The sequence below is a fragment of the Paenibacillus sp. FSL K6-4396 genome, assembly GCF_038002525.1.
Lineage (GTDB): Bacteria > Bacillota > Bacilli > Paenibacillales > Paenibacillaceae > Paenibacillus > Paenibacillus amylolyticus_B.
In genome coordinates, this window is sequence record NZ_JBBOCR010000001.1 from 1326447 (window position 1) to 1384117 (window position 57671).

The window sequence follows — 57671 nt, forward strand, 5'->3', positions numbered from 1 at the left end:
GGGGAACAGAATATAGAACTGAAACACCATAATGACAAACCAGAGATGATATCCCGTCTGCGGGACAAACAGTTCACGAATCAGACTGCGAAAATCCGGTATGCCTGCAAGCCAGAACGCGGGGGTGAAGATACGGACAGACAGCCAGTAGATCAGTGTCCATACAACAAACGGCATATAGATATCGCCAAATCGCTTTCGAATGAAGCGAGGATATTCCGGTTTGGTGTTACGATGATGGTAAAACAACATTACACCCGATAGAAATACAAACGTTGGCGTACCAAATCGGGTCAGATGATAAATCATGGTCAGCATAATGGAATCCGGTTGTTCAATATCAGCGCGATAGATATACTCAGCGATACTATGCTGCATAACGATTGCCAGAAAGGCAATGCCCCGCAGTTCGGTCCATTCTGCTATTCGCGGTTTTTTCACACGTAATCCTCCCTCCAGGAACCGGAGTTCATCATATAAGGGTACCCGTTAAACATTAAGGCTGCATTAAATGGAGAAAATAGGTACCAAAAAAAGACGGCTTCAGCCGTCTTCTCTGTTGATATATCTCATGCTTGTTTTAGTTCTGTTCCCCTGATGATGGAGTCTCTGAGGACTCGGCATCTTCTTCAAAAAGTTGCTGAATGTAGGACTGGAGTTTGGTCACATCAACACCCAGCACCTGAGCTGAGCCGACCAGTTCATTGGTGAGTAGTTTGTTCGGTGGAATCTGCTGCTGATCGATATCGTTCGCATGGATATCGAAGCCAAGTGATGCGAGTTTTAACATCTGGGTTGGACTAAGGTCTGTCTCAATATAGGGAGCGATGGCTTCCAGGATATCCGGGATTTTGAAAAGCGAAGTGGTGCTCTGCATTTTCTTGGCCAGCTCGGTCATGAAGATCCGCTGCCGTTCGGTGCGGGTAAAATCCGAGGTGGCATCATGCCGGAACCGAACATATTGCAGGGCGGTTTTGCCGTCCATATGCTGCAACCCTTTTTTCAAGTCAATGTCGTACATATGTTTATCAGCTTTACTGGTGTAATACATGTCTTTCTCCACGTCAATCTCAATACCGCCTACCGCATCAACGAGTGCCATGAAACCTGTAAAGTCTGTGTAGACATAATGCTGAATGGGAATACCGAGCAGATCACTGACAGTTTGTTTGGTCAGCTCCGCACCCCCGTAGGAAAAGGCTGCATTAAGTCTGCTTTTGCCATGCCCTGGAATGGCTACATAGGTATCACGCAGTACGGAGAATAGATGGGCTTTCTTGGTGACCGGATCAATGGAAGCGACCATGACGGAATCTGAGCGTCCTGCATCGTCGCCTCTTGAGTCTCCACCAAGGAGCAGAATGTTCACCCGTTCCTGGCCCTCCCATCTGGGAATCGTTGTAGATGGTGTGTCTGAATCGCTGTCTGTGCCGGAAGAGGACGAGTTGGATGAAGTCCCGGAAGCCGTGGAGATGCTATTGGCAAAATGAACAATCGAATATCCGTAATATACAACGACACCTGTAATCGCAAGTGCCAGGGTCAGGGCTGTACCCCATAACCATTTTTTAAGCATAATCTTCACCTTTCTATGATTGAACTGATATGTAACCCAGATTAGTTTAACAAAAAGAAAGCAAAATGTCCCCTTTGATTTCGTAACTTCGGTCAATGTGAGGATTGTTTGACAAATAGTTAGTGTATATTTATTATGTAAAAAATAATCTTGTTTTGTGTAATGGGGGTATTGAAAGCCAGTTATGAATCAATCACTATTTAATTGGATTAATCAGTTTGCAGACCAAATACCGTTTCTGGACTGGTTTATGATCACATCATCCGAGTATGCGGTTTGGGTCATGATTGCACTGCTCGTTATCGTATGGTTTCTTGGCGATCCATCGAAACAACGCATTGTTTTTTATGCCTGTGTGGCTTCCATTGTAGCGCTAGTTCTGGCCAAATGGGGGATATCACCAGCGGTCGGTCATCCAAGACCTTTTGTAGAAGGGACTGTGCATCAGCTGGTTGCCCATGTACCTGATCCTTCTTTTCCAAGTAAACATGCTTCCTTTGTATTTGCTCTAGCGGCTGCTTCATTCTTTATTGGACGTCGCTTCGGGTTATGGATGTTGTTACTCGCTGTGTTGACAGGGGTGTCGCGTGTATATGTTGGTGTGCATTATCCAGGAGATATTCTGGGAGGATTCATTCTCGGAAGTCTGCTTAGTGTGGTTCTGATTACAACCCGAAATTATACCAAGTCGATTCCCGACTTCTTCATTAACATACACCGACGTGTTTTTCGTTAGCGATTGAAAGCGATGTGTGGGGAAGTTGCTGTAGTTTAGATTATTGAAAGAAGTCTCTTATCTCTGGTTCTGCCAAAGATGGGAGACTTTTTTTGCTTTATTTTCGAAGTTACATGAAATTTCTAGAAATTGAATTCTAACATCTACAATTCATGACTAGAGGTGACGATATATTATTCATATGCATTAGTTTATGCGCTAAGTTGAGGAGTGGGACACATGGAAGACACGCGGGGGAATAAGTTGGGGATATTCAAGTTAACGATTCGAGGCAAGTTACTGACTGGTTTTTTAATCGTGGTGGCTCTGCTGGTTGTTGTAAGCGTCTATGCGTTAGTCCAGATCCATCAAATGTCAAACAAAGCTAATGATGTGGATCAGACCTGGATGCCGAGTGTAAGCCTCTTGGGCTTGATGAATGGTGACGTATCAGACGTAGAACGATTGGCGCTGGCGATTATCGTTGAACAAAACGAAGAAGAAAACGTCAAGGTGAATGAAGCGTTAAAGTTGCTCCTCACGAAGATTGAAGATGAGCGTAAACAGTTGCTAACGTTCATTGAGAGCAATGATGAAGCGATGAAGCTCTACAATGATTTCAGTACGAATTATGATGCTTATGTGGAGAAAATGCCAGCATTCATAGAATTCGGTATTGCAAATAACTATGAAGAAGCAAGTAGACTGCACACTGAAGCCTATCCAATGTGGTACACAGCAAACGACTCTATCACCAAGTTAATCACTTTAGGTAATGAAGGATCGCAAGCCGCAACGGGTGAGTCTGTCGTGATGGCGGAGAATACATTTAATGTGATTTTGGCAGTGACGATTTTTGCCTTCCTGGTTGCGATATTCATTGCATTCTTCATTGCAAGCATCATCTCACGTCCAATCAAAAAGATGAATGAAGCGGCCATGGCTATTGCCAATGGTGATCTCACGGGTGAGACGATTGTGCTCAAGAACAAAGACGAATTGGGAATGCTGGCGGCTTCCTTCAATACCATGAGTGGTAATTTGCGCTCCATGATTGAATCAGTATCAATGACTTCGGAACAGGTAGCGGCTTCATCGGAGGAGCTTCTTGCAAGTGCAGAGCAAAATACTCAAGCCTCGGAACAGATTTCCCAAACGGTTGAGGAACTGGCTGTAGGCACGTCGGATCAGGTGGATATTGTGAAGCGCTCTTCACAGGCGATGAATGAGATGGCTCTTGGATCAGAGCAGATTGCCGAGCTTGCTCAGAGTGTATCCGTATCTGCTGTAGATGCGGCGAATCAATCTTCCGAAGGAAATATGATTATTCAGCAAGCGGTTGAACAGATGGGTTCTGTTCGAAATTCCATTGCTTCGCTTACAGAATTGGTTACAGGGCTGGGGGAACGTTCAGCAGAGATTGGTACCATCACCGAGGTAATCAACAACATTGCCCGGCAGACCAATCTGCTTGCACTGAATGCAGCCATTGAAGCCGCACGAGCAGGAGAGCATGGACGTGGTTTCGCCGTAGTTGCGGGAGAAGTGCGGAAGCTCGCTGAGGAATCTTCTACATCTGCGCAACGAATTACGGATCTGGTTCAATTGATTCAGAAAGATACGGATCATGCTGTTCAGGCAGTCAAAGTGAACAGCAGTGAGACAGAAGCAGGAATCGAGATGGTTACTGCGGCAGGACAAGCGTTTGAGCAGATCTCGGATGCGGTCAACAAAGTTGCGGGTGAAATCCAGGAAGTGTCTGCAGGTTCAGAGGAAATGTCGGCGAGTACAACTGAGGTTGTAGGATATGTAAGTCAAATTTCCAACATTGCTGGAGAGGCAGCGGGCGGGGTTCATAATGTATCTGCCGCAACTCAGCAGCAGTTGGCTTCGATGGAAGAGATTGCTTCATCCGCAGGTTCATTATCCAAAATGGCCGAAGAACTGCAGGAGCAGATTAACAAGTTCAAAGTGTAACCAATAAGATGTTCTGACACCTAAGGTGTACAGAAACATACTGATGAGATGGTCAGAGTACCACTCGATCTGTGGTTTCGATTACAGCAAGGGCGAGAAGCTGTTTCTCTAACGCGCATATGCGTTAGAGAAACAGCTTTTTTTGTCGCTTGACGCAGAGCAGGTCACAACAATGTTATTTCAGAAGTCACCAACGCTTATATAGCTGGTGAAACAAACGGCTATAATGGTAATTAATGGTGGAACTTACACTCAAATACACCATGGGGAGGAGAGATATAAACTTGCAGTCCAGAGTAATGCATACGGAATATTGATGAAGAGGAGATGAATAGTTGAACATGAAGGGGAGCTGGTGGAGACGAGTCGCTATGATCGCGTTATCGGCAGGACTACTGGCAGGAAGTTTATCGATGGGCACAGGAATTCGTAAGGCGGATGCGGCCGCCGGAAATCAGAACTATGCTGAAGCACTGCAAAAGGCCATTTATTTCTATGAGGCACAGCGTTCGGGTCCGTTGCCAGCCAGTAATCGGGTCGAATGGCGCGGTAATTCGGGCATGCAGGATGGAGCTGATGTAGGCGTTGATCTGACCGGAGGATGGTATGATGCCGGAGATCATGTGAAGTTTGGTTTTCCGATGGCTGCTTCCGCAACGATGCTCGCCTGGTCTGTCGTGGAATACAGTGACGGATATGATCAGGCCGGACAACTGGAGGAGATCAAGGATAATATCCGATGGGCGACCGACTATTTTATGAAAGCGCATACTAAACCAAATGAATTATGGGGACAAGTGGGGGCAGGCAATACCGACCATGCCTGGTGGGGACCCGCAGAAGTCATGCAGATGAACCGTCCTTCGTTCAAGATTGATGCTTCATGCCCGGGCAGTGATCTGGCGGCAGAAACAGCTGCAGCGCTGGCAGCGTCATCGATTGTATTTGCAGATGATGATCCGGCATATTCGGCCAGACTGCTTCAACATGCCAAAGAGCTGTACAACTTTGCAGATACGTATCGTGGGGAATACACCGATTGTATCACGGATGCCGCAGCGTTCTATAACTCGTGGACAGGATACGAAGACGAGCTGGCATGGGGTGGCGCATGGCTTTATTTAGCTACTAATGATAGCGCTTACTTGTCCAAAGCCATTGCAGCTACGGACCGTTGGTCTTCTAGCGGAGGCTCAGCCAATTGGCCGTATACCTGGACACAAGGTTGGGACAGTAAACATTATGGTGCCCAGATCCTGCTTGCCCGAATTACATCCAGTTTGAACATGCCGGAGGCGACGAGATTTATTCAGTCGACTGAGCGTAATCTGGATTATTGGACGGTTGGAGTCAATGGGACACGAGTCAAGTATACGCCAGGAGGTCTGGCGTGGCTGGATCAGTGGGGCTCGCTCCGATATGCAGCGAATGCATCCTTTATTTCTTTTGTATACTCCGACTGGGTCAGTGATCCTGTGAAAAAGTCAAGATATCAGGATTTTGCTGTCTCACAGATGAATTATATTCTGGGCGATAATCCGCGTCAGAGCAGTTATGTGGTCGGATATGGGCAAAATGCACCTCAACATCCGCATCATCGGACCGCTCACGGTTCATGGCTGAATAACGAAGATATCCCGGCTAACCATCGCCACATTCTGTATGGTGCCATGGTCGGTGGCCCGGATGCATCGGATGGATATACCGATGATATCGGGGATTACGTGAGTAATGAGGTCGCAACCGATTACAATGCTGGTTTTACCGGCGCACTGGCAAAGATGAATTTGCTATTTGGTCAGAATCATCAGCCCCTTGCGAACTTCCCTGCACCTGAGGTGAAGGGAGATGAGTTCTTTGTGGAGGCTGCGATCAAATCATCAGGTGCCAATTATACGGAAATCAGAGCACAGCTTAATAATCGTTCCGCTTGGCCTGCCCGAATGGGAGATCAACTGTCTTTTAAGTATTTCCTGGATTTGAGTGAAGTGTATGCTGCCGGACGTACGGTATCGGACGTGCAAGTGACAACCTCCTATACGGAGGGAGCGACGGTATCCCAACCCGTTGTGGTGAATGCAGCCCAGCATATCTATGCGATTACGGCGAACTTCGGTAATACGAAGATCTATCCAGGTGGGGAAGGGAATTATCGTAAAGAAGTACAGTTCCGCATTACAGGCCCACAGGGTGCATGGAATGCCAGCAATGATCATTCGTTCCAGACGCTGACCACAGGCACTCCTGTGAAGAGCACATACCTTCCAGTCTATGATGCAGGGGTGAAGGTGTATGGACAAGAACCTGGTGTTACACCAGTCACGGTTCCAGGCGCACCTGCTGGCGTGCAGGCTGTAGGGGGAAGCAGTCAGGTTAACCTGACTTGGGCCGCTGTATCCGGGGCCGAATCGTATACGGTGAAACGTTCCGAGGTGAGTGGAGGACCATATACAACTGTTGCGACAGGGGTTAATGGATTGACCTACACAAACACGGGACTGACCAACGGGACGACTTATTATTATGTAGTGACTGCTGTGAATTCAGCAGGGGAATCATCGGGTTCTGTGCAGGTGTCGGCTACCCCGCAAGCAGCTTCGACGGTGCCGGGAGCACTGACTTTAAGTGGGACAGCTGGTAATGCGCAGTCGGTCCTGACTTGGACAGCAGCCTCGGGCGCTACTAGCTATAAGGTACAACGTTCGGTGGCAGGTGGGACGTATGCAGATGTGGCAACCGGATTGTCCGTGTTGACTTACACCGATACAACAGCGCTGAATGGCACCACGTACAATTACCGGATTGCAGCCATGAATGCGAACGGACAGACACTGTCCAATGTCCTGGCACTGACGCCTTCTGCACCTCCGGTGACGACCGGTACACTCGAAGTGCAGTACCGCAGCGGTGGGTCCGGGAATTCAAGTAATGCGGTGACTCCGCAGTTCAACGTTAAGAATACCGGAACACAGGCGATTGATCTCAGTACCGTGAAGATCCGATATTATTTCACCAAGGATGGTGCGGATCAAATGACCTTCTGGTGTGATTATGCCGAGATGGGCACGGCCAATGTTGAAGGTACATTTGTCGCAGTGAATCCGGCGAAGGGTACCGCAGATACGTATCTGGAGATTAGCTTCAAGTCGGGAGCAGGCAGTTTGGCCGCTGGAGCAGAGACCGGCGTGATTCAGGCACGCTTTTCCAAAAATAACTGGAGCAATTTCGATCTAAGTAATGATTATTCCTATGATGCTTCCAAGACGGCTTTTGCCGCATGGAACAAGGTAACCGGGTATCAGGGAAACACCAAAGTATGGGGCTTGGAGCCGTAACTGGCTGAATCATCAGCCAAAGAGCAGCATGGGCAGACCAACAGCACTTATATTCAATTTCCATTATTCCAGGGAGGTATATATTCATGTTGAAATCAGCTGCGAAAAAAAGTTTAACAGCCATGCTGGCGGGAACCGTCATGTTGACCGGATACACCGGACTCTGGGCAGGGCCGCAAACAGCACATGCCGCAGATCAGGCCATTGAGATTCAGGCAGACAGCATTAATGAAGTTCGGTTTTTGCAATTATATGATCAGTTGAAAGATCCGGCGAACGGATATTTTTCGCCAGAGGGTCTACCGTATCATTCCATTGAGACACTGTTGAGTGAGGCCCCAGATTATGGTCATATGACGACGTCCGAGGCATACAGTTACTGGCTGTGGTTGGAAACCATGTATGGCCACTACACGGGAGATTGGTCCCAATTGGAAGCAGCTTGGGACAGTATGGAGAAATACATTATCCCGGTCAACGAAGGTGACGGCAAGGAAGAGCAGCCTACGATGAGCTCATATAACCCGAACAGTCCTGCTACGTATGCAGCGGAAAAACCTTTCCCTGATCAATATCCATCGCAACTTAATGGTCAGTATGCAGCGGGTAAAGACCCAATTGATGCTGAACTGAAGGCGACCTATGGTAACAATCAGACCTATCTCATGCACTGGCTGGTCGATGTGGATGACTGGTATGGGTATGGCAACCTGTTGAATCCATCACATACGGCTACCTATGTGAACACGTTCCAGCGTGGGGAGCAGGAGTCTGTGTGGGAAGCCATTCCGCATCCATCCCAGGATGATAAATCTTTTGGTAAGGCAAACGAAGGTTTCATGAGCTTGTTCACCAAGGAAACGCAGGTACCGTCAGCACAATGGCGTTACACTAACGCAACGGATGCCGATGCCCGTGCTGTACAGGTACTATATTGGGCGAAGGAGATGGGATACAACAATCCGGAATATCTGGATAAAGCGAAGAAGATGGGGGACTATCTGCGCTATGGCATGTATGATAAATACTTTCAGAAAATTGGAAGTGCAAAGAGCGGTACACCAACTCCGGGTACAGGCAAGGATTCCAACATGTATCTCATGGCTTGGTATACGTCTTGGGGCGGTGGCTTGGGTCAAGGTGGGGATTGGGCTTGGCGCATTGGAGCGAGCCATACCCATCAGGCTTATCAAAACCCGGTTGCAGCGTATGCTTTGTCTGATCCGGCAGGCGGCCTGATTCCGAAATCAGCAACAGCGAAGGCAGATTGGAATGCTACGCTGAAACGTCAGTTGGAATTCTACACTTGGCTACAATCCCATGAAGGAGCCATCGGCGGAGGAGCAACGAACAGCCTGGATGGTTCATACAAAGCCTATCCGGCAGGCGTAAGTACATTCTACGACATGGCTTATCAGGAGGCACCTGTATATCGTGATCCGGATTCCAACACCTGGTTTGGATTCCAGGCATGGCCGCTGGAGCGTGTAGCCGAGATGTACTATATTCTTGCGGAGAGCGGTGATTTGACCTCTGAGAACTTCCAGATGGCCAAGAAGGTAATCACGAAGTGGATCGACTGGAGTAAGGATTATGTATTTGTAGGTGAGCGTCCGGTGACGGATGCGCAAGGTTATTATCTGAATGCGGCTGGACAGCGCATTGTAGGTGGAACTAATGTTCAGGTAGCGACAACACCGGCTCCGGGAGAGTTCTGGATTCCGGGTGGTCAGGAATGGCAGGGTCAACCGGACAAGTGGAATGGATTCAGTTCGTTTACGGAAAATCCGAACTTCCGTGTAACGACCAAAGATCCAGTGCAGGACACAGGAGTTCTGGGAAGTTACGTTAAAGCTCTGACCTTCTTCGCAGCGGGAACACAGGCAGAGAACGGCACACTTAGCGCGGAAGGCCAAGAAGCCAAGGATTTGGCCGAGGCTCTGCTGGATACAGCTTGGGATTACAATGATGGTGTGGGGATTGTTACGGAAGAAGAGCGTAAAGACTACTTCCGCTTCTTTGCCAAAGAGATCTATATCCCGGCGAACTGGTCTGGAACCTTTGGTCAAGGCAATACGATTCCAGGTACAGCAGGTGTACCTTCCGATCCGGCGAAAGGTGGCAATGGCGTATACATTGGATACTCCGATCTGCGTCCGGCCATCAAGCAAGATCCGGCATGGGCTTACCTGGATAATCTGTACAAAACGTCATATAACCCAACCACGAAACAGTGGGAAAACGGTGCACCTACCTTTACTTATCACCGGTTCTGGTCACAGGTGGATATGGCTACAGCGTACGGCGAGTATGATCGTCTCCTCGGAGATTCGGATAGTCCGGAAGTGGAAGTACCCGCTGCTCCTGCTGGCGTAACAGCAACTGGAGGAAGTGAGCAAGTGGTCCTGAATTGGAACGCAGCCGCTGGTGCAGCCTCGTATACCGTGAAACGTGCAGAGGTTAATGGTGGTCCTTATACGTCTGTGGCGACAGGGGTCACAGGATCAACATTCACGGATACAGGCTTGACCAACGGCACAACGTATTATTATGTCATCACTGCGGTGAATGCCGTAGGTGAGTCTGCACCGTCGACACAGGCATCTGCAACACCACTCGCAGGTATCGTTGTGCCAGGCGTATTCAACCTTACTGGAACGGCTGGCGATGCCCAGGCGGTACTGACATGGACTGCATCAACTGGAGCATCAAGTTATAAGGTACAACGTTCGGTAGGTACCGGGGCATATGCTGATCTGGCGACAGGTTTGACCGCACTAACGTATACCGATGCTACAGCGGTGAATGGTACGGCTTATAATTATAGAGTCGTAGCCGTTAATACGAGTGGTCAGACGAATTCAAATGTATTGGTGTTGACACCATTAGCACCTCCAGTCACAACGGGAACGCTTGAAGTACAGTACCGTAATGGTAGTTCAGGAACTTCAGTCAATGCAATCACTCCACAATTTAATGTGAAGAATACAGGTACAACTGCTGTGGACTTGAGCAAAGTGAAGGTCCGGTATTATTTCACCAAGGATAGTGCCGCTGATCTGAGTTTCTGGTGTGATTATGCACAGATTGGCAGTGGTAATGTAGAAGGGCATTTTGTTTCGATAGATCCGGCCAAGGGCACGGCAGATACGTATCTGGAGATTGAATTCAAAGCAGGTGCCGGCAGTTTGGCCGCAGGTGCCGAAACCGGAATCATCCAGGGACGTTTCTCGAAAAACAACTGGACGAATTTTGATCAAACGAATGATTATTCCTTTGATTCCACCCAAACGGCCTTCAGTGCCTGGACAAAAGTGACAGCTTATCAGGATGGCGCAAAGGTATGGGGAATTGAACCTTAAATGAGTTGATCGACCAGCTGTAGAGTGATGTTACTCATCATACAGGTTAAGCCGGGGAGAAATCCTTGGCTTTTCTTTTTTTTATGGAAAAGTAAAAATGAAATACGAAATAATCAAACGGACACTGCTGATAAATCGATCCGTATCGAGGCTGGAGGCCAAAATGTGAATTTGGGGAACGGTAATCGGCAAATGAATCATAGTAATGTTTACCATATTTGATATTTTAAACATTAAAATCTAGGTCATATGGCATATACCCTGAATGAGAAACGACCTAACTCTTTTATCACGGTAAAATGAAGCATATCAAATAGTTACAATAATTTAACCTTTCAAAAAGAAGGGATCAGCAGTGAATTTTTCCAGCAGGTTATGGACACACCCTAATACTTAGTGCTCAAGTTCGCCTATATCAATACAGGACTTTCGACTGATGAACGTTATGGATAGCCCGTTTACAATGGGGCAAGCCCGGGAGAACCAAGCCAGGTTAAAATTCTGTAACATCAGGGGGAACTCGACATCATGAACTGGAAAAAAACGATTATTACGGCAAGTGTCACAGCATCGATGCTGATGGGAAGTCTGACAACAGGAGCACTAACTGCACAGGTATCGGCAGCTGCTGTTAACAATTCACAAGTAAAAGTAATTTGGGGCGTAAACCTACGCACAACACCTTCTTCTTCTGCAAAGATTGTTCGCATGGTCGCTAAAGGGGAAACGGTAACGGTGCTTCAGCAATCCGGTTCGGATTGGTATAAGATTAAGGATTCTGCTAACCGGACAGGCTACATATCTTCTTCATCCAAATACACACAAGCGATTAGTGGCGGCACAAGCGGATCGGGTTCGAATAGTGGTACATCGGTGACCGGCAATGCATCTGTAGAAAAAGTGATTGCAGCGGGAATGAAATATTTGGGAACACCTTATGAGTTCGGAGCCAGTCGTAACAGCACAGCTACTTTTGACTGTTCCAGCTTTGTACGTCAAGCCTTCATTGATGCACTTGGCATCAAGCTTCCAGCGGATTCCCGCAAACAGGGAGACTATGTAAAAGCCAAGGGTACAGTTCAGACGAACTGGAAAAACCTGAAACGCGGCGATCTGATGTATTTCATGTCATATAAAGGCAGCTCTGCATCATCGTATTCGGGTGTGAATAAATCTACTGCAACGATTACTCATACAGGGATTTACCTGGGCGACGGCAAGGTATTACATACGTATTCCAACGCTGGCGGTGGTGTAACAACTAGTGATATCTCCGGCAAACACTGGGAGTATCGCTTCCTGTTTGGTGGCAGTGCGCTGTAGGTTAGAACAAGAATCTTCTTAAATAATCCACGCATGTTCATATGCATACAAAACACCTCCCATTCTGCCTTTGACAGGCGAGTAGGAGGTGTTTTGGTGTTATTTATTATTTTGAAGAACTCAATCGTGATAGTACAGTCGGAACAGGATATCCTGATTGTAGTTGCCGAATCCCTCGCCATATAAGGTAAGCCCGCCTACATGTTGAGCATCTTCCTCCACCGAAAGACGAAGAGTCCATTGGTTGCGTTCGACCGGGATATCTGCGAGTGTAATGTCGGATAGATGTTGTCCATCAATAAACGTACCCTCATGGGTAATTCGCAGTACCTTGAGCATGCCGTACTGATTGACACTGTCACTCCACCATTCCGGGGTGAACATGCCACGTCCGTTGCCTGAATCTCCAGGGCTTGTCCATTCCCCTAATCGGATGCCATTCAGCATGAATGTAATATCCGAGGGCCAATTTGGATTCACTGAAGGTGCTTCTGATCCGATCTCAAGGGACAATTCAATGGCATTGATCTGCTGTCCGGATAAGATATAGTTTGGAATTTTGTACTCCACAAACCCACGACCAAACCATAAAATATGGGCATGCATCCGCTCAGGGTCGAGGAAATAACGAGGGTCATCATACTGACCGATAACATGATTGGACGTAGCCAGACCACATGTCGGATAGACGTCAAAGTGAGTATAGTGTCCCACAGGGACGGAAACCTCGTGCAGCTTGCGGGCTGTTCCGCTTTCCTGCGGCATGGAGATGCCAATCCAGTCTACAGCAAGGCTGTTCATTTTATGTGTACCGCCGTCTTTACGTATCATTTTGGACTGAATAATGCCCACATCCTGAAGTTTGCGGACATGCATGGTCACGATGGCACTACTCAGACCCAGTGAAGCAGCAAGGTCCTTCACATTCATCGGAGTCTCTGCAACAAGGCGGATGATCTGTAGACGGACTTCACTGGCAAGTGCTTCATATAGGGGTAGCCATTCGGCATCGGTATTTGCTCTGATCACAGTTGTTCCTCCATTTTATCTGTATAGAATTAAGTTAAACATAAATTCAGTAAAAAGAATAACATTTTGCAAAATTCAGGTTGAAATTAAGGCTATAATCGATTTTAATATAAATATGAACGTTGATCCATAGAATATCAATTAATTTTTATATTAATCTTAGGGAGTTGAAATTCATTATGGAAAAAGCAAAAATGACGGTAGATAAAGATTTTACAATTGGTGTAGTGGATAAGCGCTTGTACGGATCATTTATTGAGCATCTGGGACGTGCCGTCTACGGCGGGATTTACGAGCCGGGGCATCCATCAGCGAACGAACAGGGTTTCCGCACGGATGTGCTGGAGATGGTCAAAGAGTTGAATGTACCGATTGTACGTTATCCTGGAGGTAATTTTGTATCCGGTTACAATTGGGAAGATTCGGTTGGACCTGTGTCAGAACGCAAACGCAGACTGGAACTGGCCTGGAGAACGATTGAGACCAATGAATTTGGCTTCAACGAATTCGTGGACTGGGCGAAACAGGCTAATTCTGAAGTCATGATGGCCGTTAATCTGGGGACACGGGGTACGGATGCAGCTCGCAACATTGTGGAATACAGCAACCATCCAGAAGGTTCGTATTATAGTGATCTTCGCATCAAACATGGATACAAGCAGCCACATGCGATCAAAACATGGTGTCTGGGCAACGAGATGGATGGTCCTTGGCAAATTGGTCACAAAACGGCAGATGAGTATGGACGGTTAGCTGTTGAAGCAGCAAAAGTCATGAAGTGGACGGACCCGACGATTGAGCTGGTAGCCTGCGGAAGTTCGAATCTGAATATGCCATCATTCCCGGAATGGGAAGCAACGGTGCTGGATCATACGTATGATCACGTGGAGTATCTTTCCTTGCATCAATACTACGGCAATCAAGAGCAAGATACGCCAACGTTCCTGGCACGCTCGCTTGAAATGGATCGTTTTATCGATACCGTGAAGGCAACTTGTGATTATATCAAAGCGAAGAAACGCAGCAAAAAAACGATGTATCTGTCCTTTGATGAGTGGAATGTATGGTATCACTCCAATGAAAATGATTCGAAGATGGACCCTTGGCAGATTGCTCCGCCACAGCTGGAGGATATCTACAATCATGAGGATGCACTGCTTGTTGGATGTATGTTGATCAGTATGCTCAAACATGCGGATCGGGTTAAAATGGCATGTCTGGCACAACTCGTTAACGTAATTGCACCAATCATGACAGATACGGGCGGTGGCTCATGGAGACAGACAATTTTCTATCCATTTATGCATACGTCCCTCTTCGGGCGTGGAACAGCATTGGTGCCATTGATCCAGTCTCCAAAATACGATACAAAACAAATCACAGATGTTCCTTATCTGGAAGCTATTGCGGTCCATAACGAAGAGCAGGGTGAAGTGACTGTATTCGCAGTCAACCGTCATCTGGAAGAATCCCTTCCGCTCGAAGTGGATCTGCGCAGCTTCGGGAAGTGTACCGTGATCGAGCATATCGTGCTGGAGAGTGATGATCTCAAAGCATCTAATACGGCAGCACAACCAAACCGCGTTGCCCCTCATAATCGCGGAGGTGCAGTTGTATCTGATACTCTAATTACGGCGAGCTTGGCGAAAGCATCATGGAACGTAATCCGTTTGAAAGTCCAGTAATGGTCAGCGTGTTTCTTGAATCAAAAAAAGCTGAGTGCGAGTTCATCGCATCCAGCTTTTTTTCGTTGTATTTATAGGCAAAGGAATGCATCGGAGGTGCGTACGCGCTTTCGCTTTAAAACTCAAAACTTTCGCCGTCACGCGGAATGAGCACCTGACCATCCATTTGCTCGGATGCCAGATAAGTCGCAAGATCCGTACGAGACATCATACAATGATTAATCGCATCCATGTGCACGGCGATGACATGAGCAGACGGCGCATGGCGCTTCACGGCTACAACGTCAGGCCCGTCCATTGTAATGGGATCACCCTCAAGGAAGCGTGCGCCGCCGGCATTCACAACAATGACATCAGGCGTATATTGACGAATGGCCTCAGCAGGTTCTTCACACCAGATGGTATCCCCAGCGATATAGGTGACGGGTTCTCCGTCTGCTTCAAGTACGAAACCGGACACGTTGCCCATACGTTCTCCGATTTCACCTGTACCATGATGCCCGGATGTACGGGCGAATCGGACAGAGTGATGCTCATGTTTTTCATCTACAGCTGTTACATTTGTGAATCCGGCACCCAAAAATACATTTTCATCCCCGGGCTGGCAGAACAGAGGAATGTCTTTATCAAGTTGTTTCGCTGCTGCTTCATCCCAGTGATCCGGATGAGTGTGTGTCACAATCAACAGATCCGGATTCAGGTAATCCGTTTCGGTTTCAGGCAGAGCTACTCTTGGATTACGTAACTCATTGGGTGTATTGGGGATTGCGGGGATGACTTCGGCGTCCATCAGCATTGGATCAACGAGAATGTTAAGCCCTCCGTATTCCAGCCACAGTGTTGCATTGCGAATCAATTGAATTTTCATTATATTTGCACTCCTTCGGGTTGTTTAATAGTATTACCCTATATGGTATACAACCCGTTTAACGTAGTACATAACATGATGAATGGAATTAGGCTATGCTAATTTCACCGTGAAAGGATTGCTGAAGCAAGATGAATGAAATGATAGATGACACGGATATCCGTATTTTGCAGATCCTGATTCAGGATGCCAAACGTTCTCACAAAGAGATCGGTGAACAGGTTCATCTCACGGGACAGGCCGTCGGTGCAAGAGTGCGGAAGCTGCAAGATCTGGGTGTGATTGAAGGGTATACGGTAAAATGGAACCCGGAACGCCTGGGCCTCGGCCTACAGGCATTTGTCACGGTTTTCTTGAACTCCGGTGACAGACATGCTGCCTTTCGTACATTCATTGCTGATCGTAAGGACATCGTTGAAGTCCATCGCGTCAGCGGGGAAGGCTGTTATCTGATGAGAGTGCAGACCGGCACCACAGAGCAGCTTGGCCAACTGCTTGAAGCATTGCTACCTTACGGCAATTACAAAGTCAGCCTGTCCATAGGTGTAGAGAAATCACAGTGATATGTGGGGAGCTTGTCCTCATCCATCCCGGTACTCAACGATCCTGCTTCTGTTCTTGCAAAGTCTCCTGAAGCAAAGTCACAGCCTGGTTCAGCTCTTTTTTGCTCAGCAGATGATCTGTCTGAATATGAGAACGTGTGCCGTCCTTCAGGAACAGAACGATCATGGGAGAAGCAGACAGGAGCCACTTGCTGCGGGCAGGTGAGGCGAGTTCAACTTTGCGAATCTGGCTCCAAGAAATCTTCCGTTTGCCCATGCTCAACACATCATCATTCCAGGATAACAACACGGCAGAGGTTCTGGTTAGTCGTGACACAAACATGAAGAATAGTGGTCCAATCAACCACATACCCAGTACGGCTGCGATGAAATAGTATATCGTCTCAAGTCTTTCGGCTTGTCCGTCCACGATGATCCATAATAAGCTCACGCACAAGAGAAGGAACAGGAAGCATAAACTTCCTTTCCATAAAGCTGTGCTGCGTCGGTAACGAATCTGCTGATGGTCACGCTTGGGTGTTTCGGGTTGATGCATAGATGTTCCTCCTAATTAACAATGCTGATCGATATGCCAAACGTGCCGCCTGCATAAGCAGAGCGGCATGTTCAACGTTATTGGCTATAACACAGAAGACAGACTCAGATGAATTCATTAGCCCGATCTATAGTTTAACACGAACTTAATTCAGGTCCATTACCCTGATATAGCTGAATTTTTACCTGCATCACGCGCATGCGTGTACAGATCGGCATATACGCCTTGAGCTTCAATCAGCTCCTGATGTGAGCCTTCCTCCACAATCTCACCATTCTCCATCACCAGAATTCGATCCGCATGCATCACCGTGGACAGACGATGGGCAATGACAATGGTGGTGCGTCCCTGGGATACCGATTCCAGCGCCTGCTGCACAAGCTGTTCCGTGTGTGAGTCCAGATTGGCGGTTGCCTCATCCAAGATGAGCACTCGGGGCTGGAACACAACGATCCGGGCAAACGATATCAACTGCCGCTCCCCGGCGGACAGCCCGCTTCCGCGTTCGGACAGATGTGTATCATATCCTTGTGACAAACGCGAAATCATGGCATGTGCTCCCACAAAACGGCAGGCTTCAATTGCCTGCTCTCGCGTAATATCCTCACGAAACATTCTCACATTATCAATAATGGAACCGGAGAACAGGAATGGTTCCTGTTGAATTAGACCCACAATCCGATGAAGTTTGGCCTGCGGCAGATGCCTAATATCGGTACCATCAATTTCGATACTGCCCTTGTCTACATCATAGAAGCGATTGAGCAGGGAGATCAGGGTGCTTTTGCCAGCGCCCGTTGTGCCCACGATACCTACCATTTCACCCGGATAGAGGTGCAGATTCATATGCTGGATCAGGGGCCGATCTGCCCGATAACCAAAAGACACATCATTAAAATCAATCTGGCCCATCACGTTCCGAGGTTCAAGCGAAGAGGCCATCATAGGCTCAGGATCGGCAACTTCAGGCCGCGTATTCAGAATGTTCCAGATGCGATCCATGGATACGGTGGTGGACTGGAATGTATTCCACTGCATCGTAATCTGGTTAATGGGCTGGAAGAACTGACGAATATAGCTGATAAACGCATACAATACCCCGACTTGCAGAGACTCACCCAGTACGGCGCGACCTCCAAGCCAGACCATCATGACCAGTGCCGCATTGCCAAGGATATCAAAGGTCCGGTTGAATATGACATTGGAGCGGGCTTGAGCAATGTTGGCTTTCAGATGGAGCGCATTTTGTTCCGAGAAACGTTTCTTCTGTTCTTCTTCCTGGTGAAAAGCCTGAATCAGGAACATGCCGGACAAGTTTTCCGCCGTAAATGCGATCAAACGGGAAAGACGGGTACGGGCATTCTGATAGGCTTTCCGCAGTCGGCTACGAAATAATACCGCAACCACAGCAATGACAGGCAGGACGATGAGGGAGTAACCCGCCAGCACAGGATCAAGTTGGAACATAAAGACGATAATGAGCACCAGCATCATACCATCTCGAATCAGACTGAGTAGGACTTGGGTGAAAAAGCTGCTGATGGTCTCCGTATCACTGGATACGTTCGTAACCAGACTCCCGATATGGAAACGGTCAAAGAAGGACATGGACATCTTGGAGATATGTTTGAACAGGTCCTTTCTAATCCGGGATACAATGTTCTGTCCCACATGCTGCAACAGATTATTCTGGATATAGGTAAAAATAAAACTGATGACAGCCAGCCCAAGAAAGATGGCTGCGAGCTGAACGAGAAAGCCCACGCTGGTCTGGCCTACGGCCAGATGATCATCGATGGCGATCTTCACCAGATAGGGTTGCAGCAGATCTGCCGATATGCCAAGCAGTGAGCAGAAGAAGATACCGGCAAAAGCCCATTTATGCGGTTTGGCGTATGCCATCATCGCTTTAAACGAAGTTCGTTTACTTTGATCGGCCTCTGCATCTGGGTGAAGTTCAGCGTTAGCGTTAGACATGATGTAATCCCTCCTCCTGCAAACGGTAGGTGGCCGCATACAACCCCTTGGCAGCCATCAACTGCGCATGTGTTCCCTGCTCAGCGACTCGCCCTTCATCCAGAACGATGATATCGTCTGCATGACGGACCGCGCTGATGCGATGAGAGATGATCAATGTGGTTTTGCCCTTGCCGATCTCACGCAAACTGCGCAGAATACCACTCTCGGTGACAGCATCAACCGCGCTCATACTGTCATCCAGAATAAGTAACTGTGCTTGTTTGATCAGTCCTCTTGCAAGGCTGGTTCGCTGACGTTGTCCACCAGACAGGGTGAGTCCGCGTTCGCCAAGCCGTGTATCGAAGCGATCAGGAAAACGGACAATATTGTCATAGATCATGGCTTGACGTGCACTATGTTCCACCGTATCCAGCGATACTTCCCGGTCGCTGAATGCGATGTTATCCCGGATGGTGGTGCTAAACAGGAAGCCATCCTGAGGGACATAGGCGATGCGCGATCTCAGACTTTCCAGCGACAGCTGCCGAATATCGGTGCCATTGATGCGGATTGTTCCTTCAGGTGGTTCATATGTACGCAGCAATAGCTTAACGAGGGTACTTTTACCTGAGCCGGTCTTGCCTACAATACCCACCGTTCGCCCGGCACGAATATGGAGTTGAATGTTTTTGAGAGCAGGAGATGAACTGCCAGGATAGGAGAAGGTTAGATTCTCCATGGTGATATCTTGTACGGTATGGAGCGCTGTGGCTTCGGGAAGTTCACGCACATCCGCTACTTCGCTGAGCAGGTCATTCACCCGCTCCAGTGATGCGCCTGAGCGCTGAACGGTATTAATAACATTGCCGATCTGTTGAAGCGGTCCCATGATCATGCGCAGATATAAGGTTAAGGCGACAAAACTCCCGAGTGTAATAGAATTCTGCATGGTCATAATACCTCCGACAAGCAGAGAAACGACCAATGAGATAGCTCCCAGCAGCGGGAGCAAAGCCTGAAACAACGAAGACAGACGAACCAGACGAAGCTGTTTGCTCTTAATTGCATCGACGGTGGTTCCAAAGCGTGCACGAGCACTGTCTTCGATGGCAAACGTCTTGGTTACGCGAATGCCACCCAGCTGCTCTTCTGCCGATTCCGTCATGGTAGCAAGAGCTTCCTGCACGTCGCGAGAGCGCTTGCGAATCCGTGGACCAAAAAACACGACCAGAAATGGAATCGCCAGCAAAGGAACAACACTGATTAGAATGAGCGTCAACGGAATCCCGCTAAGCAGCATCATGACAATGCAGGACAACAGCAGGAAGGTGGCATTGGTCATGAGCGTCACACCATTGGATATCGCTTCACGTACGGAAGTAACGTCATTCATGACATAACTCAGCAGTTTTCCGTTTCCTTGTTTGGAGAAATAATGTTCGCTAAGTTCGGAAAACTTACTGAATATACGCTCACGCGTCATGAATTCGAAGCGTCGACCGAGCTTCATAATCATGAATTGCCCGGTACCGAACAGCAGATTATACCCGATGGCAATAGCCAGAAGGGACAGGCTGTACTTTACGACTGTCTGCATCTGAAGTGTGTTCTGCATCAACTGATCCGTGAAGCTGCCGAGTATGCGGGGCAAGGATGCTTGCCCGACATTGGAGGCGATGATCAGAAGAACAGCAACCAGATAAACAGGCCAGTTCGACACAACATAACCGCGAAGTAATCCTTTCTTGGACATAAGCGTTGTTCTCCTTTTGTTATAGGTGAAGTCAGTTCAGCAGGTGGAGTCAAGAAAAGGGCCGACACCTGTTATTAGCGCGTCGTGCCCTCTTACTGTATGCGATCTAGTTCGTTGTTTATCCGTCATCCGATAGATTTCTCTATTCTTATTTTTGCGCTAATCCGATGGGATGTCAACGAAGCCAGTTAGCAAACCGTAGGTGAATCGGATTAGCTACGACGGAGAAGAGTTCTATGCCGTGTTCCCGTGTTGTATTCACCACATGTCGAAATTACTGAAACATTTTCTGAGGGTATCCCGTCTGTAGGAATGAAGAGGTAAAAAATAGGCTTTACTAATCATATGGAGGTGCCAGGAAATGAAACATAAAAAAGGATTGGCTGCAACGCTTGCACTCTGCGTTTCTTTGACAGCAGGAGGTGCATCGGTATTTGCTTTTACAGATGTGAAGGATGAAGGTCAGAAGTCGGTTGTGGATTCATTGAAATCAAAAGGCATTGTTAACGGAGTAACAGCGGATCTGTTCCGTCCAGATCTTGCATTGTCCGAGCCTCAGGGTGTTCAACTGATTGTGAACGCATTTGGTCTAAAAAATGAATTTGCGGAAGCATCCGCTCAGAATAAAATCAGTCCGGATACGTGGTATGCCGATGCGGTGCAGGCCGCTACTCAGAATGGACTGTCCATTCCGGTTGAAGTGAACCCACAGGGCAAGATGACGCGTGAACTGTTTGTCATTTTGCTACATGAAGGGATTAACACAACCGGGAATTATCCGGTCATCATGAAGTATAATCTTGTTAAGGACGAAAATAAAATCGGTAAGGACGCCATATCTGCAGTCCAGAACCTGCTGAACATGAACATCATTGAACTGGATAAGGACGGGAATTTCCGTCCAGATCAGTCGCTTACCCGTATGGAGGCTGCAAGCATGATCTTTAATGCACTCGAATTTGTGGATAAACACGGCAATGGCGGCTCAGCAGAGCCAACTCCAACCAATCCAGGTGAAGGCCAACAAGCGATTGTACCTGAAGTAACAACGACCAAGGTTGATGACAAAACAACCAAAGTTAAACTTAGTGCTGAAATGCCGCACCCTGGTTATGGATTGAAGATTGATGATGTGAAATTGGAGAAGGATGGACGCGCCATCGTGCTCTATTCCATTATTCAACCTGATCCAGACATGATGTATCCGATGGTTATCACAAATGTGACTGCAGAAACGGATATCCCAACAGGCTATACAGCAGAAGCTCAACCTTCTGGTAAGTAAATTCCTGCAAACCCTACAACTGAACATGGTTAAAACGGATGTGTATCTTCAAAACGACTCTCCATACATGTATGGAGAGTCGTTTTTTATTTGAATTGAAACTGTATCCAGGTTTTCACATGATCATTTATATTACATTTAGTGTTATTAATTCTGTCATTTTTTATGAATGAAATGGATATCTGCTTAGGATATAAAGCCAGTTCGTGTTAGCGGAATGGCTTTTTTTAATGGTCTTTTCCGAAATATCTACTGTTTTCAGATTCCAGACATTGTGCAAAATCTACATATATGATTCCATATTTCCAGTGTTTATAAGCGTTTATGTATCCTAAAGCCAAAGATAAAAACAACATATATACGAAAGAGGGAGGAGAAATATAGAATAAAGGCAAGCCATTACAGGCTTGTAATATGCAAGAGGTTTATGATAGATAATATTACATTAAAGTATGATGGCTGTAGACATCAATACCGTGTCCCATGCGTATATGTGGGTTTTGACTTTAAGGTCTGTTTTCGGATCTGACATCTTTCAAGTTCATGTGATGAAACTTTCAATGACAACTACAGGAGGGAAATAGGTCAAATTCTACATGTTTTACAACCCTGAAATGACAATGATAAGCTGGAAACAAAAGTGTAAACCCCCGTTGTAACAGCATATTCCGTGATTTTAGAAGTGAAGATTGAAATGGCATATTTACGGATTAGGCAATGAACCATAAACTCGGTATGTAAGCGTTACCAAAAAAGGAGGAAACAACTGATGCAACCAGATGGGAAGTCCGCCTTATCGCAAAACTTATCGGTATACACCAATCCGAGCAGTAAGAAAAATAAATTATGGAGAAGGACGATTCGGAACTGGGAGTTGTATCTGTTTATTGCACCAGCCTTTCTATATTTTCTGATATTCCATTATGGTCCGATGTACGGCATACAAATTGCATTTAAAAACTTTATCCCAACGCTTGGTGTCACAGGAAGCCCATGGGTCGGATTCGATCATTTCATCCGTTTCTTCAATTCGTATTATTTCTGGGATTTATTATGGAATACCCTTAGCATCAGCTTGTATGAGCTGGCTATAGGTTTTCCACTGCCGATTATTCTGGCGTTAGCGTTCAATGAAGTGAAGGATTCCTTCTTCAAGCGTACTGTGCAGACCGTCACGTATGCACCGCATTTCATTTCGGTCGTGGTGATGTCGGGCATGATCATTACCTTTTTATCACCCTCGTCAGGCATGATTGTCAATTTGGTACAGGCCCTTGGATTCCAGGCACCTCAATTCCTGACGGACCCTGCGTGGTTCAAGACAGTGTATGTACTGTCGGGAGTCTGGCAAAGTGCAGGCTGGGGCACCATTATATACCTTGCCGCTCTATCGGGTGTGGACCCGCAACTGCATGAAGCGGCTGTGGTGGATGGTGCGAGCCGGTTTAAACGGATTTTGCATATTAACATTCCAGCGATCATCCCTACGATCACGATCTTGTTAATTCTGAATATGGGCAGTATTCTGGGCGTCGGATTTGAGAAAATCCTGCTGCTGCAAAATCCGCTGAATATGGGCTCGTCCGATGTCATCTCAACATTTGTCTATCGGTCCGGTCTGGTCGATGCACAGTACAGTTTCTCTACGGCGGTGGGATTGTTCAACTCCGTAGTTAATGCGATTCTGCTTATTACCGTGAATCAGATTGCACGCCGCACCAGTGAAAATAGCTTATGGTAAAAGGAGGGAAAACACATGTCATCCGCTGTGAAAGAAAGCAGAAGTGATAAATTGTTCTTATTGTGCAATTACATCTATCTGACGGTAGCGCTTGTCATTGTGCTGTATCCGCTGTTATACATCATCAGTGCTTCAATCAGTGATCCCAAATATGTAGCTTCCGGTGAGATGTGGCTGCTTCCAAAAGGGATTACGTTTGAAGGTTACGCCCGGGTGTTTGAGAACACCAACATCTGGATTGGGTACAAAAATACGATCATTTATACCGTTGTAGGCACCATCGTTAACCTGATTGTTACACTACCGGCAGCCTATGCGCTCAGCCGCTCGGACTTTGTGGGACGTGGATTCTTCATGGCGATGTTTATGGTAACGATGTTCTTCGGCGGAGGGCTTGTCCCAAGTTACCTGCTGGTCAAGGATCTTGGTATGGTGAACAGCATGTGGGCACTTATTCTGCCCGGGGCTGCATCCATCTGGAATATTATCGTATGCCGTACGTTCTTCCAATCGACCATTCCCAAGGAGCTGCAGGAAGCAGCGCATATTGATGGATGTACCAACACACGCTTGTTCGTCAAAATCGTGCTTCCGCTCTCCATGCCAATCATTGCAGTGATGGCACTCTTCTATGGAGTCGGACACTGGAACAGCTATTTCAGCGCCATGATTTATCTGAACGATTCATCCAAGTACCCGTTGCAGCTCTTTCTGCGGCAGATTCTCGTGCTTCAGGAAATGGCGGCTCAAGGGGGAGGGGCCATTGATACCTCTTCAGCAACGGCGATGAATACCAAAGCGGAGATTGCTGCACTGGTCAAATATGCTGTCATTATTGTTGCCACCCTACCAGTCATTGCAGTGTATCCATTCCTCCAGCGTTACTTTGTACAGGGTGTTATGATCGGTTCCGTTAAGGGATGATCTTAATCCATATACCACATTAAACAAGGGGAGTTGTTGTTATGAAAAAGCTTCGCAAGGCTTCATCCATTACACTCTGTCTCACCTTATTCGCAACATTGCTTGCAGCTTGTGGTTCAACCAATGAAGACGGAAGCACGACCTCCAAAGTAGAGGGGGTCAAAAAAGAAGGTTTCCCCATTGTAGACAAAACGCTAACGTTAAAGGTCATGTCTCAGGATGCGGGCGTAGCCGATTGGAGCACGATGCCTGTGCTGCAAGAAATGGAGAAATTGTCGGGCATCAAGCTGGAGTACCAGCTCTCACCAATCGACAGCTTTGAAACGAAGAAAAATCTGGTTTTCGCGAGCGGAGACTTGCCCGATATGTTCTATGCTGCGGACCTCAAGCCAGCTGAGCAGGTGACATATGGCAGTCAGGGCATTCTGATCCCGTTGGAAAAATACATTGACGAGGGTTACGCCCCGAATATCAAAAAGATTCTCGATGAGAACCCGGATGTCCGCAAATCATTTACAACACCTGATGGGCATATGTATGCACTCCCATTCATTGATAAAGCCGCCGTGTGGTATAGAGGCCCAATGTGGTACAACGGGGAATTCTTGAAGGCACTTAATGTTGAAGAGCCTAAGACCACGGAAGAATTGTATACGTATCTCAAGCGTGTAAAAGAAGAAGATCCGAATGGTAATGGCCAGCAAGATGAAATTCCGCTGACTTCTGTAAAACTGGATGATCTTCGCATGTTTTTCTTCGGCTTCTGGGGAATGTACAACGAAGGCATCTATTCTGATAAGGACGGAAAAGTTCACTACCCTTATCAAGAAGAAGGTTATAAAGGGTATCTGACATTCATGAATCGCTTGTGGAAGGAAGATTTGCTGGATCATGAGACCTTCTCTCAAACAGGCGATCAGAAAAAAGCTAAAGGTGAAAGCAACAAACTTGCACTGTTCAACGATTACCATCCATACTTCACGCTCGGTGGTGAACCTAGCACGGATCATCCGCTGATGACACCCGTGAAGAGTGAGGTAGCAGACTCTCCGGTATACGGCAAACACCCGGGTATGTCGGCTCGCGGTACCTTTGCTATTACGAGCAGTAACCCGTCACCTGAGGCGACGATGCGATGGATCGATTACTTGTACAGCTATGAAGGTGCGACTCTGTTCAATCAAGGTCCGGAAGGTGTGTTATGGCAATTCAAAGACAAGGAAAATCACGTAAAAGAGTGGCTTCCCGTTCCTGGGGGTGGGGATCGTGAGGAATACCGCGGTAAAATCACGCCGAACTTTGGTATCTTGACACCTGGCATTAATGATCCCGAAGTAGCGAAGGGTCTTCGCACCGAATTTGATGAGTGGATTGACCAGCAGAATCAAGAGAAGTTGGTACCTATCGGAAAAGCACCATTTCCTAACGTTTATTTGACGAATGAAGAGCAAAGCGAAGCAACCGCTCTATTGTCTGACCTGGATACGTACGTTAAACAGATGGAAGCGAAGTTTGTGACCGGCCAGGAACCACTTGAGAACTGGGATAAGTACATTGCACAGATGAAGAAAATGGGCAGTGACCGTATCATCGAACTGTATCAGGGGGCATATGACCGCTGGAATTCGGGGCAATAAAGCCTATCGAGGTACATCCCATGCAGAAAGACAGCAGTTAGCTTCAATAATGTTAGCTGCATTAAATTTTTCGCATATAAGAATTCTCGGGGGAGGTGGACCGTTGTGCAGAAATGGTTTGAAGAGGCCAAACTGGGGATATTCATCCACTATGGCATCTATGCGGTAGACGGGGTTGCGGAGTCTTGGTCCTTCTATAATGGCAGGATGTCCTACGACGAATATATGAATCAACTGGATGGGTTTACGGCTTCGGAATTCAACGCGGAGAAGTGGGCGGACCTGATTGAAAAGTCTGGAGCCCGGTATGCGGTGCTGACAACGAAGCATCATGATGGCGTTGCTTTATGGGATACGCAATATAGTGACCTCAATGTTGTCAAACAGACACCAGCGAATCGTGACATTGTGAAGGAATATGCGGAAGCGATTCGGGAAAAGGGCATTCATCTGGGGATGTATTTCTCGCTGATTGATTGGTCACACCCGGATTATCCTAGCGTGTATGAAGGTGGAAAAGTACCGGAGGATCTCAGTAGTGTCAACCGGCATTCAAGTCCTGTGGACGGCGTTCAGGATCAGGCAAAGTGGCAGAAGTTCCTGCAATTTAATAACCATCAACTGGGAGAGATTTTAACAAATTACGGAAAGGTGGATCTGCTGTGGTTTGATGGGGACTGGGAACGGAGCGCCCAACAGTGGAATCTGCCGGAGTTCAAGCATTATCTTCAATCTTTTAACCCGGATATCATCATCAACTCCCGCCTTCAAGGTTATGGGGATTACAAAACGCCTGAGCAGGGCATTCCGATTACAAGACCGGAGGGACCTTGGGAATTCTGCACCACAATCAATACATCTTGGGGTTATGTGCCAACCGATCATAAATATAAATCCTTGAATCAGATCATTCGGATGTTCTGTGATTGTATTTCGATGGGCGGTAATATGTTGCTGGATATCGGTCCGCGTGAAGACGGCACCATCGATCAGAGGCAGGAGGATATTCTGCTTGGGCTGGGAGCTTGGATCCGAACCCATGAAGAGGCGGTCTTCGGCACGAGTGAAGGCATTATGCCTCGCTATTATCTGGGGGGAAGCACCGTATCCGAGGATCGAAAGACGCTGTACCTGTTTGTGTATGACGATCCAAAAGAGAATGTGTGCATCAAAGGTCTCTGCAATCCGATCAAGAAAATTACCGTGCTGCATTCGGGCAAAGAACTTCATCATGAGATTCATGGAGGCGTGCCATGGTTCAATATCCCGGGAACAACGTGGATTAAGATGACCCCGGAGGACACACATGAACAGGTGACCGTTCTTAAGCTCGAATTCGATGAGGAGCTGGAAATGTACGGCGGCGCTGGAGCCGTTGTCACCCATAACTAACTATTAGGGGGAGGGCGTGTGCCGATAGATGCATGCCTTCCCTTACGAATTGGAGAGAGTGACATGAACAGAAGTGGAGTGCCAGAGCCCAAGATTGAGTATGCTCCCAAACATTATATATGCAAGCGTGCGCAGGAACCGTTGGTATTAGACGGCCGTGTGGATAAGGCATTTTGGGATACGGCCCATTGGACAGATGATTTCGTTGATATCGAAGGTGATATTCGTCCAAAGCCAGAGAAACAGACGCAGGTAAAAATGCTGTGGGATGACGACTATTTCTACTTTGCTGCCGAGCTGATGGAAGATCAGATATGGGCTACCCTGACTGAGCGTGATTCCGTTATTTTTTATGATAATGACTTCGAGATTTTTATCGATCCCGACGGGGATTCCCATCAATATTATGAGTTCGAGATCAATGCGCTCAATACCGTATGGGACCTGTTATTAGTGAAGCCTTATCGGGATGGTGGGCCTCCGGTTAACGGTTGGGATATCAACGGTCTCAAGACGGCCGTATATATCGATGGGGAACTGAACAGACCTGGTGCAGAGAACCGGAAATGGAGCGTGGAAGTTGCAATTCCCTGGACCAGTCTAAAGGAATGTGCCGAAGGAAACCGTCCACCTGCGCCGGGTGAATTCTGGCGTGTCAACTTCTCACGTGTGGAGTGGCAGACCGAGGTACAGGACGGTGAATACCGCAAGGTGCTGAATCCGGAGACGGGCAAACCTTATCCAGAGGACAACTGGGTGTGGTCACCTATGGGTATTATCAACATGCATTACCCGGAGTTATGGGGTTATGTTGTATTCTCGGATGACGGAACGGATCAGTCGTTTGAGTTGCCGGAAGACGAACGAATCAAATGGGAGCTTCGCAAGCTCTATTACCGTGAACGTAATTATTATGAAACCCATGGTGAATTTACACAGGATGTGAAGCTGCTTATGGGTGAGGAATCATGGAGTTGTGAGCCTGTTATTGAAACGACTCGCAGCCTGTTCCAGATTACTGCGCCGTCTTTGGACGGGACGGCCTTGATCTGTATTCGGGAAGACGGAAAGCTGTGGAAGGAGTGAGAATGCAATGACCAGCCAAACCTTGGCATTTTCCCTTGATGCACAGTCATTGGAGAGAATCGAGCAGAAGTTCCAGGAGAAGGTACGTTTTGCAGAGGCCCGCAAATCGGAATTGTTTCATGTTTTTCAGCAGGAGCTAACGCATGAAGAGGCATGGGCGTTGAAGGTTGTCTATGCCTATATGCCGGTAAACGACATGGCTGATTATAACGGGGACTTGTTCTTAAGTCATGTGCGACGGGCTTTGGACACTCGCAAACGTGTGCCTTGGGGAGAACGCGTTCCTGATCATTTGTTCCTTCATTTTGTACTGCCTTATCGCATAAATACGGAAAATATTGAAGATTTTCGCGGTTTGATCTATGACGAATTAGCCGAGCGGACAGCGAAGTTATCCATGGCTGATGCCATTCTGGAGACCAATTACTGGTGTCATGAGAAAGCGACCTATATTGGCAGTGATCTGCGCACGATATCACCGCTGACGATGATCCGGAATGCTCGTGGTCGATGCGGCGAAGAATCTACGCTGGCGGTGGCCGCTCTTCGCAGCATCGGTATACCTGCCCGTCAGGTCTATACGCCGCGCTGGGCTCACTGCGACAGCAATCATGCTTGGGTAGAAGCCTGGGCAGATGGTCAATGGTATTACATCGGGGCATGTGAGCCGGAAGCCCGTCTGAACCAAGGATGGTTCAGCCCGCCAGCCCGCAGGGCCATGCTGATTAATACAAGGATCTATGCCGACTATCCCGGACCAGAGGATATTACGCTCTCGGAAAAGGGATTTACGGAAATTAATTTGCTTGAGAACTATGCGCCCACACGCAACATCTATGTGAAGGTGAAAAATGAACAGGGAGAGCCCGTACCCGGCGCGAGTGTTCGTTTTGAGCTGTACAATACGGCTGAATTCTATCCGATTGCCGAAATTAGGACGGATGCACAAGGGGAAGCGACCTTTAAGACTGGCTGTGGTGACCTTTTGATTCGTGCAGTTAGCGGCGGCAAGTGGAGTGAGATCCTATTCAAGGCTCAGGAAAAAAAGGTTATCGAACTGGTGTTAGACTCGGCAGAGCAGCCTACAGGGAGTGCAGATTTCGATATGGTCCCTCCGCCTGAAGGGAAAGGAGAGGTCGGGACTGCGTTACCCGAAGAGAAGATGCAGGAACACAACCGTCGTCTGGAGGAAGGAGCGCAGATCCGTGGCAGGTACGAAGACACTTTCCTGAGTGAGGAGGAAGCTGTCTCGTTAGCTAAAGGGGTTGGACTTCCCTCCGTTTACGTGTATGGGATATTCTCCGTAAGGCACGGGGGAACAGCCGGGAAATTGCTGCTTTCCTGGAGGAACGTTCCAATCCATACGGTGAGTGGCCGCTCCGGTTGCTGGAGTCGATGAATGAAAAAGATTTAATTGATACTTTTCGCCAGACGCTGGATGATCATCTGATCGGTGCGCTCTCGCAGCAAGGATCTTGGGCGGAAGATACATTTGTGAGATACATCCTGTGTCCGCGGATTTCCTATGAGATGCTGGTCCCTTATCGAGGTATATTCCACAATGCCTTTTCGGCAGATGAGGCGGCAGCGTTCAGGGAGAATCCCTCGACACTTGCCCGAATGCTGGAACAGCAATATGAGTACTATGAAGATCTTCCTAATCTAAAAGGCAAAGGGAATCCAATAGGGACGTTTAGTCTAATGAAGGGAGACTCTAAGTCGCTGGATATTTTGTTTGTAGCTGTATGTCGCAGTTTGGGTATTCCAGCCCGATTACATCCGAGCGCACAGAAACCACAGTATCTAAGTGACAAAGGCTGGGAGGATGCAGTGTTTAGTCTCACCTCACCTCAAACTCAAAAGAGCACAAGCTGGGGAATGCTCCATCTTCATAGGGATATAAAAGTTCCGCAGGATACACCTGAAGCATCTTATTTCGAAAATTTCTCGTTTGCCCTTCTGGAAGATGGCGTCTACAAGACGTTGATTTATCCTTATGGCAGTACGGATGTCTATAGTGAGCCATATGAGGTTGAGGCAGGAGCTTATCGCTTAACGACAGGCATTCGGATGAAAGATGGAACGGCAAAAGTACGATTCGTTTACTTTACCGTGAACGCTGGAGATACCACTGAGGTTGTCTTGTCTTATCGTGAGACTGAGGTTGATATTCCTGTACTGGGTAAACTGGCACCAGGAAGTATACTGACCCGTCTGGATGGTACAGAGGTAGAACTGGAGGAACTTCTGGGATCGGAGGGTGCCATTGCTGCCTGGATTGAACCGGAGCGGGAACCGACCAAACATCTGATTCGTGAACTGTGCGAGCTGGCAGAGCCGCTGGATAAGTTGGGTATTCCAATCGTACTCATGATCGGAGATATGGAATGGAACGCTTCTTTTGACCCTGTTGGTTATCCAAAGCTGCCTGTACGTACGGTTTTTGTACAAGATTCCAGTTATGCTTCCTTGTCTGGCTTCATTTCGAAGCCTGCGGCTTATGAAGCGGGTTATCCACATCTATTTGTGCTGGATACTCTGCATCAAGTTCGTTATTCGGCTTCCGGGTACAAGATTGGTACCGGGAAGGAAGCCTTGCAGATTGCTGCTGCGATATCTCAATCATCGATTGGATCGGAGTGAAGAGAGTGATGAAATATATTGCTGCGGGTTATGCCGTTGATTCAGTTCTTCCTGACATGACACATGAGGATCTGTCGAAGTTAACACATCTGAACATAGCCTTCGGACATGTCAAGAATGATGCAATCACTACCGAGCATTTAAAAAATGGCCATGTGATCCAGAACATCAAGCTGGAGCATCCAAATCTTAAAGTGCTGTTGTCTGTAGGCGGATGGAGCGCTGGCGGTTTTTCCGAAGCCGCCTCAACCCAGGCGGGAAGGGACAGCATGGCTGCATCGGCGTTTAGGGCGCTGGAGGAATATCCTTTTGACGGGATCGATCTGGACTGGGAATATCCTTGTTACGGTGAAGCCGGTATTGCATCCAGCCCAGATGATAAACGGAATTTCACCTTACTTCTCAAAACAATGCGGAAGGCACTGAGTGCGAAGGGAGAAGAGGATGGCCGTCATTATCTGCTCACCATTGCAGCAGGGGCTGATCAATACTACGTTGATGGTACAGAGATGGCCGAGGTGCAGCAGTACCTGGACTACGTGCAGTTGATGACCTATGATATGCGCGGCGGTTTTCAGGTTCTGACCGGACACCATACGAATCTGTACACGCCAACAGGAGATCTGTTTCGAATTAGTACGGATGCTTCCGTGGCCCTGTTTGTTCGCGCTGGTGTCCCGAAGGAGAAGATTGTGATCGGAGCTGCGTTCTATTCCCGGATCTGGAATGAGGTTCCTGACCGAAACCACGGGCTCCATCAAATAGCTGGTAGCACAGGCGGCTACGGTCCGTCATTTGCCGAGCTGGAAGCGAAGTACATTAACAAGAATGGTTACAATCGTTATTGGGATGAGGAAGCCTGTGCACCATTTCTGTTCAATGGGTCCAGCCTCATATCGTATGATGACGAAGAATCGATCCAATGCAAATGTGCTTACGTAAAGGAGCAAGGTCTGGCCGGCATCATGTTCTGGGAGTACGGCTGTGATCCGACTCACCGTTTGCTGGGTGCAGTACATCAAGGGCTGAAGGTTCTTCCGGCTGGGGAAAGCGGATAAGGCCGCCGGGCGCGACGAATCAGATTATTTCTTCGAACTAAAAACATACGAAGGGGCCGTCCTATACGTCATGAGCATGACGTATAGGACGGCCCCTTGTTTGCGTTATTTTCTAATGAATCAGGCACTGTTATTCGCTCTCATATACATTGTTTACTGTTCTGAGATGTAACCATCACAGAGACGATATCTCCCTTTATCCAGTACATTCCTCGTCATCATCATCCGGGGAATCGGCGGAGCCGTTGGGACGGTGCATTTTACGGTATTGCCCTGGGGTATAACCCGTCTCTTTTTTGAATTTGCGGATGAAGTTTGGTGTATCCAGGTAACCGACACACGTGATGATATCTTTTAACGGATCGGTAGTATGCAGTAATAGTCGAATGACCTCATCCATCCGTTTCTGCCAGATATATTGGGTAAAGTTCATGCCGATCTTTTCTTTGAAAGAACGACTGAAATAGGATGAAGAGATCGTGAATTTCGATGAAATCGTACCTAAACTGAGATCATAATCAGAGAAATTGGCATCGATATAAGCAACGATTTCATCCATAAGAGAGCTTTCTTCCGTCTCACTCTTCGCCTCGACATGGGCGCAGATTTCGGCGGCGAGGCCTGTCAGTTTTTTCTCCAAATCCTCCAACGAGTCGTAGGAAGTGATCCTTGGAAGTTGATCAACCACATGATGGATTCCAAGCTCCGAAGCGGTTTTGAGCATGGTATTCAGAATATCAAAGCAGATGCAACGCAGCAGCGGTACAGACGGCATTTCGGATTTCAGGGTATTCAACGCAGTTGACACCATCTGAACCGCCACATCATAGCTGCCTTGTTTCAAGCTCTGAACCAGCTTTAATAACACATCCTTAGGGACCCAGAAGGAAGAATCCTGTACATCGGAACCGGAAAGGTTGTTAAAATATGTACTGGTGCCCTGTCCATGCAGCATCGATGCTTCCAGAGCGGTCGAGGCCTCAATGTAGGATTGATTCAGCTGTTTCGGATAAGTGTACCGATTGCCTATCCCGATTGCGGGCGCGACCCCGGTGTGTTCTGTCACCATCCATTGCAGTTTTTCAACGATAGGCTCCATACGGGTATTCAGGCTACCTTCATGCTCAATTTCGGCATCGAATCCCACGATAAGGGCCAATTGGTCTGCCTGTGGCAGCTCTACGCCGTAAGCATAAGCGGACAACTCGGGCAGCTCCACATCGTTCATCAGCTGCATGACAGTAGGTTGCTCGGGGTTATCACCGATAGGAAAAGCATGCATTTCCCAGCCCATGATCATGACAAAATAATGGGATCGGTTAAAGCGTATGCCAAGCTTATCCGTAAACTCAGAGGGAAAATCTCCGGTGTGACCGTGCTTCAGCAACATGAGCAAAATATGATTGCGAGCATAGGGCTCCTGAAGATCTACGCGCTGACTATAATCATGCAGTGTTTTTTTAATCCATTCCAGCTCGTTGGTGGTGGAGGATGGATCAGGATCATTCTTCAACCGAATGAACTCCATTAAGTCTGAAATCGGATGGTACTGTCTTCGGGCCAACATAATGGCGAGGAACGTGCCCATCACCACCATGAAGGAGAAAACAAGAACAACAAAGGTGCGAATATGAACGATTCGGCTAAAAAATTGGTTGCTGGGCATAGCGGTTACATAAGTCCAACCCGCATCCGATTTAACGGATACAACCGAATGTGGTTCTTGATTTAAGGAGATGCTGTGCGTTCCGGGTTCAAGAGCAAACAGAGCGTTAACTTCCTGTTCGGATATGATTTCTCCCTTGTAATTGGCTGCAAGTACTTGCCCGAAATTATCGAAAATATAAGTCATCCCGTGATAGTCGCTGAGGATGGAATCAATTAGGCCCGTCAGATTGGACTCGTGAATCAGGTACATGACGGTTCCATGGGCGGGCGTATTGTTAGGTGCAATCGGTACAAGGTAGGCCAGCATGGAATTGGGTATTCTGGTTCCTTGGACGACCTGCTCCGCTGGACGTATCGTGGGGGACTGTACGTTATTCAAATCCCGGATCATGTCTGTTTTGTTCCACGTAGTAAATTTGTAGCGACCAGTGAATACATCCAGGTTCTCAGAGCCTTGAGAAGAATAGATGTTATCATCTCCACGGAAGAACAGGAATAACTCATCGATAATGGAACTGGTGGCTTTGTATTTGACCAATGCGCCGATTGATTCCCGACTATAGTACGGATGGTGGGTCCAATACCGCGTTAACTGCTCATCGTAGGCGATGCGAAAAGCGATGTCTTGGAGTTCCTTCATGCGATCATCAATGACCGTTTTGGCTTGAGTGAGCTGATTGACATTGGTCTGTTCAATCTCTGAACGGAGCGTGTCCACAGCGTTGTGATAAATAATGATGGTTAAAATAACAAGAGGGATAAGGAAAATGGAGATATAGGATAGTGTGTACTTAAACAGAAGCTTGGACTTGAAGTGATTCCATTTCATATCTGCAACCTCCCGTTTTTCTTTCGTGCTGCAGCGATAGCGCTATCATATGGGCAGTGAAGGTATTGCCAAGATGGTAGCTGCTGGGGTGTTCCTTCTAAAAATACTAGGAGAACTACTCTAATAAAGCAATGGTTCTTTTATAAATTCCAGTGCAATCCGTAAGAAAGATATAGTTATAGCAAAATCCCCTCAAAGTTCACTCATTTCCTTATGCTACCACACAAGGCTTTTCAAAGAGTATCTACTTTAAGGGGATAATTTTAGCTGATCATATATTATATTTTCTATTACTGAATATAGGAGTTAAAACGATTATTCGTTCAGAGGTTCATAGTCAAACCAATCGAAACTTGCAGGTGTAGACTCCTCCGATGGAGCATAAGCGTACATGGCGATCATCACACCAGTGAAACCACTCGCCACTTCGGTAGATAACAGATGTGTTTCTCCTGAACCCACTTCAATGGCATCGGATGAACCTTGCTGGTAGAGGAACGTGAAGTGATTACGGTCAGCCTTGATTTGTAATACAACCGGCCCCTTGTCACAGTCAAGCACCTGTTCGGTTCGCATAGAGCCGACGGTTCGTCGCAATACGATTTTCTTCTGCCCATCGACCTGTGTTACAGCCAAATCGTAATGATATTTATCATTCATAAATAAGGTTAATCCAGCTTCCTCACCGCTCGCATTTGGCTCATAATACAGCTCGGTGGCCGTATTGCATAAGAAATGGCTCAATCGACGCCCAACAAAGGCTGGATTTCTACCCTCATCGAGCGATACCGAATTCCCCCGCAGGATGAGTTGTCCGGGATTTTCTGTGAGTGTCCAACTATTCGGAGCCGGGTTCCGCAAGAAGATCCAGTTCATGTCCAAGGTTGGTTCGTCAAAATGATCCCGGGCAGCCTGAGGTGACCAAGGGTGCTGAGGCAATGAAGGTCCAGTCATCACCGGTTCAATATGTCCATCAACACCAATTGTCGGCCAATCGTTATCCGTCCATGTGACAGGTGCCAGGAACGTTTCACGTCCCAGATGGTGCCGCATGGGGTAACCTGCTGGACGAAGGCCAAGACATACGGCCCACCAGCTTCCATCCTGGATCTGGATAAGGTCTGCATGTCCAGTTGCATGGATACTGGTTTTCATGCTTCGATTGGACAGAATTGGATTATGAGGACACGGATCAAATGGTCCGTATGGCTCTGTGCTTCGAGCAATGGTCTCCATATGACCATACTCGGTTCCACCTTCGGCGATCATCAGATAGTAGAGGTTATTTATTTTATACATGTGGGGAGCTTCGGGGGCTGCGCCTCCGGTTCCGGTCCAGATTAATCGGCTATCCGTTAGTCTGGCTCCGGTCGTGATGTCTATCTCACACTGATAGATGCCCTCGCCTTCATCGCCGTTACAGGCCGTTTGAAAATACACATGTCCATCTTCATCAAAGAGAAAAGAGGGATCAATGCCGCCCTGATCAACAAAAATCGGAGCAGACCATGGTCCCTCGGGCTGGGCACTACGTACATAAAAATTCCCGCCGCCGCTGACATTGGTTGTTGTCATATAGAACCAGCCATCATGGTACCGCAGTGTTGGGGCAAAAATGCCGCCAGAGTTGCCTGCGTTTGCTAGAGGGAGTTGCTCCGTTGTTGTGAGGACATGGCCGATCTGTCGCCAGTTCACAAGGTCTTTGCTATGGAAGATGGGCACGCCAGGAAAATATTCAAAGGTACTGGTTACCAGATAATAGTCTTCATCTACACGGCAAATACTTGGATCCGGATAAAACCCCGGAATGACCGGATTGGTATATTTCATCATGTTATGCTCCTATTCATGTCGAAAGTGTAATATGGACCTGGACGTATGAGAGATATCCTTGCTACAAGGGGCATTATATCGTCTTCAATCATTTCCAACCTTGATTTTTCGGTCCTCGAATAGCATGATATAGACATTCAACCCAACATGGTTTGCGGAGGGGAATGCTTTTGAGTAATGCATATTTGAGATGGTTTACCTCGGATCATCAACAATTTCCGTTTTTTATTCAGTACGGTGGACATGTTGAGGACATGGAGCTTCATAATCATATGGATTTTACGGAACTTGTGATTGTTCTGAATGGTCATGCAACCCATGTGGTGAACACCGAAGAATTTTTTATTAAAAAAGGGAACGCATTTGTGATTAATGGCGACACCCATCATGCGTATAAAGACCCTCATGATTTTAGGATCTGTAATATTATGTTCAGTCTCGAGATGCTTGCTTCGGCCGGTCCCGATCTGAGAAAATCTAACGGCTTTCAGGCGTTGTTTGTTTTGGAACCGTTTTATCGTAATATTCAATCATTTCCGAGTAAACTTTCGTTATCCATTTCCAGTCTGGAGTATGTGGAATCACTGATATCGTTCATGATTGAGGAGTATCAGAGTAAACAGCAAGGGTATCAGACGATGTTGATCTCACGTCTTACGGAGATGGTTGTTTATTTATCGAGACAATATGATACGCAGGAGAAAGGGATTGAAGGTAATAATCTGATGCATCTGGCCAATGCCATTTCATTTATTGAAGATCATTATCTGGAGCCACTGTCGTTGGAGGATATTGCGGGGAAGTCGAATATCTCCATAAGGCATCTGAACCGGATTTTTCGATCCTATTATCAGATGACCCCGATCTCTTATCTGCAGAAGTTGCGTCTGGAGAAGGCTTGTCATTTGTTGAAAAACGGGAATCTGTCCATCACGGAAATTTCGTATGAATGTGGATTTAACGACAGTAATTATTTCACCCGCCAGTTCAAGAAAGCCTTTGGTAAGTCTCCCAAAACATACAGGCAGAATCATTAACACCCGAATGAATATGATGTGTGAGCCGGGAGAGGTGAACAGAAATTCTGGGCCGAGATTCGCCAACGTATAAATCCAAAAAAATAAGCAGGACCATCTTACGAGGAGGTCCTGCTTTCGTATTTTCAAGGGTTTTTAATAATCCAGAAGCCGTCCGTGATCATGCCACTGACCGTACATTTTATTTTCCTTTGTGTTGGTTATGAACTTATCTAATCTGCTCTGGAATAATGCTGGCTGATTCTTAACACTTTGGATCGTATCGATCCGAACGTTTTGATACAGGTTAGGGAAGGCCATGAAATTTGCATAAACCTGATGGTCTTCTTTCAGCCTTTGTTCGATCACACCATCAATTATGAAAGCATTTGGCTCCATAACAGGAAGAACCTCTCTACCCTCGTCATGCATGAAGCCCAACTTTTCAAGTCGACGGACACGTTCCTTGTTCAATTCTGTCCATGAGCTACGTTTGCTTCGGGGAGATAATCTCTGTGCCAATCGAGTCTCGGATATTTTCTTTTTGACCCCATCGATCCAGCCAAAGCATAGCGACTCCTCAACCACATCCAAATACAGCAGAGTATCCGGAGTGGGTTTCAAGCTAACCATGACCCAGCAAGATTTCTGGACTTTTCCATGCTCCTGCAACCAACTTCTCAATTCTTCCCTCGATGTCACGGGGATACAATGTACATTCTCCATCGCATCGTTGTCTATACTTGAGCCGGTTCTTGATACCAGAAGAGAGAATAGTCGTTCATGACGGAGGCATGCCCCAACTGACGCAGCATGGTAGACACATTGCCTCGGTGGTAGGTCCCGTGATTGACCAGATGGAATACCATTTCCGATAAGCTGGTTTCGCGGACGCCGGCAAATGGATTATCGAGCAGCACGGTTTGTTCAAGATTAGTTTGGCCTTGGAGCCATTCGCTGTATTGTGCCGACAGATCGGCAAACATTTGCATGTACTCATCTATTGAACCGTGAATTTCACCATTGAGAGGCATGCATGCCTGGAGTGCCTCGGGCATACCGGTGCCCGTTAACACCAGATACCACATCTTATCCACTGCGTAGATATGGCTGAGGGCATGGGCGATGGTTGGAAATGAACTGTTCACTTCCTGACTCAGCACAGAAGAGGGAAGTTCTTTGATTCTGTTCAGGATGGTTTGATTAGCCCATGCGTTGTAGTTATACATTTGTTCCGGATGATTCATGAATGATCGTCTCCTTTAATTTGGCGAGGGATGTGGTTACTTACTAAAATGATTATAAAAAAAGAAGTATGACAACAGCGTGTCATACTTCTTCATAGAGTTTAAGTGCGTCTCGAAGCTGTTCTTTCAGAATACCTCGTAATTCAATCGGTTCAAGCACCTCAGCGCCACTTCCCAAACTAAGCAGAAACGACCATAACCACTTGGCTTGTAACGGTTGATAAACCGAGATGCGCATCGTCATACTTCCATCCTCGTGAAATTGCTTATCTGCCTGTTGAAAATGGTCCATGGCTTCCGCTAGCGCTTCCGGGTTCACCCGAAATACAACATCACTTACCTGATCTTGCCATGATGGATCTGACACAACATTCTCTTGGGGAAGCTCAAGGTGGGGGTGGAAGTGTTCCGATGTCAGTTGCACGTTCATCATCCGGGACAGTCGGAACTCGCGATAATCCTGCCGTGTCTGGCAAAATCCGTATACATACCAATTACGATATTTAAAATGAAGTCTTAAAGGTTCCAGATGGCGGGGTGTATGTTCATTCTTTGTATTGATGTAGTCAAAACGGACAACCTGATGATCCGTAATCCCTTTACGCAGATGAGGAAGGGCGTCAGGTTCTGTTCGGCGAGTCTCCAGATCCACCGACAGACTTGAGGTTTGATGCTCCGGTCCAATCGTTTGCAGACGTTCAATCGTGCCTTGTGCACGTGCATCTTCGAATACTGTGGATAGACTGCTCAGGACCGTGATCAGGGAATCCACATCATAAGAACCGAGCAAGCTTTTATCCATCTTGTATCCGTCCATCATGCCGTAGCCGCCTTTGAGTCCCTGATGGGAGACGACCGGGAAGCCGGCGGCACAGATTACATCAATATCCCGATAGATCGTTCTTGGGGACACCTGAAACTCTTCCGCCAAGGTGGAAGCAGACAATACTTCGTGGTTCAGCAGTTTATATATGATTGAGATTAATCGCTCCAATTTCAAAAGGTATCCCCGCCCGTTATTCCATTTTGTCATTACAGGCCATTATTATATCACAACAAAAAAAGAGTGCTGGATAGCACCCTTTCGAAGACACATGATTGTTGTTGTGTTGAACAGTTACGTTAGCAGATCGGTCGAACTTCATATCGAGTGAATAGTCAGAGATGGCTCTACTCTTCTTGCACGTTATAGAGAACCCGAGCGAGCAGATTCTGTCCATAGTTTCCAAAGTTTTTGCCAAAGATTGTTAAGCCCCGTTTGTTCAAAGGTCCGTCGGTAACCGCAATGCGGAAGTGAATATCGCTTTTGTAATCCAGCCCAATCTGGTCCAGCGTTACATCCGAGATACGACATCCGTCGATATAGCTGCCCTCTTGCGTAATCCGAATCAGCTTCAGCATGCCGTACTGATTCAAGTGCGGAGGCCACCATTCAGGATTAAAGGTACCGCGTGTATTGCCAAAATCCCCCGGACTTGTCCAGCAGCCAATCTCAATCCCATTGACATAGAAGTAAATATCCGAAGGGTAATTGTCACAAAAGCCAGGGGCCTCCGAACCCAGTTCCATCGACAACTGAATTTCGCTAAAGGACTGATTAGGTTTGAGATAGTTTGGAATCCGATACTCGAGATAACCTTCGGCCAGCCAGATCATCTCCGCATCAATTCGTAGTGGATCAGCAAAGTACCGCGGATCATCGAACTCTCCAACAATGCTGTCCCGGGTAGCGAGACCACATGTAGGTGCGGCCTGATAATCGCTGTAATGACCGACCTGAATTTCCACCTCATAACGATTGTTAATCTCTTGTGAACGCAGATCAACCATCAATTTTTCCTCATTGAGATAACATATCTTCTGGATTCCATGTTTGCCAACAGCGGTGTTGATCTCGATCAATCCGCTCTCTTCAAGCTTCTTGATGTGCATTGTGATGGCACCATTGCTCAGTCCCAGCTTGGTTGCAAGATCATTGAGATTAAGGCTTTGGTTCTTGGCCAGCAGCTCAATGATCTGAATCCGGATTTCCGAACTGAGCGCTTTGAAGATATTCACACCCGACATCAGATCTTTAATATAAATCATAGGTGGATTTCCTTTCCCCGTTCTGAACAAAGTCTTCGACACAGACATTTGCACATTTATATGTTTTATTTCAGATAATTATAAATCATTCCCTCATGGAAGGGAAGGGTGGAGAAATAGAAGCCAAAACCCTTGTGTATAGCGCAAATACGAATATATAATCTATATTTAGTTCACTATTCCGGTTAAAATAAGTGTTAATCAGTTCACATATATTTGAAATATACCATTGAAATGTCATGTAACCGCTTTTATAATCCTATTATACCTAAATTGATTCATTACTTCATGAACCTAATTAACCATTTGATCGGAAAGGTGGAGTTTGGTTTGGAAAAGTTAAGCAATGTGAAGAGGGTTATGTGGAAACGGTTGGCGTTACCGGCATTACTTGTGATGGTATTACTGCTGGCAGGTCAGTCAAAAGCTTTGGCGGCGTTCTGGAATCTGACCGGAGATACCGCTGTTCATGATCCGTCGATTATCAAAGAGGGCAGTTCCTGGTACACTTTTTCAACCGGCCCGGGTATTCAAGTATTGAAATCCGATAATGGATCGTCCTGGTATCGTGTTCCACAAATCTTCTTAAGTAAGCCATCCTGGTGGGCTTCTGCCGTTCCGGGACAAAGCGGATTGGATGTATGGGCACCGGACGTAGAGCAGTATAACGGAAAAGTGTGGCTCTATTATTCGATCTCGACCTTTGGCTCCAATCGGTCTGCGATTGGTCTTGCGTCTGCGAACAGCATTGGAGCAGGGCAATGGAAGGACGAAGGATTGGTGCTTCAAACCACGACCGCCAATAATTACAATGCCATTGATCCGAATCTGGTCATTGATGCTTCAGGCAATCCATGGCTGGCTTTTGGTTCGTTTTGGAGCGGTCTGAAGATTGTCAAACTGGACAAAAATACGATGAAACCGACAGGAAACATAACTTCCATTGCGGCGCGCCCGAATAACGGAGGTGCTATTGAAGGACCAAGTGTTGTATATCGTGGCGGCTATTATTACCTGTTTGCTTCCATCGATTCTTGCTGCCAAGGGGTGAACAGTACCTACAAAATGGTCTATGGACGTTCGACCAGCATAACAGGCCCTTATGTGGACAAAAACGGAGTCAATATGCTGAATGGTGGCGGGACGGTACTGGATACAGGCAATGTGAAATGGAAAGGTCCAGGTGGTCAGGACGTGTACAACGGCAATGTCATTGCACGACACGCCTATGATGCAGAGGATAATGGCAATCCGAAATTGCTGATTAATGACTTGCTTTGGGACTCGAATGGCTGGCCGAAATATTGATTTATTTTAGATAAATATAAAATGTTTTATAAAAGTATTGACTAAAGTGATCTGGATTTGATAAATTTAACAACAGAAATCTTATTTCATCCAATTGAATACGGTTACAAGTCCAGATCAGGAGGGGTTCAGATGGTAAAGAAAAAGAGTTGGGTCACATTTATGCTTCTTATGCTGGTAAGTGCACTGGTACTTGCGGGCTGTGGAGGAGGCAGCAGCGGTGCAAATGGGGACAAGGAGTTAACGTTTATGTTCCGTGGGGGGACAGATGAGCAGAAAGCATACCAAGCGGTGGTCAAGAAATTCGAAGAAGATCATCCGGGTGTGAAAGTCAAAATTATCGTAACGGCTGCGGATCAATATGCAACCAAGCTGAGAGCGGCAATTACCGGCAACAGCTTGCCTGACGTATTTTATATCAATCCGGGCGACGTGAAGGCGTATGTGAACAGCAATGTGCTGATGAACCTCACTTCGTATATTGAAAACAATCCGGATGTGGATCTCGATAATATCTGGAAATACGGCGTGGACCTGTACCGTTATGATGGCCAAATGGCAGGACAAGGTGACATCTATGGTATGCCGAAGGATCTGGGGCCATTTGCACTGGGTTACAACAAAACGTTGTTTGAAAAAGAGGGCATCCCACTCCCTGACAAGGATAAACCATACACATGGGAAGAGTTCATCAAGGTGAACCAGCAAGCGACCAAGGATACCAATGGAGATGGTAAACCGGATGTATACGGTACTGGATTCAACGTACAGTGGGCCCTGCAATCCTTTGTATGGAGCAACGGTGGGGATTGGTTGGATGAGACCAAAACAAAGGTAACAATTGATGATCCAAAATTCGCTGAAGCCTTGCAATTCTTCGCGGATATGCAGAACGTATACAAAATTACACCTTCCATTGAGGAAGCGCAAACATTGGATACGTATCAACGCTGGATGAAAGGTGAAATGGCTTTCTTCCCAGTAGGCCCATGGGATATGAGTACATTTGAGAAATTACCTTTCGATTATGATTTGCTGCCATTCCCTGCGGGATCTACTGGTAAATCGGCAACGTGGATCGGATCTCTGGGAATCGGAGTATCCGCGAAAACGAAACATCCGGAAGAAGCGGCAGCATTGGTGAACTACCTAACGGCTTCGAAGGAAGGCATGCAGCAACTGGTAGATGCCAAGGTACAGATTCCGAACTTGCTTGATATGGCAGACGAGTGGGCCAAAGATACATCCACGAAACCAGCCAACAAACAGGAATTCATTGATATTGTTGAAGATTACGGCCGGGCACTGCCAGGTAACTACACGTACAATGCAGAATGGTATGACCTGTTCTTTACGGACATCCAGCCGGTATTGGATGGCAAGATTACAGCCGCAGACTATGTGAAGCAGCAACAACCAAAAATGCAAAAACTGCTCGACAAAGCGGTTGAACAAGAAAAGAAATCTCAGAAATAGTAGATAGGAAAGGGTGATGCCGGCAGCCTGCAATCATGCTGCTGGCATCATTCGTATTGGAACTTATTGGATTCCATACGGGCATGTGGCATTCGTTGATCGGCAAGGTTCAATCGAAGAATGCCACATGCTGATACTAGAAACAGGGGTGAACGCCGTGATTACGAAATCGAGTTTGTATCGCAAAGAGATGCTGTACGGATATCTGTTTATTTTACCTCCGATTCTTGGATTGCTGATCTTTGTCATGTTCCCGTTCCTCTACTCCCTTTATGGTTCCTTTACGGATTGGGACGGACTGGGACAGATGAACTTTATCGGTTTGGCCAACTTCAAGGATTTGCTGACGGATGACCTCTTCTACAAAGCGATGTTTAATACATTCTTCCTGATGCTCGGTATTCCGATTGGATTGTTGCTCGCATTGTTGCTGGCAATGGGTCTGAATCGTAAAATTCCCGGCACCACGACATTCCGAGTAATCTATTACATCCCGGTCATTTCTTCCCTTGCTGCCGTGTCCATCATGTGGAACTGGGCGTACAACGGGGATTACGGTCTGGTGAACCAGTTCCTTGACCTGTTTGGGATTAAAGGGCCTAACTGGCTTGCGAACAAAGACACGGTCAAACCAGCTCTGATTATTATGACAGTGTGGAAGGGTCTGGGATACACGATGTTATTGTACTTGGCGGCACTGCAAAGTGTATCACGTACATACTACGAGGCGGCTGAGCTGGATGGAGCCAATGGGTTCCAGATCTTCCGCAATATCACCTGGCCTATGGTGAAGCCAGTTACCTTTTTCCTCATTGTTACAAATATTATTGGGGGTTCCCAGATCTTCACCGAGATGAACATTATGACACCTACGGGTGGTCCCGAATATTCTTCGGCATCGATCGTTTTCTACATCTGGCAGAAAGCCTTCAGTAACTTGCAGATGGGTTATGCCTCAGCGATGGCCATGATTCTTGGTATTTTCATTTTTGTCATTACCCTGGTGCAATTCAAAATGAACGAAAAATCAGCCTATGATGGGGATTGATTGTCAAGGAAAGGAGTGAACCGGAGATGTCTTACAGTCAAAAGAGGAAATTAACAAACTCGATCATTTTTATCGTACTCGCGATTGGTGCGATTGCGATGATTGCACCACTGATCTGGATGTTGTCCACGTCATTGAAGGAGAAGCAGGATGTGTTCGCGCTTCCGCCTGTATGGATACCTGAAGTATTCCAATTTGGAAAGTATAAAGAAATCTGGGAAGCAGGCCCGCTGCTCAGCGGGATCAAAAACAGCCTCATCGTTGCGGTGAGTGTAACTGTGGTGGGTACGTTTACGTCCAGTATCGCTGCCTTTGCTTTTGCCAAGTTAAGATTCCCACACAAAAACAAACTGTTTCTCGCATTGCTGGCATCCATGATGATTCCTTATCCGACAGTCATGATCCCACAATTCATCATGTTTGCAAAGCTGGGCTGGGTGGATACGCTGTTACCACTGATTGTTCCTGGCCTGTTCGGTAACGTCATCATGATCTTTTTCCTGCGTCAATATCTGCTTAGTGTGCCTGATGCGATTATTGAAGCAGCAAAAATCGATGGAAGTTCCTACTTCCGGCTGTACTCCAGTATTACGTTTCCACTCATCAAACCGGCGATTGCTGCACAGCTGATTCTCTGGTTCATGGGCATCTGGAATGATTATCTGGCACCGATTATCTATCTGAATTCACCGGAGAAGCAGACGTTACAGCTCGTTATCGCGAACTTCAATGCCACGTATGCGATTCAAACCGATTACCCACTTATTATGGCGGCGTCGATTGTAGCCCTGTTACCGGTATTAATCATCTTCCTGATCTTCCAGAAACAGATTATTGAATCGGTTGCCATTTCGGGAGTCAAGGGATGAACCAGCGGAAGAAATTCCGGCGGTGGTCGAATTCAGGAAAAGGAGTGGTTGCTTCCATGTTGTTATTGATGGTTGTTGGAGCTACGGGTTGTTCAGGAGAAACGGTGTCCCGTCCGGTCTTTCCTGAAGCTCCTCAAGATACTCAGTTGTATGACACCTCCATTTTGGACGATGAATCACGCTGGACGGTGAACAATGCGCATGATCCGGCCATTATCAAAACAGACCAGGGATACTACGTCTATTCCACAGACGTTCGTGTAGCAGGAGAAGCGAAACCCGGCGTCATGGTACGCAAATCAGATGATCTGATCCTCTGGAAGTGGGTAGGTCAGGCTCTGCCGGGTATTCCGCAAGAAGCGCTGGACTGGACAGGTGCAGTCAATCTGTGGGCACCCGATGTGATCCAAGTTGGCGATACCTATCGGATGTATTATTCGGCTTCTTCTTTTGGCAGTACCCAGTCGGCCATTGGTCTTCAGACATCCTTATCTCCCGAAGGTCCATGGACAGATGAAGGACTGGTTGTAAAAACTTCTGCGAATGAACAGGACAAATTAAATGCCATTGATGCCAATCCCATCGTAGATGCCGAGGGCAATTCGTGGATGGTATATGGTTCGTTTTTTGATGGAATCTATATTGCCCCACTCGATCCGGATACCGGGAAATTCAAGGACGAGGGTTATGGTACTCGCATTGCTGCTCGGGATCGTGCAACTGAAGAGGGCGCAGTGGAAGGTCCATACATTGTGTATAACCCGGAGTTCAAAAAGTATTATCTGTTCGTCTCCTATGATTCCTTATTCGAGGACTATAACGTGCGGGTTGCGCGTGCCGATTCAATCACAGGACCGTATACGGACATAAACGGCAATAACATGCTGGATACGGAGTATCTGCCGCAATATGAGATCGGCACCAAAATTCTCGGCAGTTATCGCTTCACAGAAGGTGAAGGCTGGGTTGCGCCTGGACATAACTCCGTGTTGAAGGACGGAGACGATTATTACATCGTGCATCATGCACGGGGTGAGACGGATAAAAACTGGCCATATCTGCATGTACGCAAAATGTTATGGACGAAGGGCGGCTGGCCTGTCGTTTCACCTGAACGGTACGCAGGTGAGACCACACAGGATATTCCGAAGTCCATGATTGCCGGGGCGTGGGAAGGAATGGCACTTGATCCGTCCGTGGAAGGGCAGATTCAAGCCGTGCCTTATACCCTAACAAGCAACGGTAAAATTAAAAGCGAAAAAGGTTCAGGAACCTGGACCCTTGATGACAAACAAACACTGACACTGAAGTGGAAAGAAAGCCCATGGGGCGGAGCCTCCACAGAAGAGCTGAAACTGCTGCCGTCCTGGGACTGGGAGAGAAGCCAGCCCGCGCTGGTGGTGACAGGTCTTAATGACAGCGGTGTGGCGGTCTGGGGCAAGCAGATCAGCGCAGCGGAGGAGTAAGGGGGCGAGCAGCGAGCGCGGTAAGAGCGAGCTGCCGCTCTAAAGGTGCACAAGCAGTGAGGGGGAGGAAGGAGCCGCAGGAGCGAGTTTGGCATCCGATTTCAACCGCCAGGAGCGGTGATAAAAAGAAATCGGAGGACAAGAGAGCGCCAAGGTCCTACCACCCCCGAACGTCCGCTGTGCACGACAAAGTTGGCCTATGTCTGAGGCCAATAGTGCACTAAATATGGGGAGAGTTGACCCTGCGAAGCGGTCAACCCCATAAGACCGAGCCAACAAAAAGGCTCAAAGTGAGGTTGTAACCCAGCCGAGCGCGGTAAGAGCGAGCTTCCGCTCCGAGGGTGCACAAGCAGTGAGGGGGAGGAAGGAGCCGCAGGAGCGAGTTTGGCATCCGATTTCAACCGCCAGGAGCGGTGATAAAAAGAAATCGGAGGACAAGAGAGCGCCAAGGCCCTGCCACCCCCGAACGTCCGCTGTGCACCACCCAAAAAGGTTTTCGCTTTTTTCGCAATTGGGTTACATTCCCCAACTTCGAGCCAAACAACATTTGAAAGAAAGGGGAGCATTCCCATGACTGATTCTATTACATTTACTAATCCTATCCTGGAGCAGCGCGCTGATCCGTGGGTGTACCGTCATACAGACGGGTACTATTACTTTTCCGCTTCCGTACCAGCCTTTGACCGGATCGAGATCCGGCGAGCAGAGACGTTGGAAGAGTTAAGAGATGCTGAGCCGGTAACGGCCTGGACCAAGCGTGACACGGGGCCGATGAGTGCCAACATCTGGGCACCGGAGATTCATTTTATCGATGGCAAATGGTACATACACTACGCTGCGGCTCACACCAGTGAGACCAACGAAGGACTGTTCGATCACCGGATGTATGTTCTGGAGAACGATTCCGCGAATCCACTCGAAGGAGATTGGGTAGAAAAGGGACAGATTTACACACGGTGGGAATCTTTCGCACTGGATGCAACAACCTTTGAACATAAGGGGATTCGCTATCTGGTCTGGGCGCAGAAAGATCCTGATATTGTGGGCAACTCCAACCTGTACATTGCCGAAATGGAGAACCCATGGACGCTACGCGGCGAACAGGTTATGATCTCTACGCCAGAGTATGATTGGGAGATCATCGGCTTTAAGGTCAATGAAGGAGCAGCCGTGATGCATCGGAATGGGCGTTTGTTCATCGGCTACTCGGCAAGCGCGACCGATTACAATTATTGTATGGGTCTGCTCACCGCAGATGAAAATGCCGACTTGCTTGATCCGGCTAGCTGGGTGAAATCACCCGAGCCTGTATTCCAGACTTGTGAAGCGAACGGCCAATACGGTCCGGGGCATAACAGCTTTACGGTGTCACCGGATGGCAAGACCGATATTCTGATTTATCATGCGCGTAATTACAAAGACATCGAGGGTGATCCCTTGTATGATCCGAACCGTCACGCCCGTGCTCAAGTGATTCATTGGCGTGAAGATGGCACACCTGATTTCGGTGTTCCGGTTCCAGATGGCAGCGCAGTAGCTGAAGCAAAATAAGAGGTAATGAAACCTTGAATACGAGAGCCCTTAGTTAGCGAGTGATGCTGATTAAGGGCTCTTTTGTATGTGAACGATAAGATGGAGTGCCTGAACATATGTATCCTGGACACAAAACAAAGCAACCACAACGATGATTTCTGCGTATGAGAAAGATACAGATTACGATGCAGAACCTATTAGGAGGATCACATATGGATTCACGCGAGACGTTGGACTTGGAGCTTGAACAGATTTTGAAATGGGAGAAACAACAGAAAGACTTGTTTATTTGGGATAAAATCGGGCGTTTGCCCTTTGCGATGTTGGATAAAGTGATGCCTAAAGCGCTGAAACAGAAGATCGGCGATTCCCTGAATGACGTGGGTCAGTATGTGCAGAATGGGGGCAAGTTCCTCGTACAGAAGAAAAAAGTAGCCAAGCTGCTGCAAGAGGAAGCCGAGAAGTCCGGTTATTCCATGATAGATACGTCCTATCGTCTGGAGCAGGAAGCTGAAGCGGAGGGGACAGCGAAGATTCATAGTGTGGAGAATCTGCCACTTAAAGTGCTGGACCAGGTGGCTGATAACATTACCGAGAGCCGAACCAAATTTGCTGCGGCGCAGGGAGCAGCTACAGGGTTTGGTGGCATTGTAACTATTGCAGCAGATATTCCGATGGTGATGGGGCTTTCTCTGAAGGTACTGCAGGAGATGGCTCTATGTTATGGTTATGATCCGGATGAACCGCTGGAGCGTATCTTTATCGTCAAATGTCTGCAATTCTCTTCCGCCGATATTGTAGGCAAGAAAGCGATCATTGAAGAACTGGCCGCCTACGACGATCCGGACAAGCCAATTGAAGTGGTATCGCAGATGCAGGGCTGGAGAGAAGTATTTAATTCCTACAGTGAATCTTTTGGCTGGAAGAAGCTGTTCCAACTTGTGCCGATTGCCGGCATGGTATTTGGTTCAGTGAGCAACAAAAATACGATCCGTGATGTAGCTGAAGCAGGTAAAATGTTGTACAAAAAACGACTGATCCTTCAGCGTTTGAAGTAACATTACAGAAGAAATTATATTACAGAAGAATATTTATATTGAAAGAGTTGAATTTGATATGTTAAACAAACAGGGTTTCTATGATCTTTTGGATCGCAATAATATCGTTTACGAAAGTATTGAACATCCCGCAGTATACACGATGGAGGAAATATTCTCTTATCAAATTCCACATACAGAACGTATCGTTAAAAATCTGTTTCTGCGTGATGACAAGAAACGCAACTATTATCTGGTGACGATTACTGGAACGAAGTCCGTTGATTTGAGAAGTTTAAGCGAAAAGATACCTAGCCGCAAATTAAGTTTTGCCAGTGAAAAGGATTTGTTGGAGTTCCTCGGATTGGAAAAAGGGCATGTTAACCCTATGGGGGTTTTTAATAATATTCAGAAAAACGTGACCGTAGTTTTTGACAAGGATCTAGTTGGTCAGAAAATCGGAATTCATCCGATGGAAAATACGGCGACGGTATTCCTTGAATTTGAAGATGTGAAGGAACTAATTACAGCTCAAGGCAGCAACGTTGTCATGTGTGACGTGGAATAAACGGTTGAACTAAATACGAGAACAACAAATATAAAAAAAGGGTTCCTGCCAGTCTGTGAATACAGAGTTGGCAAGAACCCTTTTGTTATGGTTCAAGCATTTTATTCATACTGCAAATGTAAATGACTAAAGTGAAACCTAAAGAACTCAGCAGACGTTATTCGGCGATAGTTTACTAATTCTAATTGCTAAAGAATCTCAGACACGTTTTTTCTGCATTTCACACGCACAATCCAAGGTTTTCGGCCTTTTTCTCTGGAATAGCGTTGCTTAGATTCTTTAGATTGCGAAACCAGCAGTATTCGTTCAAATAAGTGCTGTCAGGTTCGTTAGCGCAAGATAACGTCTAATAAGGGCGATGCTGCCACGTAAGGATTGGATCTAGTATAGAATAAAAAGTGGACACCTGTTGATGTATTTTTTACTCTTCACTACCGTTTTCTTTCGCCCAGATATTGAGTAATTTATCGGATGGAAGCAAGAACGTGAAGATCCCGAGCAGGGGCAGGAAGCTGCACATCTGCATTACGGGTGATACACCGAAAACGTCAATCCAGTTGCCCAGCACGAGTGCGCCAAGGCCTCCCATACCAAATGCCAGACCTGTGATCAGGCCGGAGACCGTTCCGATTTTGCCCGGAATCAGCATCTGTGCGTACACAACCGTAACCGAGAAGCTGGATAACATGATAAAACCAATAATGGTTAGTAGTACGCCTGTCCAGAACAGATTCGCATAGGGCAGCAACAGAGCCAGCGGAGCAGCTCCAGCCATGGACAGGAAGATCAGGTTACGTTTGCCGAATCGATCTGCCAGTGGGCCTCCGAAGAATGTACCAAGTGCTCCAGCAGCCAGGAACAAGAAGATATAGATCTGCGCGTCCTCTGTGGATAATCCAAAAGTATCTTTCAGATTAAACGCGTAGAAGCTGCCAATGGAAGCGATATACCAGGAACGAACAAAGACAAGCAAGATCAATAGCGTAATGGCGGCAGTAATCTTTTTACGTAAAGCAGGATTGGGGGCACGACGGGCAGCAGCCTGTCTACGCAGGTATCCTCCCGATTGCAGCATGCGGCCATACCAACGGGCAATGTAGATCTGAACGGCAATCCCCATGGCAGCAATGCCTGTAAATCCAATGGCACCGAACAGTCCAAACGGGATAAAGATCCAGCGTGTAAGCAATGGGGCAAGGGACTGCCCGGCGTTACCACCAACCTGGAAGATGGACTGTGCGAGCCCACGGCGCTGACCAGCAGCCATATGGGATACCCGTGAACCTTCCGGATGGAAAGCAGCAGAACCTAGACCGACAAAAATAACGGAGATTAGGACAGCCATATAACTGTCAGCAAAGGCCAACAGCAACATGCCAGTAAATGTAAAACCCATGCCAATGGGCAGGATAGATGGCGTCGGTTTTTTATCTGCAAACCAGCCTACGACAGGCTGCATAATGGAAGCGGTAAAGTTGATAGCAAATGATATCCATCCGATTTGAGTATACGTGAGATGCATAGAGTCTTTCAAAATCGGAAAAATGGCTGGAATAACCGACTGGATCGAATCATTGAAGAGATGAACCAAACTGATGGCAATGAGTATCCGGTAAACGGTGCTTTGGGCATCCGATCCGGGTGGGGCTTTCGAACGCGCTGTGGCGTCCTTGGTTAGAGTGGATTGAGTAGACATGTACAATTCTCCTTTGGTCGCGGTCACGAGGGATCAGCGCCTGATGTTGTAATATATGCGTGTAAGCATATTGTTACATAATAGGATAGATTGATTGGACCGACAAGGGGAACAAGGGAAAACGTTGATGAATTCAACTCTATTTCCAAGGTGTTTATTAATAGCATTGCATTTACAAAATAAACGTATTACTTTAGCATTTACTGTAAGAAGACCCATATTTATGTGTAATAAGGATAGAGGAGGGATGTATATGAAATCCTTATCACCTTATAAATCCGCCAAACGTGAGTTGGTGATGACTATTTTGTATATGGCTGTAATAACGTTTCAGGTTATCTATGTAACACCGAAATCTCTATCTGCTGCTATCGTCATATTTATCATTTTTCAGTCAATTGGTGTGCTGATGTTGAGACATTACATCAAAAAAGTCAAAGAACTAAAGGAAGATCAGTCTACTTGAACGCATTGCGATCCCATTGTATTGAGAGACTGAGTTTCTAAAGGTTTATACTAAAAAGCCGAACTCCTTCAGATTTGAAGAGTTCGGCTTTTCTGTGACCAATAATTTATTTTAGTTATAGCAGAGTTGATTTACCCGCCAGTTTAACGATTATCAATCGTCTCCGGATACATATCATGATTCATCATGCGATGGTCGGCCATCTGCTCGTACTTCGTTCCCGGTTTACCGTAGTTTGTATAAGGGTCAATGGAAATACCGCCGCGCGGTGTGAATTTGCCCCATACTTCGATGTAGCGTGGGTCCATCAGCTTGATCAGGTCGTTCATGATGATGTTCACACAGTCCTCGTGGAAATCACCATGGTTACGGAAGCTGAACAGGTACAACTTGAGTGATTTGCTCTCCACCATTTTGATATCAGGAATGTAGCTAATATAGATTGTTGCAAAGTCTGGCTGACCCGTAATCGGGCACAGGCTGGTGAACTCCGGGCAGTTGAATTTTACAAAATAATCACGGTACGGATGTTTGTTATCAAAGCTCTCCAGAATGCCCGGATCATATTCAAACGTATATTTTACGTTCTGGTTGCCCAGCAACGTCACATCTTGCATCTCATCAGGTTGTCTCATCGGTTATTAAACGCTCCTTGTTTCCGTCAAAGCCCGAAGCTTCGCGGTATATATGAATAGGCCATTTTGCCTGTTGAATTCTCTTATTTTCCAAGGACATTTCGTCCTCATCCTTACATCATGCTGCCCATCACACGCCGCGTTTGTTGCCCCATACCAACGTATGTAGCTGCGGAAGAACACGAACATCATTCAGGTCATCGGAGGCGCTAACTTGGTCGATCAGCCACTCATAACGAGCAAGCAGTGAGGACGCCAGATCTGGCGTATCGGCGGAAGTCACATCCGGGTTCCCGGTTTGTAAAAATAAATCCGTGCCCGGATACCGCGCATGCACACGGCGGGCATAGTCCAGGTCTGTCTCATCGAAGATCACGATCTTCAGACTGTGACTTCGTTCTACCGGGTCAGCGGCCAGTCTTCCGATCAGATCATCCAGCACGGCCCAATCGGTGTCCATGCCAGAGCTGGGTGGCTTAGGCGAGATGGTGACTTCGTCAATGTCCGCCAGCCAAGGCTGCCAGCGGGAGCCCTGCGTCTCCACCGCGGTGCGGATGCCGTTCTCCCGCAGCAGGGCAACCAATCCGCCCAGCGAAGCAAGCAGGGCGGGATTACCGCCAGAGATGGTGACATGGGAGAAGCGGGTGCCGCCAACGCGGCGCAATTCTTCCCATACATCCTCTGGCGTAATCATTCGAATCTGGTCCTTGCCACTGCCGTCCCAGGTAAAGGCCGAGTCGCACCAGGAGCAGCGATAATCGCAGCCCGCGGTGCGAACAAACATTGTTTTTTGCCCGATGACCATGCCTTCGCCTTGAACCGTCGGACCAAAAATCTCCATCACAGGGATGCGAGCTTCTTGGTTACGTTCGCGCGACTGTCTATGTTCTACAACACTACTCATCGATCATCCACTCCCGTCTCGCTTCCGCGTAACTGGTTGGTGTCTCGAAGAGTCGGACAAACTCCGTCCGCCCACCGTCTGTCAGGCCGGCATAGGGTTCCGTCTGGAGCGCATGTTCCATCTGTTCGAACAGCCAAACGACCATATTTTCAGCCGTTGTATTCATTAAAGGAAGTGTCTCGTTGAGGTACTGATGATCCAGATATCCCTCAATCTGAGTTTTCCATATATCTTTGATATGTCCAAAATCAACCGTCAGCCCGGTCTCACCCGGATAACCGCTGATGCCAAAAATAACTTTATACGTATGACCATGCAGGTTTTTGCACTTGCCTTCATAACAATGCAGGTGATGTGCTGCGTCAAAGGTGAATTCTTTGCTTACAAGCACACGTTTGCGGTGATAGCGCAGCTGGGTGGGTAGAATATCTTCTCCGATGCGTTGCAGATGCTCTACAATACGGAATGTTCCTGGCTCTCTCATCGTACATCCACTCCCGTAGATCCGGCAGCACGTTGCTGTATATAACGATCCAGTCCGGCTTTGCGCAGTTTGCAAGCAGGGCATTCTCCGCATCCATCGCCGATCACGCCGTTATAACAGGTCAAGGTACGCTCGCGTACATAATCAAAAGCACCGAGATCATCGGCCATCTTCCACGTTTGGGCTTTGTCCAGCCACATGAGCGGGGTGTGAATGACAAATGGATAGTCCATCGACAGATTAAGTGTCACATTCATCGACTTTACAAATGAATCCCGGCAATCTGGGTATCCGCTGAAATCCGTCTCGCATACACCTGTAACCAGGTGACGAGCTCCTTTTTGTTTGGCCATAATGGCTGCAAAACTAAGGAACAGCAGATTCCGTCCATCCACAAATGTACTTGGCAGTTCGCCTTCTTCATGTGTAATTTCCACATCCGTGCGAGTGAGCGCATTGGGTGCAAGCTGGTTTAACAGGCTCATATCGAGTACGGTTTGTTGTACGCCCAGATCACGAGCAATCTCGGATGCACATTCAATCTCCAGCTTGTGACGCTGACCGTAATCAAACGTAACAACCTCGACTTCGGCAAACTGTTGTTTGGCCCAGAACAGACACGTGGTACTATCCTGACCGCCGCTGAATACAACGACTGCTTTTTCTTCGTTCAACATAAAAAAACCTCTCTATCTTCTTGAGATCAAACCATGCGCTTAGGCATAGAGTGTCGGAAGAACAGAGAAGTTCATGAACTGGCATCCATCAAAAAACACACCTTCTCGATAACCGCTTCAAAAAAGCAGGCAAGAGTAAGTGTCCTTAGTTTTTTACGTACATGATTGCATGGTGACCGCAACGTGTACGCAAGACTTATACTGACCATCACATCGTCAAGTCTAGTCTTATAGAGGGAGTTCGCGAACCTCTCCCATGCCACAGGCATGGATTTTCTTCTTCAATTGTCTGAATCATTATAACATGAAACCGCGCGGTGACCACCCCACTGGAGCATAGTGGCAGCTAATCGATCGGCTCCACCAACTAGCAGCTTATTGGATCCGTTTATTTGATCAATACATTGCCGAAAGGGATAACTTCTTTCAGAATTCGTTTGAACAGTCCCTCATCGTTAAGATCCTGTTCCAAGCGGCGATTCTCACGTCCAGCCTGAAAGAGTACAGATCCATGTCCTGTCATCTTCCAATGATAATTCATATGCTGACTGGCAAGGTTGTTACCATATACGGTGAGTTCAAGATGTGCATTTTCGGGATAGGCAATAATGCTGCCAGCATCCACATAGAGCGGCGCTGTAGGATGAAGTTCCTGTTGGCAGACTTGGCCTTGGGTGAGCAATCCGATCTTGCCTTTGCCGGAAAATTTCATTTTCACTGCATCACGGGTGATCAGCATGTTTTTGATTTTCTGGATTTTGGTATGCATGGTTACACCATCAGAGTAGAAGAACAGGTGGCGGAAGTCATAGAGCAGATCACTGTTCTCCGTGAGCTCCACTTCCTTCATCGTGAATCCGGGAGGCAGGGCAGCCACAAATTGGCAAGGTCCGGTGATTTCGGATTTAATCAGCTTTTTTTTGCGATATATGCCCGTGATATTCATGAATTTGTCATTGCGACTCCCACTTGGACCGCGGAAGGCCACAATTTGCTGCGGATGCAAAATATGAAGGCGGTCATCTTTAATCAGTGAAAATGTAACGACTTGTCCTGCTCCGCTTGCTTCAGCATTGTTCAGGTGTATGTTCATGCAGTTGCTCCTGTTCTTTTATACTCGGCCGGAACGGCGACGCATTCCCCAGCGCATCACACGAATCAGAACAAAGTAACCCAATATGAGCGAAACGACAGTGATGATCGTCGTCTGAATTCGTTTGGTAGTAGCTGCTTTGGCATCCTGGTCCTCCTGTAATTTACTTACCATTTCAGTGAGTTTCTGGTTCTGAGCCAGCAGTTGTTCGTTCTGGGTCTTAAATGCTTCGACATTGGCCTGGGCTTGTCCCAACTGAGCAGACGTTTGATTTAATTGCTCCATTGTTTGCTTATAACTTTCCTGCAGAGCGTTCACTTCTCCGGGCAATTCGGAGACTCGTTCCCATCCACTGTATATATCCGTAAAAATATTGGCACTGGCAGCACTTACTGTCGAAGCGATCGAAACGGTAAATAGAATGCATGTGGTGAATAACACCCGAATGAAATAACCCTGAATGGATTTTGGCATCGTTAACACCTCTTTCTTCGGTTAGATAGATCAAGCGCCGAATTCGTCGTCTATTGTTGAAATACGGCTCTTACATTATACGTCAAAACCGGGACGATGGGTTCAAGATGATATCGTTTTATTACCCGAAATATTTAAAATGATTTAGGAACAAGGCTGTTTAACTTACAAATCTGCCGGGTAATAGAACGATAGGCAAGCACACCGGACCGTTTAACAGATCTTTTACTTCAGTTCCGGGTGCATGCTATTCACAAATGCGCAATTTAATGAACGATACCAATATATCCGATTGAATATAAGATCGTGAACATGAAGGAGTAGAAACATATGTATACAGCAGATCAGAACACATCAACCAAAACAATCATGATCACTGTTAATGGAGAGCCAGTAGGGCGTAAGCTGGTCATTGACAGTGTCACCTATGCACCGGTAAACGAAGTAGATGGAGTACAATATTTACACAAAATGGGAAACGATCATCCTACTGTTTAATTTGGGACTTGTCATAGATAAGTGATTGATAAGCTTGGCCTAGTGCCAGGTTTTTTCGTCGTTTATTGTCGTATTGAGACGGATTTAGGGATATAAAACTAATATATTGGAAAAATTTAATGAGAACATGTGTTCCGTGACAATATAGTGTCCATTCACCCTGATAACTTAGAAGATAATACATATAAATCGGGGGAGAGACTACCAGTGAACTCAGTCTTTGAAGTATCTTATTCGTGGAATAAAGAGGCCATACCGACAGGGGGAGCCGACCCCGTATATATGATGGTAGAGTGGCGTAACGGTGCCCCT

General features: G+C 47.1%; 48 protein-coding genes (2 of these 48 cut by a window edge). 28 read left to right on the forward strand and 20 right to left on the reverse strand.

The genetic code is table 11. The features are described 5' to 3' along the window. Together MHB85_RS05860 and MHB85_RS05865 are read right to left on the reverse strand one after the other, a co-directional pair. A protein-coding gene (locus MHB85_RS05860) for an acyltransferase (protein ID WP_091015584.1) crosses the window boundary here: on the reverse strand, positions 1–441 show its 5' end (the start). Its footprint begins 813 nt before the window's first position; only the first 441 of its 1254 coding nucleotides appear in the window; the start codon lies at positions 439–441; its stop codon lies beyond the left edge, outside the window. 139 nt (positions 442–580) lie between these two features. Continuing rightward, the gene (locus MHB85_RS05865) at positions 581–1576 is read right to left on the reverse strand and encodes an LCP family protein (RefSeq protein WP_091015582.1); all 996 of its coding nucleotides are present in this window, start codon (positions 1574–1576) and stop codon (positions 581–583) included. A 184-nt stretch (positions 1577–1760) separates the two neighbouring features. Here MHB85_RS05865 and MHB85_RS05870 point away from each other — a divergent pair, with 184 nt between their 5' ends. From MHB85_RS05870 to MHB85_RS05890, 5 genes are all read left to right on the forward strand, one after another. Beyond that, on the forward strand, positions 1761–2312 hold the full coding sequence (locus MHB85_RS05870) for an undecaprenyl-diphosphatase (protein WP_051449605.1): 552 nt from the start codon (positions 1761–1763) through the stop codon (positions 2310–2312). 219 nt (positions 2313–2531) lie between these two features. Continuing rightward, positions 2532–4268, forward strand: coding sequence for a methyl-accepting chemotaxis protein (locus tag MHB85_RS05875; RefSeq protein ID WP_091015581.1), 1737 nt, complete (start codon positions 2532–2534; stop codon positions 4266–4268). Between the two features lie 341 nt (positions 4269–4609). Beyond that, positions 4610–7603: a glycoside hydrolase family 9 protein gene (locus MHB85_RS05880; protein ID WP_244660981.1), complete on the forward strand. Its 2994-nt coding sequence runs from the start codon at positions 4610–4612 to the stop codon at positions 7601–7603. A gap of 86 nt (positions 7604–7689) precedes the next feature. Then, entirely contained in the window at positions 7690–10965 is a 3276-nt protein-coding gene (locus MHB85_RS05885; RefSeq protein ID WP_210109572.1) for a glycoside hydrolase family 48 protein, read from the forward strand. Between the two features lie 528 nt (positions 10966–11493). Continuing rightward, complete coding sequence (locus MHB85_RS05890; RefSeq protein ID WP_105600791.1) at positions 11494–12288, forward strand: C40 family peptidase; 795 nt, start codon at positions 11494–11496, stop codon at positions 12286–12288. Positions 12289–12408: 120 nt separating this feature from the next. Here MHB85_RS05890 and MHB85_RS05895 read toward each other — a convergent pair whose 3' ends face one another. After that, positions 12409–13317 (reverse strand): ArsR/SmtB family transcription factor, encoded by a 909-nt coding sequence (locus tag MHB85_RS05895; RefSeq protein ID WP_105600789.1) that lies wholly within the window; start codon positions 13315–13317, stop codon positions 12409–12411. 179 nt (positions 13318–13496) lie between these two features. Here MHB85_RS05895 and arfA point away from each other — a divergent pair, with 179 nt between their 5' ends. After that, the gene (gene arfA, locus MHB85_RS05900) at positions 13497–15002 is read left to right on the forward strand and encodes an arabinosylfuranosidase ArfA (protein WP_100526926.1); all 1506 of its coding nucleotides are present in this window, start codon (positions 13497–13499) and stop codon (positions 15000–15002) included. A gap of 115 nt (positions 15003–15117) precedes the next feature. Here arfA and MHB85_RS05905 read toward each other — a convergent pair whose 3' ends face one another. Next, complete coding sequence (locus tag MHB85_RS05905; RefSeq protein WP_105600788.1) at positions 15118–15870, reverse strand: MBL fold metallo-hydrolase; 753 nt, start codon at positions 15868–15870, stop codon at positions 15118–15120. Positions 15871–16001: 131 nt separating this feature from the next. On the opposite strand from MHB85_RS05905, the gene MHB85_RS05910 reads away from it, so the two are divergent. Continuing rightward, positions 16002–16433: an Lrp/AsnC family transcriptional regulator gene (locus tag MHB85_RS05910; protein ID WP_091015568.1), complete on the forward strand. Its 432-nt coding sequence runs from the start codon at positions 16002–16004 to the stop codon at positions 16431–16433. Between the two features lie 34 nt (positions 16434–16467). Here the strand turns inward: MHB85_RS05910 and MHB85_RS05915 are convergent, their stop codons facing one another. The 3 genes from MHB85_RS05915 to MHB85_RS05925 all read right to left on the reverse strand — a co-directional run bounded on the left by MHB85_RS05915 (position 16468) and on the right by MHB85_RS05925 (position 20680). Beyond that, positions 16468–16968, reverse strand: coding sequence for a hypothetical protein (locus MHB85_RS05915; protein ID WP_192132952.1), 501 nt, complete (start codon positions 16966–16968; stop codon positions 16468–16470). A 159-nt stretch (positions 16969–17127) separates the two neighbouring features. Next, the gene (locus tag MHB85_RS05920) at positions 17128–18945 is read right to left on the reverse strand and encodes an ABC transporter ATP-binding protein (RefSeq protein WP_341072606.1); all 1818 of its coding nucleotides are present in this window, start codon (positions 18943–18945) and stop codon (positions 17128–17130) included. Then, the gene (locus MHB85_RS05925) at positions 18938–20680 is read right to left on the reverse strand and encodes an ABC transporter ATP-binding protein (protein ID WP_091015563.1); all 1743 of its coding nucleotides are present in this window, start codon (positions 20678–20680) and stop codon (positions 18938–18940) included. Before MHB85_RS05925 ends, MHB85_RS05920 begins: the two co-directional genes overlap by 8 nt. Positions 20681–21041: 361 nt before the next feature. Between MHB85_RS05925 and MHB85_RS05930 the strand changes: the two genes are divergently transcribed. From MHB85_RS05930 to MHB85_RS05970, 9 genes are all read left to right on the forward strand, one after another. Then, positions 21042–21965: an S-layer homology domain-containing protein gene (locus MHB85_RS05930; RefSeq protein ID WP_091015562.1), complete on the forward strand. Its 924-nt coding sequence runs from the start codon at positions 21042–21044 to the stop codon at positions 21963–21965. Between the two features lie 769 nt (positions 21966–22734). Beyond that, a complete protein-coding gene (locus MHB85_RS05935; protein WP_036668763.1) occupies positions 22735–23706 on the forward strand; it encodes an ABC transporter permease in 972 nt (323 codons plus the stop codon). 15 nt (positions 23707–23721) lie between these two features. Beyond that, positions 23722–24630, forward strand: a complete 909-nt coding sequence (locus MHB85_RS05940) for a carbohydrate ABC transporter permease (protein ID WP_091015560.1) — start codon at positions 23722–23724, stop codon at positions 24628–24630. A 41-nt stretch (positions 24631–24671) separates the two neighbouring features. Next, positions 24672–26267 (forward strand): extracellular solute-binding protein, encoded by a 1596-nt coding sequence (locus MHB85_RS05945; RefSeq protein ID WP_091015558.1) that lies wholly within the window; start codon positions 24672–24674, stop codon positions 26265–26267. Positions 26268–26372: 105 nt separating this feature from the next. Further along, entirely contained in the window at positions 26373–27659 is a 1287-nt protein-coding gene (locus MHB85_RS05950; protein ID WP_341072608.1) for an alpha-L-fucosidase, read from the forward strand. Positions 27660–27722: 63 nt separating this feature from the next. Beyond that, positions 27723–28745: a carbohydrate-binding family 9-like protein gene (locus MHB85_RS05955; protein ID WP_341072609.1), complete on the forward strand. Its 1023-nt coding sequence runs from the start codon at positions 27723–27725 to the stop codon at positions 28743–28745. A gap of 7 nt (positions 28746–28752) precedes the next feature. After that, positions 28753–30144 (forward strand): transglutaminase domain-containing protein, encoded by a 1392-nt coding sequence (locus MHB85_RS05960; RefSeq protein WP_341072610.1) that lies wholly within the window; start codon positions 28753–28755, stop codon positions 30142–30144. Then, positions 30141–31388 carry a transglutaminase domain-containing protein gene (locus MHB85_RS05965; RefSeq protein WP_341072611.1) on the forward strand — a complete coding sequence of 416 codons (1248 nt, stop codon included), beginning with the start codon at positions 30141–30143 and terminating at the stop codon, positions 31386–31388. The genes MHB85_RS05960 and MHB85_RS05965 overlap by 4 nt, the downstream gene beginning before the upstream one ends. Before the next feature lie 5 nt (positions 31389–31393). Further along, positions 31394–32446: a glycosyl hydrolase family 18 protein gene (locus MHB85_RS05970; protein WP_192132961.1), complete on the forward strand. Its 1053-nt coding sequence runs from the start codon at positions 31394–31396 to the stop codon at positions 32444–32446. A gap of 196 nt (positions 32447–32642) precedes the next feature. Here the strand turns inward: MHB85_RS05970 and MHB85_RS05975 are convergent, their stop codons facing one another. Next, on the reverse strand, positions 32643–34943 hold the full coding sequence (locus MHB85_RS05975; protein ID WP_192132962.1) for a helix-turn-helix domain-containing protein: 2301 nt from the start codon (positions 34941–34943) through the stop codon (positions 32643–32645). Positions 34944–35258: 315 nt separating this feature from the next. Beyond that, positions 35259–36773 carry a glycoside hydrolase family 43 protein gene (locus MHB85_RS05980; RefSeq protein WP_192132964.1) on the reverse strand — a complete coding sequence of 505 codons (1515 nt, stop codon included), beginning with the start codon at positions 36771–36773 and terminating at the stop codon, positions 35259–35261. Between the two features lie 167 nt (positions 36774–36940). Here MHB85_RS05980 and MHB85_RS05985 point away from each other — a divergent pair, with 167 nt between their 5' ends. Then, a complete protein-coding gene (locus tag MHB85_RS05985) occupies positions 36941–37813 on the forward strand; it encodes a helix-turn-helix domain-containing protein (RefSeq protein ID WP_445739028.1) in 873 nt (290 codons plus the stop codon). Between the two features lie 135 nt (positions 37814–37948). On the opposite strand, the gene MHB85_RS05990 is transcribed toward MHB85_RS05985, so the two are convergent. The 4 genes from MHB85_RS05990 to MHB85_RS06005 form a co-directional block, all read right to left on the reverse strand. Beyond that, positions 37949–38518, reverse strand: coding sequence for a YdeI/OmpD-associated family protein (locus MHB85_RS05990; protein ID WP_105600772.1), 570 nt, complete (start codon positions 38516–38518; stop codon positions 37949–37951). A gap of 11 nt (positions 38519–38529) precedes the next feature. After that, positions 38530–39039 carry a DinB family protein gene (locus MHB85_RS05995; RefSeq protein WP_105600771.1) on the reverse strand — a complete coding sequence of 170 codons (510 nt, stop codon included), beginning with the start codon at positions 39037–39039 and terminating at the stop codon, positions 38530–38532. An 82-nt stretch (positions 39040–39121) separates the two neighbouring features. Beyond that, positions 39122–40039, reverse strand: coding sequence for a helix-turn-helix transcriptional regulator (locus MHB85_RS06000; protein ID WP_192132966.1), 918 nt, complete (start codon positions 40037–40039; stop codon positions 39122–39124). A 170-nt stretch (positions 40040–40209) separates the two neighbouring features. Beyond that, entirely contained in the window at positions 40210–41127 is a 918-nt protein-coding gene (locus MHB85_RS06005) for an ArsR/SmtB family transcription factor (RefSeq protein WP_017690213.1), read from the reverse strand. Between the two features lie 360 nt (positions 41128–41487). Between MHB85_RS06005 and MHB85_RS06010 the strand changes: the two genes are divergently transcribed. The 8 genes from MHB85_RS06010 (at position 41488) to MHB85_RS06045 (ending at position 50432) form a co-directional block, all read left to right on the forward strand. Next, positions 41488–42435 carry a glycoside hydrolase family 43 protein gene (locus MHB85_RS06010; protein WP_192133217.1) on the forward strand — a complete coding sequence of 316 codons (948 nt, stop codon included), beginning with the start codon at positions 41488–41490 and terminating at the stop codon, positions 42433–42435. A 132-nt stretch (positions 42436–42567) separates the two neighbouring features. After that, positions 42568–43911, forward strand: coding sequence for an ABC transporter substrate-binding protein (locus MHB85_RS06015; protein ID WP_091015542.1), 1344 nt, complete (start codon positions 42568–42570; stop codon positions 43909–43911). Between the two features lie 157 nt (positions 43912–44068). After that, positions 44069–44959, forward strand: a complete 891-nt coding sequence (locus tag MHB85_RS06020) for a carbohydrate ABC transporter permease (RefSeq protein WP_036611613.1) — start codon at positions 44069–44071, stop codon at positions 44957–44959. A 26-nt stretch (positions 44960–44985) separates the two neighbouring features. After that, positions 44986–45828 (forward strand): carbohydrate ABC transporter permease, encoded by an 843-nt coding sequence (locus MHB85_RS06025; RefSeq protein ID WP_036611483.1) that lies wholly within the window; start codon positions 44986–44988, stop codon positions 45826–45828. A gap of 56 nt (positions 45829–45884) precedes the next feature. Further along, a complete protein-coding gene (locus MHB85_RS06030) occupies positions 45885–47294 on the forward strand; it encodes an arabinan endo-1,5-alpha-L-arabinosidase (RefSeq protein ID WP_192133219.1) in 1410 nt (469 codons plus the stop codon). Positions 47295–47864: 570 nt separating this feature from the next. Continuing rightward, on the forward strand, positions 47865–48845 hold the full coding sequence (locus MHB85_RS06035) for a glycoside hydrolase family 43 protein (protein WP_091015540.1): 981 nt from the start codon (positions 47865–47867) through the stop codon (positions 48843–48845). A 194-nt stretch (positions 48846–49039) separates the two neighbouring features. Further along, positions 49040–49885, forward strand: a complete 846-nt coding sequence (locus MHB85_RS06040; protein WP_105600762.1) for an EcsC family protein — start codon at positions 49040–49042, stop codon at positions 49883–49885. Positions 49886–49943: 58 nt separating this feature from the next. Continuing rightward, positions 49944–50432, forward strand: coding sequence for a prolyl-tRNA synthetase associated domain-containing protein (locus tag MHB85_RS06045; protein ID WP_341072613.1), 489 nt, complete (start codon positions 49944–49946; stop codon positions 50430–50432). A 421-nt stretch (positions 50433–50853) separates the two neighbouring features. Here the strand turns inward: MHB85_RS06045 and MHB85_RS06050 are convergent, their stop codons facing one another. Beyond that, entirely contained in the window at positions 50854–52128 is a 1275-nt protein-coding gene (locus MHB85_RS06050; RefSeq protein ID WP_036668794.1) for an MFS transporter, read from the reverse strand. A gap of 253 nt (positions 52129–52381) precedes the next feature. Between MHB85_RS06050 and MHB85_RS06055 the strand changes: the two genes are divergently transcribed. Further along, positions 52382–52594, forward strand: a complete 213-nt coding sequence (locus MHB85_RS06055) for a hypothetical protein (protein WP_210109555.1) — start codon at positions 52382–52384, stop codon at positions 52592–52594. Positions 52595–52737: 143 nt separating this feature from the next. On the opposite strand, the gene queF is transcribed toward MHB85_RS06055, so the two are convergent. The 6 genes from queF to MHB85_RS06085 form a co-directional block, all read right to left on the reverse strand. Continuing rightward, positions 52738–53229, reverse strand: coding sequence for a preQ(1) synthase (queF, locus tag MHB85_RS06060; protein ID WP_017690202.1), 492 nt, complete (start codon positions 53227–53229; stop codon positions 52738–52740). 130 nt (positions 53230–53359) lie between these two features. Then, complete coding sequence (gene queE / locus MHB85_RS06065) at positions 53360–54133, reverse strand: 7-carboxy-7-deazaguanine synthase QueE (RefSeq protein WP_192132973.1); 774 nt, start codon at positions 54131–54133, stop codon at positions 53360–53362. Further along, on the reverse strand, positions 54126–54617 hold the full coding sequence (gene queD / locus MHB85_RS06070) for a 6-carboxytetrahydropterin synthase QueD (RefSeq protein WP_036611465.1): 492 nt from the start codon (positions 54615–54617) through the stop codon (positions 54126–54128). Before queD ends, queE begins: the two co-directional genes overlap by 8 nt. Then, positions 54614–55291, reverse strand: a complete 678-nt coding sequence (gene queC, locus MHB85_RS06075; protein ID WP_091016197.1) for a 7-cyano-7-deazaguanine synthase QueC — start codon at positions 55289–55291, stop codon at positions 54614–54616. The genes queD and queC overlap by 4 nt, the downstream gene beginning before the upstream one ends. A 391-nt stretch (positions 55292–55682) precedes the next feature. Next, positions 55683–56387 carry an AIM24 family protein gene (locus MHB85_RS06080; RefSeq protein ID WP_091015529.1) on the reverse strand — a complete coding sequence of 235 codons (705 nt, stop codon included), beginning with the start codon at positions 56385–56387 and terminating at the stop codon, positions 55683–55685. An 18-nt stretch (positions 56388–56405) separates the two neighbouring features. Continuing rightward, positions 56406–56861 (reverse strand): hypothetical protein, encoded by a 456-nt coding sequence (locus MHB85_RS06085; RefSeq protein WP_192132975.1) that lies wholly within the window; start codon positions 56859–56861, stop codon positions 56406–56408. A 330-nt stretch (positions 56862–57191) separates the two neighbouring features. Between MHB85_RS06085 and MHB85_RS06090 the strand changes: the two genes are divergently transcribed. Both MHB85_RS06090 and MHB85_RS06095 read left to right on the forward strand, forming a co-directional pair. Further along, on the forward strand, positions 57192–57359 hold the full coding sequence (locus MHB85_RS06090) for a hypothetical protein (protein ID WP_165790126.1): 168 nt from the start codon (positions 57192–57194) through the stop codon (positions 57357–57359). 207 nt (positions 57360–57566) lie between these two features. Then, on the forward strand, positions 57567–57671 hold the beginning of the coding sequence (locus MHB85_RS06095) for a hypothetical protein (protein WP_017690195.1). The gene runs 600 nt beyond the window's last position; 105 of the gene's 705 nt are visible here — the first part of the coding sequence; the start codon lies at positions 57567–57569; its stop codon lies off the right edge, out of view.

Bases quoted from the DNA above. Each gene is read 5' to 3' on its own strand.
- MHB85_RS05880 (WP_244660981.1), top strand. From the start codon at position 4,610: ATGAAGGGGAGCTGGTGGAGACGAGTCGCTATGATCGCGTTATCGGCA.
- MHB85_RS05915 (WP_192132952.1), bottom strand. From the start codon at position 16,968: ATGCATCAACCCGAAACACCCAAGCGTGACCATCAGCAGATTCGTTAC.
- MHB85_RS06090 (WP_165790126.1), top strand. From the start codon at position 57,192: ATGTATACAGCAGATCAGAACACATCAACCAAAACAATCATGATCACT.
- MHB85_RS05870 (WP_051449605.1), top strand. From the start codon at position 1,761: ATGAATCAATCACTATTTAATTGGATTAATCAGTTTGCAGACCAAATA.
- queE (WP_192132973.1), bottom strand. From the start codon at position 54,133: ATGAGTAGTGTTGTAGAACATAGACAGTCGCGCGAACGTAACCAAGAA.
- MHB85_RS05985 (WP_445739028.1), top strand. From the start codon at position 36,941: ATGCTTTTGAGTAATGCATATTTGAGATGGTTTACCTCGGATCATCAA.
- MHB85_RS06040 (WP_105600762.1), top strand. From the start codon at position 49,040: ATGGATTCACGCGAGACGTTGGACTTGGAGCTTGAACAGATTTTGAAA.
- MHB85_RS06035 (WP_091015540.1), top strand. From the start codon at position 47,865: ATGACTGATTCTATTACATTTACTAATCCTATCCTGGAGCAGCGCGCT.
- MHB85_RS05965 (WP_341072611.1), top strand. From the start codon at position 30,141: ATGAATGAAAAAGATTTAATTGATACTTTTCGCCAGACGCTGGATGAT.
- MHB85_RS05890 (WP_105600791.1), top strand. From the start codon at position 11,494: ATGAACTGGAAAAAAACGATTATTACGGCAAGTGTCACAGCATCGATG.
- MHB85_RS06005 (WP_017690213.1), bottom strand. From the start codon at position 41,127: ATGATTTATATTAAAGATCTGATGTCGGGTGTGAATATCTTCAAAGCG.
- MHB85_RS06085 (WP_192132975.1), bottom strand. From the start codon at position 56,861: ATGCCAAAATCCATTCAGGGTTATTTCATTCGGGTGTTATTCACCACA.
- MHB85_RS05980 (WP_192132964.1), bottom strand. From the start codon at position 36,773: ATGAAATATACCAATCCGGTCATTCCGGGGTTTTATCCGGATCCAAGT.
- MHB85_RS05930 (WP_091015562.1), top strand. From the start codon at position 21,042: ATGAAACATAAAAAAGGATTGGCTGCAACGCTTGCACTCTGCGTTTCT.
- MHB85_RS05925 (WP_091015563.1), bottom strand. From the start codon at position 20,680: ATGTCCAAGAAAGGATTACTTCGCGGTTATGTTGTGTCGAACTGGCCT.
- MHB85_RS06025 (WP_036611483.1), top strand. From the start codon at position 44,986: ATGTCTTACAGTCAAAAGAGGAAATTAACAAACTCGATCATTTTTATC.
- MHB85_RS06050 (WP_036668794.1), bottom strand. From the start codon at position 52,128: ATGTCTACTCAATCCACTCTAACCAAGGACGCCACAGCGCGTTCGAAA.
- queD (WP_036611465.1), bottom strand. From the start codon at position 54,617: ATGAGAGAGCCAGGAACATTCCGTATTGTAGAGCATCTGCAACGCATC.
- MHB85_RS05960 (WP_341072610.1), top strand. From the start codon at position 28,753: ATGACCAGCCAAACCTTGGCATTTTCCCTTGATGCACAGTCATTGGAG.
- MHB85_RS06030 (WP_192133219.1), top strand. From the start codon at position 45,885: ATGTTGTTATTGATGGTTGTTGGAGCTACGGGTTGTTCAGGAGAAACG.
- MHB85_RS05865 (WP_091015582.1), bottom strand. From the start codon at position 1,576: ATGCTTAAAAAATGGTTATGGGGTACAGCCCTGACCCTGGCACTTGCG.
- MHB85_RS05910 (WP_091015568.1), top strand. From the start codon at position 16,002: ATGAATGAAATGATAGATGACACGGATATCCGTATTTTGCAGATCCTG.
- MHB85_RS05875 (WP_091015581.1), top strand. From the start codon at position 2,532: ATGGAAGACACGCGGGGGAATAAGTTGGGGATATTCAAGTTAACGATT.
- MHB85_RS05975 (WP_192132962.1), bottom strand. From the start codon at position 34,943: ATGAAATGGAATCACTTCAAGTCCAAGCTTCTGTTTAAGTACACACTA.
- MHB85_RS06045 (WP_341072613.1), top strand. From the start codon at position 49,944: ATGTTAAACAAACAGGGTTTCTATGATCTTTTGGATCGCAATAATATC.
- MHB85_RS06010 (WP_192133217.1), top strand. From the start codon at position 41,488: ATGTGGAAACGGTTGGCGTTACCGGCATTACTTGTGATGGTATTACTG.
- MHB85_RS05920 (WP_341072606.1), bottom strand. From the start codon at position 18,945: ATGTCTAACGCTAACGCTGAACTTCACCCAGATGCAGAGGCCGATCAA.
- arfA (WP_100526926.1), top strand. From the start codon at position 13,497: ATGGAAAAAGCAAAAATGACGGTAGATAAAGATTTTACAATTGGTGTA.
- MHB85_RS06015 (WP_091015542.1), top strand. From the start codon at position 42,568: ATGGTAAAGAAAAAGAGTTGGGTCACATTTATGCTTCTTATGCTGGTA.
- MHB85_RS05905 (WP_105600788.1), bottom strand. From the start codon at position 15,870: ATGAAAATTCAATTGATTCGCAATGCAACACTGTGGCTGGAATACGGA.
- MHB85_RS05995 (WP_105600771.1), bottom strand. From the start codon at position 39,039: ATGAATCATCCGGAACAAATGTATAACTACAACGCATGGGCTAATCAA.
- MHB85_RS05885 (WP_210109572.1), top strand. From the start codon at position 7,690: ATGTTGAAATCAGCTGCGAAAAAAAGTTTAACAGCCATGCTGGCGGGA.
- queF (WP_017690202.1), bottom strand. From the start codon at position 53,229: ATGAGACAACCTGATGAGATGCAAGATGTGACGTTGCTGGGCAACCAG.
- MHB85_RS05955 (WP_341072609.1), top strand. From the start codon at position 27,723: ATGAACAGAAGTGGAGTGCCAGAGCCCAAGATTGAGTATGCTCCCAAA.
- MHB85_RS06080 (WP_091015529.1), bottom strand. From the start codon at position 56,387: ATGAACATACACCTGAACAATGCTGAAGCAAGCGGAGCAGGACAAGTC.
- MHB85_RS05935 (WP_036668763.1), top strand. From the start codon at position 22,735: ATGCAACCAGATGGGAAGTCCGCCTTATCGCAAAACTTATCGGTATAC.
- MHB85_RS05990 (WP_105600772.1), bottom strand. From the start codon at position 38,518: ATGGAGAATGTACATTGTATCCCCGTGACATCGAGGGAAGAATTGAGA.
- MHB85_RS06055 (WP_210109555.1), top strand. From the start codon at position 52,382: ATGAAATCCTTATCACCTTATAAATCCGCCAAACGTGAGTTGGTGATG.
- MHB85_RS05940 (WP_091015560.1), top strand. From the start codon at position 23,722: ATGTCATCCGCTGTGAAAGAAAGCAGAAGTGATAAATTGTTCTTATTG.
- MHB85_RS05945 (WP_091015558.1), top strand. From the start codon at position 24,672: ATGAAAAAGCTTCGCAAGGCTTCATCCATTACACTCTGTCTCACCTTA.